Origin of the sequence: Longimicrobium sp. (genome assembly GCF_036399935.1) — a bacterium.
GTDB lineage: Bacteria > Gemmatimonadota > Gemmatimonadetes > Longimicrobiales > Longimicrobiaceae > Longimicrobium.
Genome location: NZ_DASWMD010000005.1, coordinates 1 through 57,671 on the forward strand (window position 1 = coordinate 1; position 57,671 = coordinate 57,671).

General features: G+C 70.7%; 47 protein-coding genes (1 of these 47 running past the window's edge). 28 read left to right on the plus strand and 19 right to left on the minus strand.

Annotated features, from left to right (window positions below):
- The first annotated feature begins 45 nt into the window (after positions 1 to 45).
- Complete coding sequence (locus VGB24_RS01620) at positions 46 to 1,197, plus strand: S8 family peptidase (protein WP_331071205.1); 1,152 nt, start codon at positions 46 to 48, stop codon at positions 1,195 to 1,197.
- A 535-nt stretch (positions 1,198 to 1,732) separates the two neighbouring features.
- Here the strand turns inward: VGB24_RS01620 and mqnB are convergent.
- Positions 1,733 to 2,476, minus strand: coding sequence for a futalosine hydrolase (gene mqnB, locus VGB24_RS01625; protein WP_331071206.1), 744 nt, complete (start codon positions 2,474 to 2,476; stop codon positions 1,733 to 1,735).
- 96 nt (positions 2,477 to 2,572) lie between these two features.
- Between mqnB and VGB24_RS01630 the strand changes: the two genes are divergently transcribed.
- From VGB24_RS01630 to VGB24_RS25405, 8 genes are all read left to right on the plus strand, one after another.
- The gene (locus VGB24_RS01630) at positions 2,573 to 3,253 is read left to right on the plus strand and encodes a hypothetical protein (RefSeq protein ID WP_331071207.1); all 681 of its coding nucleotides are present in this window, start codon (positions 2,573 to 2,575) and stop codon (positions 3,251 to 3,253) included.
- Positions 3,254 to 3,599: 346 nt separating this feature from the next.
- Positions 3,600 to 4,784, plus strand: coding sequence for a DUF4956 domain-containing protein (locus tag VGB24_RS01635; RefSeq protein WP_331071208.1), 1,185 nt, complete (start codon positions 3,600 to 3,602; stop codon positions 4,782 to 4,784).
- A 48-nt stretch (positions 4,785 to 4,832) separates the two neighbouring features.
- The gene (locus VGB24_RS01640) at positions 4,833 to 6,026 is read left to right on the plus strand and encodes a metallophosphoesterase family protein (RefSeq protein WP_331071209.1); all 1,194 of its coding nucleotides are present in this window, start codon (positions 4,833 to 4,835) and stop codon (positions 6,024 to 6,026) included.
- Positions 6,023 to 8,554 (plus strand): BamA/TamA family outer membrane protein, encoded by a 2,532-nt coding sequence (locus VGB24_RS01645; RefSeq protein WP_331071210.1) that lies wholly within the window; start codon positions 6,023 to 6,025, stop codon positions 8,552 to 8,554. The genes VGB24_RS01640 and VGB24_RS01645 overlap by 4 nt, the downstream gene beginning before the upstream one ends.
- A 5-nt stretch (positions 8,555 to 8,559) precedes the next feature.
- Positions 8,560 to 11,733 carry a polyphosphate kinase 1 gene (ppk1, locus tag VGB24_RS01650; RefSeq protein ID WP_331071211.1) on the plus strand — a complete coding sequence of 1,058 codons (3,174 nt, stop codon included), beginning with the start codon at positions 8,560 to 8,562 and terminating at the stop codon, positions 11,731 to 11,733.
- A 20-nt stretch (positions 11,734 to 11,753) separates the two neighbouring features.
- The gene (locus VGB24_RS01655) at positions 11,754 to 12,668 is read left to right on the plus strand and encodes a hypothetical protein (protein ID WP_331071212.1); all 915 of its coding nucleotides are present in this window, start codon (positions 11,754 to 11,756) and stop codon (positions 12,666 to 12,668) included.
- A 95-nt stretch (positions 12,669 to 12,763) separates the two neighbouring features.
- Positions 12,764 to 13,174, plus strand: coding sequence for a hypothetical protein (locus VGB24_RS01660; RefSeq protein ID WP_331071213.1), 411 nt, complete (start codon positions 12,764 to 12,766; stop codon positions 13,172 to 13,174).
- Positions 13,159 to 13,464 carry a type II toxin-antitoxin system RelE/ParE family toxin gene (locus VGB24_RS25405; RefSeq protein ID WP_414676695.1) on the plus strand — a complete coding sequence of 102 codons (306 nt, stop codon included), beginning with the start codon at positions 13,159 to 13,161 and terminating at the stop codon, positions 13,462 to 13,464. The genes VGB24_RS01660 and VGB24_RS25405 overlap by 16 nt, the downstream gene beginning before the upstream one ends.
- A gap of 68 nt (positions 13,465 to 13,532) precedes the next feature.
- Here the strand turns inward: VGB24_RS25405 and VGB24_RS01665 are convergent, their stop codons facing one another.
- Complete coding sequence (locus VGB24_RS01665) at positions 13,533 to 14,549, minus strand: hypothetical protein (RefSeq protein ID WP_331071214.1); 1,017 nt, start codon at positions 14,547 to 14,549, stop codon at positions 13,533 to 13,535.
- 182 nt (positions 14,550 to 14,731) lie between these two features.
- Between VGB24_RS01665 and VGB24_RS01670 the strand changes: the two genes are divergently transcribed.
- Both VGB24_RS01670 and VGB24_RS01675 read left to right on the plus strand, forming a co-directional pair.
- Complete coding sequence (locus VGB24_RS01670; protein ID WP_331071215.1) at positions 14,732 to 15,214, plus strand: flavin reductase family protein; 483 nt, start codon at positions 14,732 to 14,734, stop codon at positions 15,212 to 15,214.
- On the plus strand, positions 15,186 to 16,706 hold the full coding sequence (locus tag VGB24_RS01675; protein ID WP_331071216.1) for a fused MFS/spermidine synthase: 1,521 nt from the start codon (positions 15,186 to 15,188) through the stop codon (positions 16,704 to 16,706). Before VGB24_RS01670 ends, VGB24_RS01675 begins: the two co-directional genes overlap by 29 nt.
- On the opposite strand, the gene VGB24_RS01680 is transcribed toward VGB24_RS01675, so the two are convergent.
- Positions 16,703 to 17,035, minus strand: coding sequence for a hypothetical protein (locus tag VGB24_RS01680; protein WP_331071217.1), 333 nt, complete (start codon positions 17,033 to 17,035; stop codon positions 16,703 to 16,705). The two genes, VGB24_RS01675 and VGB24_RS01680, sit on opposite strands and share 4 nt — an antisense overlap.
- A 395-nt stretch (positions 17,036 to 17,430) precedes the next feature.
- Between VGB24_RS01680 and VGB24_RS01685 the strand changes: the two genes are divergently transcribed.
- The 8 genes from VGB24_RS01685 (at position 17,431) to VGB24_RS01720 (ending at position 30,541) form a co-directional block, all read left to right on the plus strand.
- Positions 17,431 to 18,585 (plus strand): DNA repair exonuclease, encoded by a 1,155-nt coding sequence (locus tag VGB24_RS01685; protein WP_331071218.1) that lies wholly within the window; start codon positions 17,431 to 17,433, stop codon positions 18,583 to 18,585.
- A gap of 3 nt (positions 18,586 to 18,588) precedes the next feature.
- Positions 18,589 to 21,030, plus strand: coding sequence for an SMC family ATPase (locus VGB24_RS01690; RefSeq protein WP_331071219.1), 2,442 nt, complete (start codon positions 18,589 to 18,591; stop codon positions 21,028 to 21,030).
- A 36-nt stretch (positions 21,031 to 21,066) separates the two neighbouring features.
- The gene (gene trpE / locus VGB24_RS01695; protein ID WP_331071220.1) at positions 21,067 to 22,572 is read left to right on the plus strand and encodes an anthranilate synthase component I; all 1,506 of its coding nucleotides are present in this window, start codon (positions 21,067 to 21,069) and stop codon (positions 22,570 to 22,572) included.
- Between the two features lie 419 nt (positions 22,573 to 22,991).
- A complete protein-coding gene (locus VGB24_RS01700) occupies positions 22,992 to 26,285 on the plus strand; it encodes a SusC/RagA family TonB-linked outer membrane protein (protein ID WP_331071221.1) in 3,294 nt (1,097 codons plus the stop codon).
- Between the two features lie 15 nt (positions 26,286 to 26,300).
- Positions 26,301 to 27,680 (plus strand): SusD/RagB family nutrient-binding outer membrane lipoprotein, encoded by a 1,380-nt coding sequence (locus VGB24_RS01705; protein ID WP_331071222.1) that lies wholly within the window; start codon positions 26,301 to 26,303, stop codon positions 27,678 to 27,680.
- Between the two features lie 75 nt (positions 27,681 to 27,755).
- The gene (locus VGB24_RS01710) at positions 27,756 to 28,247 is read left to right on the plus strand and encodes a hypothetical protein (protein WP_331071223.1); all 492 of its coding nucleotides are present in this window, start codon (positions 27,756 to 27,758) and stop codon (positions 28,245 to 28,247) included.
- A gap of 186 nt (positions 28,248 to 28,433) precedes the next feature.
- On the plus strand, positions 28,434 to 30,401 hold the full coding sequence (gene ftsH / locus VGB24_RS01715; protein WP_331071224.1) for an ATP-dependent zinc metalloprotease FtsH: 1,968 nt from the start codon (positions 28,434 to 28,436) through the stop codon (positions 30,399 to 30,401).
- Positions 30,398 to 30,541: a hypothetical protein gene (locus VGB24_RS01720; protein ID WP_331024943.1), complete on the plus strand. Its 144-nt coding sequence runs from the start codon at positions 30,398 to 30,400 to the stop codon at positions 30,539 to 30,541. Before ftsH ends, VGB24_RS01720 begins: the two co-directional genes overlap by 4 nt.
- Positions 30,542 to 30,670: 129 nt before the next feature.
- Here the strand turns inward: VGB24_RS01720 and VGB24_RS01725 are convergent, their stop codons facing one another.
- The 12 genes from VGB24_RS01725 to VGB24_RS01780 form a co-directional block, all read right to left on the minus strand.
- On the minus strand, positions 30,671 to 31,876 hold the full coding sequence (locus tag VGB24_RS01725) for a hypothetical protein (protein ID WP_331071225.1): 1,206 nt from the start codon (positions 31,874 to 31,876) through the stop codon (positions 30,671 to 30,673).
- Positions 31,876 to 33,054 (minus strand): hypothetical protein, encoded by a 1,179-nt coding sequence (locus tag VGB24_RS01730; RefSeq protein WP_331071226.1) that lies wholly within the window; start codon positions 33,052 to 33,054, stop codon positions 31,876 to 31,878. Before VGB24_RS01730 ends, VGB24_RS01725 begins: the two co-directional genes overlap by 1 nt.
- A gap of 76 nt (positions 33,055 to 33,130) precedes the next feature.
- Positions 33,131 to 34,063, minus strand: a complete 933-nt coding sequence (locus tag VGB24_RS01735) for a M23 family metallopeptidase (protein ID WP_331071227.1) — start codon at positions 34,061 to 34,063, stop codon at positions 33,131 to 33,133.
- 333 nt (positions 34,064 to 34,396) lie between these two features.
- Positions 34,397 to 34,795, minus strand: coding sequence for a response regulator (locus VGB24_RS01740; RefSeq protein ID WP_331071228.1), 399 nt, complete (start codon positions 34,793 to 34,795; stop codon positions 34,397 to 34,399).
- 53 nt (positions 34,796 to 34,848) lie between these two features.
- Positions 34,849 to 35,460 (minus strand): alpha/beta hydrolase, encoded by a 612-nt coding sequence (locus VGB24_RS01745; protein WP_331071229.1) that lies wholly within the window; start codon positions 35,458 to 35,460, stop codon positions 34,849 to 34,851.
- Entirely contained in the window at positions 35,460 to 36,392 is a 933-nt protein-coding gene (locus tag VGB24_RS01750) for a carbon-nitrogen hydrolase family protein (protein ID WP_331071230.1), read from the minus strand. Before VGB24_RS01750 ends, VGB24_RS01745 begins: the two co-directional genes overlap by 1 nt.
- Positions 36,389 to 37,117 carry an RDD family protein gene (locus VGB24_RS01755; RefSeq protein WP_331071231.1) on the minus strand — a complete coding sequence of 243 codons (729 nt, stop codon included), beginning with the start codon at positions 37,115 to 37,117 and terminating at the stop codon, positions 36,389 to 36,391. The genes VGB24_RS01750 and VGB24_RS01755 overlap by 4 nt, the downstream gene beginning before the upstream one ends.
- 20 nt (positions 37,118 to 37,137) lie before the next feature.
- On the minus strand, positions 37,138 to 38,670 hold the full coding sequence (locus VGB24_RS01760; RefSeq protein ID WP_331071232.1) for a class I tRNA ligase family protein: 1,533 nt from the start codon (positions 38,668 to 38,670) through the stop codon (positions 37,138 to 37,140).
- Positions 38,667 to 39,632, minus strand: coding sequence for a regulatory iron-sulfur-containing complex subunit RicT (locus VGB24_RS01765; RefSeq protein WP_331071233.1), 966 nt, complete (start codon positions 39,630 to 39,632; stop codon positions 38,667 to 38,669). The genes VGB24_RS01760 and VGB24_RS01765 overlap by 4 nt, the downstream gene beginning before the upstream one ends.
- 83 nt (positions 39,633 to 39,715) lie before the next feature.
- Positions 39,716 to 40,681, minus strand: coding sequence for an acetyl-CoA carboxylase carboxyltransferase subunit alpha (locus tag VGB24_RS01770; protein WP_331071234.1), 966 nt, complete (start codon positions 40,679 to 40,681; stop codon positions 39,716 to 39,718).
- Positions 40,682 to 40,975: 294 nt separating this feature from the next.
- Positions 40,976 to 44,671 carry a DNA polymerase III subunit alpha gene (dnaE, locus tag VGB24_RS01775; RefSeq protein WP_331071235.1) on the minus strand — a complete coding sequence of 1,232 codons (3,696 nt, stop codon included), beginning with the start codon at positions 44,669 to 44,671 and terminating at the stop codon, positions 40,976 to 40,978.
- Between the two features lie 176 nt (positions 44,672 to 44,847).
- Positions 44,848 to 46,752, minus strand: a complete 1,905-nt coding sequence (locus VGB24_RS01780; RefSeq protein ID WP_331071236.1) for an ABC transporter ATP-binding protein — start codon at positions 46,750 to 46,752, stop codon at positions 44,848 to 44,850.
- A 309-nt stretch (positions 46,753 to 47,061) separates the two neighbouring features.
- Between VGB24_RS01780 and coxB the strand changes: the two genes are divergently transcribed.
- The 9 genes from coxB (at position 47,062) to VGB24_RS01825 (ending at position 53,854) form a co-directional block, all read left to right on the plus strand.
- On the plus strand, positions 47,062 to 48,150 hold the full coding sequence (coxB, locus tag VGB24_RS01785; protein ID WP_331071237.1) for a cytochrome c oxidase subunit II: 1,089 nt from the start codon (positions 47,062 to 47,064) through the stop codon (positions 48,148 to 48,150).
- 103 nt (positions 48,151 to 48,253) lie between these two features.
- Positions 48,254 to 50,197 carry a cytochrome c oxidase subunit I gene (ctaD, locus tag VGB24_RS01790; RefSeq protein WP_331071238.1) on the plus strand — a complete coding sequence of 648 codons (1,944 nt, stop codon included), beginning with the start codon at positions 48,254 to 48,256 and terminating at the stop codon, positions 50,195 to 50,197.
- 52 nt (positions 50,198 to 50,249) lie between these two features.
- Positions 50,250 to 50,891: a heme-copper oxidase subunit III gene (locus tag VGB24_RS01795; RefSeq protein ID WP_331071239.1), complete on the plus strand. Its 642-nt coding sequence runs from the start codon at positions 50,250 to 50,252 to the stop codon at positions 50,889 to 50,891.
- A gap of 8 nt (positions 50,892 to 50,899) precedes the next feature.
- Positions 50,900 to 51,331 carry a cytochrome C oxidase subunit IV family protein gene (locus tag VGB24_RS01800; RefSeq protein WP_331071240.1) on the plus strand — a complete coding sequence of 144 codons (432 nt, stop codon included), beginning with the start codon at positions 50,900 to 50,902 and terminating at the stop codon, positions 51,329 to 51,331.
- Positions 51,332 to 51,368: 37 nt separating this feature from the next.
- A complete protein-coding gene (locus VGB24_RS01805; RefSeq protein ID WP_331071241.1) occupies positions 51,369 to 52,268 on the plus strand; it encodes a cytochrome c oxidase assembly protein in 900 nt (299 codons plus the stop codon).
- A gap of 156 nt (positions 52,269 to 52,424) precedes the next feature.
- Complete coding sequence (locus VGB24_RS01810) at positions 52,425 to 52,649, plus strand: hypothetical protein (RefSeq protein ID WP_331071242.1); 225 nt, start codon at positions 52,425 to 52,427, stop codon at positions 52,647 to 52,649.
- A 59-nt stretch (positions 52,650 to 52,708) separates the two neighbouring features.
- Positions 52,709 to 53,125: a hypothetical protein gene (locus VGB24_RS01815; RefSeq protein WP_331071243.1), complete on the plus strand. Its 417-nt coding sequence runs from the start codon at positions 52,709 to 52,711 to the stop codon at positions 53,123 to 53,125.
- Positions 53,126 to 53,180: 55 nt separating this feature from the next.
- Positions 53,181 to 53,375, plus strand: a complete 195-nt coding sequence (locus VGB24_RS01820) for a hypothetical protein (protein WP_331071244.1) — start codon at positions 53,181 to 53,183, stop codon at positions 53,373 to 53,375.
- Complete coding sequence (locus VGB24_RS01825) at positions 53,372 to 53,854, plus strand: type II toxin-antitoxin system VapC family toxin (RefSeq protein ID WP_331071245.1); 483 nt, start codon at positions 53,372 to 53,374, stop codon at positions 53,852 to 53,854. The genes VGB24_RS01820 and VGB24_RS01825 overlap by 4 nt, the downstream gene beginning before the upstream one ends.
- 73 nt (positions 53,855 to 53,927) lie before the next feature.
- Here the strand turns inward: VGB24_RS01825 and VGB24_RS01830 are convergent, their stop codons facing one another.
- The 4 genes from VGB24_RS01830 to VGB24_RS01845 form a co-directional block, all read right to left on the minus strand.
- On the minus strand, positions 53,928 to 54,476 hold the full coding sequence (locus VGB24_RS01830; RefSeq protein WP_331071246.1) for a hypothetical protein: 549 nt from the start codon (positions 54,474 to 54,476) through the stop codon (positions 53,928 to 53,930).
- 72 nt (positions 54,477 to 54,548) lie between these two features.
- Positions 54,549 to 55,268: a nucleotidyltransferase family protein gene (locus VGB24_RS01835; protein WP_331071247.1), complete on the minus strand. Its 720-nt coding sequence runs from the start codon at positions 55,266 to 55,268 to the stop codon at positions 54,549 to 54,551.
- Positions 55,268 to 56,782, minus strand: a complete 1,515-nt coding sequence (locus VGB24_RS01840; protein WP_331071248.1) for a RapZ C-terminal domain-containing protein — start codon at positions 56,780 to 56,782, stop codon at positions 55,268 to 55,270. The genes VGB24_RS01835 and VGB24_RS01840 overlap by 1 nt, the downstream gene beginning before the upstream one ends.
- 185 nt (positions 56,783 to 56,967) lie before the next feature.
- Positions 56,968 to 57,671 carry the 3' portion of a 6-bladed beta-propeller gene (locus tag VGB24_RS01845; RefSeq protein ID WP_331071249.1) on the minus strand. 460 nt of this gene lie beyond the right edge of the window, so only the last 704 of its 1,164 coding nucleotides appear in the window; its start codon lies beyond the right edge, outside the window; it ends in the stop codon at positions 56,968 to 56,970.

The following is a 57,671-nucleotide window of genomic DNA, read 5'->3' on the forward strand; positions in this document are numbered from 1 at the left end:
CACCAAGGCGGCCGCGCCACGTTACACCCCGTTCGTGAGGATGTCATGAAGCTCAGCAAGACCGCAGTTGCCGTTGGTGCCGTGATGGCCCTGGCCGCGTGCTCGGACGAGTCGCCGGTGTCCGCCCGGGCAGACCTGGTCCCGGTGCTTTCCGCCGGCGCCCGCGGGATCGAGGGGCAGTACATCGTGGTGGTGCGCGAGGGCGCGGATGCCCGCTCGGTGGCGGCGGTGGCGGGCGCTTCGCCGCGCTACGTGTACACGGCGGCGATCAACGGCTTCGCGGCCACCTTGAACGCCGGCCAGCTCAACGCGCTGCAGCGCAACCCGGACGTGGAGACCATCGAGCAGGACCAGGTGGCCCAGGCCTCGGCCACGCAGTCCGGCGCCACCTGGGGCATCGACCGCATCGACCAGCGCAGCCGGCCCCTCAGCGGCACCTACACCTACACGACCACCGCGTCGAGCGTGTACGCGTACATCATCGACACGGGCATCTACGCCGCGCACAGCAACTTCGGCGGCCGGGCCAGCAACGTGTACGACGCGTTCGGCGGCAACGGCAACGACTGCAACGGGCACGGCACGCACGTGGCCGGCACGGTGGGCAGCGCCACCTACGGCGTCGCCAAGGGCGTGCGCCTGCGCGGCGTGCGCGTGCTGGACTGCGCCGGTTCGGGCTCGTTCGCCGGCATCATCGCCGGGATCGACTGGGTTCGCGTGAACCGCACCAACCCGGCGGTGGCCAACCTGTCGCTGGGCGGCGGGTACTCGTCGACCCTCAACAACGCGGTCACCAACCTGGCCAACTCGGGCGTGTTCGTGGCCGTGGCCGCGGGCAACGAGAACCAGCCGGCCTGCAACGTGTCGCCGGCCAGCGCCCCGGCGGTGACCACGGTGGCCTCGTCCACCAGCAGCGACGCCAAGTCGTCGTTCAGCAACTACGGCAGCTGCGTCGACGTGTACGCCCCGGGCAGCAGCATCACCAGCACCTGGAGCAACGGCGGCACCAACACCATCAGCGGCACCTCGATGGCCAGCCCGCACGTGGCGGGCGTGGGTGCGCTGTACAAGGCGACCTACGGCAACGCCTCGCAGAGCACCATCGACTCGTGGATCAAGAACAACGCGACGGCCAACGTGATCACCGGCAACCCCACCGGCACGCCGAACCGCCTGCTGTACAAGGCTTTGCTGTAACTCCGGAGGATGGTTCCGCGGGGGTGACCCGCGCGGAAGCACGCCGCCCGGCCGTGGATTCGTCCACGGCCGGGCGGTTCGTCGTTTGGGGTCCTATCCCGGCCGGGCCCCGCACGGTACTGCTGTGCGGAGAGGGGAGAGGGAGAGTGAAATGCACTTCGGCTGGATTGGGCGCTTGGGCGGGCGCCCCCCATCCCCAGCCCTTCCCCCGCAAACTGCGCGGGGGAAGGGAGCCAGTGCCGTGCGTGGTGCGAAATTTGGTGTGAGGGCGGGCTGGCTACCCTGGGGGGCTTCTGTGTGGTTCATGGATTCGGCGCAGTCCCCTGGCTGCCCTCTCCCCCGGCCCCTCTCCCGCAAGCGGGAGAGGGGAGAATTCGAGTGCGCTCCGGCTGGACTCGCGCACTCGGCCGTGAGGTGTACACCCTCTCCCGCTTGCGGGAGAGGGTGGCACGCGTGTCAGCGCGGCCGGGTGAGGGCCCCACGGCAGCCGAGGACGCGCCTCCTACTCTCTCTCTCTCTCTCGTACCCGGTCGCGTCAGCGCGGCGGGGTGAGGGCCCGCGCCATGACGCGGACCGCGGCCTGGGCGGCTTCGGCGGCTTCGCGGATGCGCCAGCGGCTCATGTCCCGGTCCTCCACGTGGTTGCTGATGCCGCGCAGCTCCAGGAACGGCACCTGGTAGACGGCCGCCACGTGCGCCAGCGCCGCGCCTTCCATCCCCTCGCACACCGCCCCGAACCGCGCCGCCCGCTCCTGGCCCAGCACGCTCGTCCCCGAGCAGGCGGAGACCGTGACGAACGGACCGGTCCGCACGTCCATCCCGGCGCGCTCCAGGGCCGCGCGCGCACTCTCCACCAGCGCCGCGTCCAGCGGAAACTCGTTGAACCTCCGCGTCTCGCCCGCCTGCCAGAGTGGGATCCCGATCGCCTCCGTCGAGATCCACCCGCCCGGCGCCTCCACGCCCTCGTCGCCGTAGACGGCGCTCGTCGCCAGGGCGATGGAGCCGATCTCCAGCCCTGACCCCGGGTACGCCCCGCCGATCCCGAAGCCGATCACTCCGGAGACGGCCTGCGCCTCCAGCAGGGCGGTCAGCGCGTGGGCGGCGTTGGTCTTTCCCATCCCCCCCGGAAGGAGGACGACGTCGCTCCCGTCCAGCCGCCCCGCCCACCCCGGCTTCCGCCCGACGAGCACGTCCTCCACGTCCTCCAGTGCGGCGCGAAGGCGCTCGCACTCGAGCGGAACGGAGCAGACCAGGGCCAGCGGAGCGGTGGATTCGGTCACGATCGGGCAGCAGGTTGCGTGGTTGGCGTACGGCCGGAATGTACGTGGCGCGCCGCGTGCCGGATACGGGATGGCCCCTACCCCGGACTTGCCCACATGCGCCGCTTCGCCGTCCCCATCGCCTGCCTTGCCCTGGCCGCCTGCCCGGCTCCGCCGCAGCCCGTGCCGACGCCCGCACCCGCGCCGGTGCAGGCGGCCCCGCCCGCGCCACCCGCGATCGTGCAGTCGCAGAGCGTGTGGACCCGCGATGCCGGGCTGGCGCTGCGGGGAGACGGCGGATCGGCCACCCTGCCGTTCGTGTTCATGCGGCTGGAGGTGCTGCGGGCAGACACCGCCGAGCTGCTGGTGCGCTGCGTCCACTGCCCGGGCGCGCCGTCGGGCTGGCTGGCGCGCGAGAGCGTGGTGCACGTACCGCCGGACGTTGCGACCGCCGCGGAGATGGAGCTGGCAGACTTCGCCCTGGCCATCCGCGACGCCGCCTCCCGCCGCGACGTGCCGGCGCTGCGCCGGGCGATGTCGCGCGACTTCGTGCACACGCTGGGGCCCATCGACCCGGGAATCCTGGAGACGCTGGCCGAGTGGGAGCGCGAGGGATACCGCTCGGTGGACCGTCTGCCGTTTCTGCTGGACCGCGGCATCGCCAGCGTCGCGGGCACCGCCATCTGGGCGGCGCCGCCGGAGTACGCCTCGGACCTGCGCTACAACGGCCTGCGCGCGGGCTTCCGCCGCGGGCGCGAGGGGTGGGAATGGGTGTTTCTGGTGAGCGGCGGGATGTGAGGGGAAGTGCGTGAGTGCGTGAGTGCGTGAGTGCGCTGCCGATGCGGTCCGGATCGGTACGCGCAAAGCCGGCCGAAGCGCAATCGAATTCTCCCCTCTCCGCATGCGCAGCATGCGGGGAGGGGCCGGGGGAGGGGCCTGCCAGGGGCATGCGCCGGCGCAGATCGAAGCGCACCAAGACCCCCCCGCCCTCCCGCACATCCACACCTTCCATTGGCACAGCTCACCAACTTCCGCCTAATGACCAAGGCGAAAGCCAGCCGGCCACACGCGCGGCGTGGTTCCTGCTAGCGCCCACTTGTGCCCCGCGCGCCCTTCGCGCGGCGGATGCGGACGGAAAACGGAAATGGCCCAACACTCCAAGAAGCAAACCGGCATCACCAGCGGCCCGCCGCCCGTGGTCGCTCCGGGCGAGTCCGAGACGCTGCTCTCCACGCCGCCGGCGCCCGCCGCCCCCGCGGCCGAGGCGCCCGTCCGCACGTCGCATCCCGGGCGGATGCAGCCGGACGACGTACAGCCGCCCGCGCACCAACGCCTGCTGGAGCGGCTGGTCGACGCGCGCTCGTATCCGTTCCTTCGCGTGATCGCCTATTACGTGGTGGTCTCGGCGCTGATGTCGCTCGCCGTGTACTACAGCCCCACCGTGCGCGAGGCCATCCTGTCGCCCGTGGCGCTGCCGCTGGAGCGGGGCGGCGACCTGGCGGCCGGCCCCGTGGGCGACTACGGCGCGCGCATCTCGCTGCAGGAAGCCGGGCAGCGCGCGCTCGGCACGGTGCTCGTCATCCTGGGCGCGCTGCTGCTGGTGGTGCCGGTGGCGTGGGTGTACATGCTCACCAAGCGCTTCCGCTACGACCCCGCGCTGGTGGCCTCGGTGATCATCCTGCCCATCGTGGTGGCCGGGATCGCCCTCGTCGTCAAGAACAGCATCGCGCTGGCGTTCGCGCTGGCCGGCATCGTGGCGGCCGTGCGCTTCCGCAACACGCTCGAAGACCCCCGCGACGCCGTCTACATCTTCCTGGTGATCGGCATCGGCCTGTCTTCCGGGGTGCAGGCGCTCGACGTGGCCCTGGCCATGTCGTTCGCCTTCAACCTGGTGGTGCTCACGGTGTGGAAGTTCAACGTGGGCTCCATCTACAGCGGCCGGTACGCGCGCACCGGCATCCTGTCCGTGGGCCCGCAGCGTCTGCTGATGGCGCAGGAGCCCGAGGCGCAGCGAACCGTGCGCCGCCGCATGCTCGACAAGGCCACCGACGTGAAGACCGACGGCATCCTGCTGGTGCACAGCAGCCAGCCCGACGTGGCCCGCATGACGGTGCAGGAGGCGCTGGCCGACATGGCCAAGGACTGGCAGCTGGTAGACGTGGTGAGCCGCGACGACGGGATGAGGACGCTGGAATACCTCGTGCGGCTGAAGCGCAACGGGAGCGCGGCCGGCATCGTGGGCGCGCTCGACGAGCGCTGGTCGGAGCAGGTGGCCGCGGCGGAGTACGTTCCGTTCCGCGCGCGGCGCAAGAAACGCAAGGGCCGCTGACCCCGTCGACGGGCTCGGCTGACGATATCCAACCGAACGGCAGTGGTGATGAACGGCAGGACGATTTCGCGGCGCGCGGCCCGGCTGGGGTGCGCGGCCGCCATGCTGATGGGAGCGACGGCGTGCGGCTCGCCCGTGGCCGGGCTGGGCCGCCTGGCCGGCGTGCTGGCGCCCGAAGACTCGGTGGTCCTCAACCTGGTGCTGATCGGCGACGCGGGGCTTCCCGACCCCGCCGGCGAGCCGGTGCTGAACGCGCTGCGCGAGGAGATCGCCCAGGCGCCCGACCGCAGCTTCGTGGTGTTCCTGGGCGACAACCTCTACCCCGTCGGCCTGGGCGACACCGCCACCGCCGAGGGGCGCGAGGGACTGCGCATCATCCGCGCGCAGATGGCGCCCCTGCTGGAAACGGGAACGCGCGGCGTGTTCGTGCCGGGCAACCACGACTGGGCGCAGGGTGCCTCCGTGGGGCTGGAGCACGTCACCCGGCAGGCGCGGTTCATCAACGCCAACGGCGGCGGGCGGGTGACCATGGAGCCGCGCGACGGCTGCCCCGGCCCGGTGGTCCTGGACATCGACGGCGTGCTGCGGCTGATCCCCATCGACACCCACTGGTGGCTGCACCCGGCGCAGAAGCCGGGTCCCGGCAGCCGGTGCCGCCCCGCGACGGAGCAGGGCGTCATCGACTCGCTGCGCGTGGCCCTGGCCACCGCGGGCGACCTGCGTACGGTCGTGGTGGCGCACCACCCGCTGGTGAGCGGCGGGCAGCACGGCGGCTACTTCGACTGGCCCACGTACCTGTTTCCGCTGCACCCCTGGGCGCGCCTGGCCGGCCTCTTCGCCCGGCAGGACGTCACCGGCCGCGAGTACCGCCACATGGCCACCTCGCTGCAGCGCGCCTTCGTCGTCGATACGCCCATGGTGTACGCCGCCGGGCACGAGCACAACCTGCAGGTGTTCCGCCGCGAGCCGGCCAAGTACATGCTGGTCAGCGGCGGGGGCATCTACGGCCACACCACCCCCACGCGGCGCATCACCGGCATCCGCTACATCCGCGAGGCCAGCGGCTACCAGCGCATCTCCATCCTGGCCGACGGGCGCATGAGGCTGAGCGTGGTGGTGGTGAACGCCGACGGCAGCCGCCACGAAGACTACTCGCAGTGGCTGGACGTGCCGACCATCGAACGTCCCCAGCCCGATTCCACCGCGCCGCCGCCATCCGCCTCTACGGGGAGCGGCCGATGACGCCGCGCCGGCTCGCCGCCCTTCTCGCGATCGCCGCCCTGCCCGGGGCGGCTTTCGCGCAGGACAGCACCGTGGTCGTTCCCGGGCCGGGGTACGCCGCGGGATCCACCCGCGCGTTCCTGCTGGGCACCAGCTACCGCGACCTGTGGACGACCCCCGTCCGCGTTCCCCTGCTGAACCTGGGCACCTTCGCCGGGGGACTGACGCCCACCGAGCGCGGCGGCGGCAACCAGACCGTTTCCCTGCGCTTCCGCGGGGCCGACGGAAAGGAGTACGCCTTCCGCTCCGTGAACAAGCGGCAGTGGCGGGCCCAGGAGGCAGACCTCAAGGGCACCGTCGTCGGCCGCGTGCTGCAGGACCAGGTGAGCTCGCAGCAGCCCAGCGGCCTGGTGGTTTCCGGGCGATTGATGGACGCCACCGGCGCGCTGCACGTGGATCCCGTGCTGTTCGTGATGCCCGACGACCCGCGCCTGGGGGAGTATCGCCAGGAGTTCGCGGGGATGCTGGGGACGGTGGAGGAGCGGCCCGCGGCGCCCTGGGCCGGCGCGGCGGAGATCGAGGGCACCGACGACATGCTGGAGGCGCTGGAGGAAGGTCCGCGCAACCGCCTGGCCGACGAGGAGTTCCTGACGGTGCGGCTGCTGGACCTGGTGCTGAACGACTGGGACCGCCACGCCGACCAGTACCGCTGGGCGGGGATCGACTCGGGCGGCGTGCGGACGTGGCGCCCCATCCCGCGCGACCGCGACTACGTGTTCGTGGACTACGACGGGTTCCTGATCAAGCTGGGGCGCTCGGTCCTGGACAAGGCGGTGGGGTTCGGCCCGGCGCCGGAAACCATGGGGCTGGTGGACCAGGGGATCGAGGTGGACCGGCGCATGCTGGGCGAGCTGGACCGCGCCGACTGGGACTCGGTGACGGCCGCCCTGCGCGCCCGGCTGACGGACCCCATGATCGCACAGGCGGTGCGGCTGATCCCGGCCGAGCACTGCGCCCTGCGCTGCGAAGAAATCGAACGCACCCTGCGCGCCCGCCGCGACGCGCTTCCGGCGGCGGCGGCGGAGTTCTACGCGCTGCTGGCCCGCGAGCCCCAGGTGTACGGCACCGACGCCGCCGAGACCGTGGTCATCGACCACAGGGGCGACTCGCTGGAGGTGCGCATCCACGCCGGGACGGAGGGCACGCTGGGCGAGCCGCACTTCCGCCGCCGTTTCGCCGCGAGCGAAACGCGCGAGGTGCGGGTGTGGATGCACGGCGGCGGCGACCGCGCCGTCATCCGCGGCCAGGGTCCCATCCTGGTGCGGCTGCTGGGCGGCGGCGGCGACGACGTGTACGAGAACGAGAGCCGCGGCGCGCGCACCGTCATCTACGACGACCGCGGGCAGAACCGCTTTCCCGCCGGGCCGGGCGTGGTGGTCGACACGCGCGAGTACGAGGCGCTGGGCGCGCCCCGCGGCGAGGGGATCGATCCCCCGCGCGACTGGGGCGCGAGCAGTTCGATGTTCGCGCCGTACGCGGCCATCCGCCCCTACGCCGACCTGGTGGTGGGCGGCGGGCCGTCGCACACGCGCTACGGCTTCCGGCGCTACCCTTGGGCCACCCGCTGGTGGGCGCGCGGGCTGTGGGCGCCCCTCTACGGCCGCTTCGGCGTGGAGGCGTTCGCCGCCCGGCGCTGGACGGGAAGCGCCGTCTCCAGCGGCCTTTTCGCCCGTGCCTCGGAGCTGGAGGCGACGGCGTTCTACGGCTTCGGCAACGACACCCGCCAGCAGCCGGGACTGGGCCGCCGCGACTACATCGTCTGGGAGCGCCAGCTGCTGGTGGAGCCCACGCTGGTGGTGCCGTTTTCCGAGCGGTTCGCCCTGACCACGGCGCTGGTGGGGCGCTACACCGATCCCGAGGTCCGCCCCGGCACGCCGGCGGCCGCCCTCGGCACGGAGTACGCGCACGCGACGGACACCTTCTTCGACGTGGGCGCGCGCGGGGCGGCGTACTGGGAAGGGCGCGACGACCTGACGTATCCCCGCGGCGGCTTTACCCTGGCGGCGAACGCGGACGTGTTTCCCGGCGTGGCCGGCGCCCTGTTCGACGAGGGCGCCCACGGCGGGTTCGCGAGGGCCGGCGGCGTGGGGACGGCGTACCTGTCCGCCGGGCGCGGGCCCGTGCTGGCGCTTCGCGCCGGGGCGCAGGCCACCTGGGGCTCCTTTCCCATCCAGTACTCGTCCTTCATCGGCGGCTCGCCCTCGCTGCGCGGCCACGCCATGCAGCGCTTCGCCGGCGACCGCGCCGCCTTCGGCGGGGCCGAGGTGCGCACCGTGCTCACCCGCGCCAACCTGCTGGTGCGCGGCGACCTGGGCGTAATCGCACTGGCCGACGCCGGCCGCGTCTGGTACGGCGGCTCCGGCGAAGGCGGCTGGCACACGGCCGTGGGCGCCGGCGCCTTCTTCCGCTTCCGCCAGCAGGCCGTGAGCGTGGTGTACGCCCGCGGCGAGGACGACGTCGTGTACCTTCGCATGGGACTGCCGTTCTGAGCACGATGCACCACGACGCCCCGCTTCCCGACGGCCCCGCCTCCAGCCGCTACGAGCCCGGCACACCCGGCGCGCTGGACCGCATCGCCACGGACCCCGCGCCCGACACGCTGGCGGCGGGGCCAACGCGTACGGCCTCGTTCCGCGACGTGTACTTCGACACGGTGGAAGGGGACCTGGAGCGCCGCGGCGCCTGGGCGTGCGTGCGCCACCACGGCCACGGGGCCGCCACCTTCGCCGTCCGCACCGGGCACGAGGCCGAGTACGGGCGCATCGTGGCGCTGGACGGTGTGGAGGGCGATCCCGCGGCCCTCTTCGCGGGGAGCACCGAGCCCGCCGTGCTGCTGCGCGCGATCGTGGACCCGGCCCGGCTGGAGCCGCGGGTGGAGATCGAGACGCACCGTCGCGTCCGTCCCCTCTCCTCGCCCGAGGGCGACGTGGCGCAGGTGGCCGCCGACACCATGCTGGCGCGCGAGGGCGACCGGCGCGCGCAGCTCGAGGAAGTCGCCATCCTTCCCCAGGCGGGCGACCCCGAGCGCATCGCGTCGTCGCTGCGGCACGAGTACGGGCTGCGCCTGGTGGCCGAGGACCGGGTGGACCGGGCGCGGCTGGCGCTTCGCGAGCACGAGCTGAACGAGCTGGAAACGGCCGTCCGCTCCGCGCGGCGGGTGGCCGTGGTGGCGCTGGACGACGGGCGGATGGCCCTGCGCCGCGACCGCGCCTCGCTGCGGGTTCCCTCCACGCAGGGCACGGGCGAGGACGCCGCGCGGCAGGTGCTGCGCGACTGCTTCGGGCAGGACGGCGCGCGGGTGCGGCTGCTGGGCACCGGCTCGGGCTCCGGAGCCAGCGCGTCGGTGGAGGTGTGGCTGGCGGAGGGCGCATCGGCCCCGGGCGAAGAGGCCGCGTGCGAGATCGTCCACATGCCGCTGGACGAGATCCTGGCCTCCGTGGGCTCGCCCGCGCTGCGCGACCGCGACACGCTGGCCGCGCTTCACGTGGTGGCGCGCGCGGGGCTCACCATCCTGGCCCCCGAGGGCGACGCCAGCGACGAGGAGCGGCGGGCCCGGGTAACGCTCGCCTCCGCCCCCGATCCCGACGCCGACGCTTCGCGGCTGCTGCCGGTGGGTACGCTGCTGAACATGGAGCTCAGCATCCTGGCCTTCAACCGGCGCGTGCTGGAGCTGGCGGAAAGCCCGCGCGTGCCGCTGCTGGAGCGGGTGCGGTTCCTGGGAATCTTCGGCGCCAACCTCGACGAGTTCTTCCGGGTGCGCGTCTCCGGCTTCAAGCGCCAGGTGGCGATGGGAAGCCACAAGCGCACCATCGACGGCGTCACCCCGCAGGACCAGCTCGACGCCATCGGCATCCGCGCGCGGCGGCTGATGGACCGCGCCTACCAGCTGCTCGACGAAACGCTCCTGCCGCAATTGGCCGAGCGCGACGTGAGGGTGGTGCCCCCCGGCGAGCTGGCGCCCGACGAGCGGGCGTACGTCCGCGAGCGCTTCGAGCGCGACGCCCTTCCCGTGCTGATGCCGCTGACCGCCGGCCCCGGGTACCCGTTCCCGCACATCCGCAACCTGCGCCCCGCGCTGGCGGGGCTGGTGCGCGACCCGCGCGGGGGCGAGCCGCGGCTGGGCATCGTGGAGCTGCCCGACGGGGTCAACCGGTTCATCCACCTTCCCAACAGCCGGCGGTTCGTGGCGCTCGAGGAGGTGATCCGCGAGCACTTTCCCGCGCTGTACCCCGGGCTGGAGGTGGAATCGCCGCGCGTGTTCCGCGTCACCCGCAGCGCCGAGCTTCACCTGGACCGCAAGGAGGTAGAGGACATCCTCCACGCGGTCGAGGAGCAGGTGCGCAAGCGGCGCTTCCGCCCCGTCGTCCGCCTGGAGGTGGAGCGGGGGATGCCCGGCACCGTGCGCGCCATGCTGCTGCGCGAGCTGCAGTACGAGGCGCCCAGCATCGTCTCGGCCCTGGGCGAGCAGGACGTGTACGAGGTGCCCGGGCTGGTGGACCTGCGCGGCATCCGCGAACTGGCCGACGTCGAGGCCGAGGGGCTGCACTTTCCCCCCGCGCCCCCGCCGCGCACCCCGCTGGACCCGCGCCGCACCGTCTTCGAGCAGCTGCGCGAGCGCGAGGTGCTGGTGTCGTTTCCCGGCGACTCGTTCCAGGCCACCGTCGAGCGGCTGGTGGTGGACGCGGCCGAAGACCCCGACGTGCTGGCCATCAAGCTGGCCCTGTACCGCACCAACACCAAGTCGCGCATCGTCGAGGCGCTGACCCGCGCCGCGTCGGCGGGCAAGCAGGTGGTGGCGCTGGTGGAATTGACGGCGCGCTTCGACGAGCTCAGCAACATCCACTGGGCGCGCTACCTTCGCTCCTTCGGCATCCACGTGATCTACGGGGCGCCCGACCTGAAGGTGCACGCCAAGATCGCCCTGGTGGTGCGCCGCGAGTCCGACGCGCTGCGCCAGTACGTGTACATCGGCACCGGCAACCTGAACGCCTCGACGGCCACCTTCTACACCGACCTGGGGCTGATGACCGCCAACCCGGCCCTGGCCGCCGAGCTCAACGAGGTGTTCAACGGCCTCACGGGGGGCGCGGCGCCCACGGACTTCCAGCACCTGCTGGTGGCGCCGTACACCATGCGGCGGCGGTTCGTGGAGATGATCGGGCGCGAGGCCGAGCACGCCGCCGCGGGGCGCCGGGGGTGGATCCGCGCCAAGTTCAACGGCCTGGCCGACCGCGAGATCATCGCCGCCCTCTACCAGGCGTCGCAGGCGGGGGTCCGGATCGACCTGCTGGTGCGGGGGATGTGCTCGCTGCGCCCCGGCGTCGTGGGGCTGTCGGAAAACATCCGCGTGTACAGCGCGCTGGGCCGCCACCTGGAGCACGCGCGCATCTTCCGCTTCGAGAACGGCGGCGAGCCCGAGTACTACATCGGCTCGGCCGACTGGCGCACGCGCAACCTCAGCCGGCGGGTGGAGGTGGCCGTTCCCATCCGCGACCCCGGCCACCGCGCGCGGCTGGACGGCATCCTGGACGAGGACCTGGCCCGGCCGGACCTGTGGGAGCTGGGCGCCGACGGCACCTACTACCAGCGCCCGCAGCCCGCACCGCGCCAGGGAGCGCCGGCCCGCTCCGGCCCGGAGCGCCGCGCCATCATCACCGCGGACGTGTGAGCCGGATGAACGTACGGCAGATGGGGATCCGATCGATGCGGGCGCGGTGGGCGGCGGCCCTGGCGTTCGTCGCGCTCGCGGGATGCGGCGATGCGCGGCAGGCGTCCGCCGGCGGGGATGATGCCGGGGAGTGGTGCCGGATCGCGCGGCGCGACGTGGGGATGCCGGGCGACGTCACCGAAACGAGCGGCGCGGCGTTCGATCCCGCCGACCCCGAAGTCTTCTGGACGCACAACGACTCGGGGAACGACCCGGTCCTGTACGCCATCGGAAGCGACGGAAGGGCGCGGGGCACGCTGCAGGTGGAAGGGGCCAGCAACCAGGACTGGGAAGACCTGGCCGTGGGCCCCTGCGAGGGCGGCCAGTGCGCCTACATCGCCGACATCGGCAGCGCGGGCCGCAGGAAGAACGATCCGGTGGCGCTCTACCGCGTGGCGCTTCCCCCCGTGGACCAGGCGGCCACCGCCCGCGCGGACCGGTTCGAGGCGCGCTTCCCGGGCGGCGGCCAGGACGCCGAAGCCCTGTTCGTGCTTCCCGACGGCTCCATCTACGTCATCGGCAAGGGGCAGAAGGAGCCGATCGAGCTGTACCGCTGGCCCACGCCGCTGCAGCCCGGGCCGGTGGACCTGGTGCGCGTGCGCGAGCTGGCGCCGGAGCCCGAGCAGCCAGGAGACCGCGTGACCGGGGCAGGCGCCAGCCGCGACGGGCGCTGGGTGGCGGTGAGGAGCTATGGGCGCCTGGCGCTGTACCGCACGGCGGAGCTGCTGGGCACCGGCCGCCCCGAGTTCGCCATGGAGCTGACGCCGGTCGGCGAGCCGCAGGGCGAGGCCGTGGCCATCGAGTCGAACGGCACCGTCCTGCTCACCAGCGAGGGCGGGCAGCGCACCGTCCCGGGCCGCGCCACCTTCCTGCAGTGCACCCTTCCGCAGTCCTGACCGGCCGGTGGCGCGTTCTACCGGCTTGTGCGTTCTGAGCACTTTCGCCGATATTGCGGACGGTTTCGCGCCGTCGCCAGCGGAAAGGGCTCGCCATGTCACCCATGCAGTTGGAAGAGCAGGACCTGCTTCTCGATGAGCAGCCGCCCGCCGGCCTCTCGCCGGCGGAGCTCGCCTATTGGGAGCGCATCCGCGAGAGGCTCGTGCGCGGCATGCAGGCGTACCGCGCGGCGAACTACGTCAGCGATCACGAGTGGGAGCTAAGGCTCTCGATTGCGCGTAGCGTGCTGGCCGGGCCGATGCCCCCCGGCAACCCCGCCGATCCGGAGCAGGCCGAGAAGGATGCGCTGCGGCATCGCTTCGAGGACGTGCCCTACCTTTCCGAGGATGAGTACAACCGCCACGTCATCGCGGGAGTCCGGCAGGGAGCCATTTCCGCCGCGACCGAACGCCTGTACAGCCAGGCGGAGGTCGAGACACTGGTCGCTACGTGGTTTACGGACTGAGTTGGTCCCAACTCGCGATTCGTGACCTCCTGGACATCCACAACTACACCGCGCGCCACTTATACGCCAGCAGCCGTCCCCTAGTCACCAGGCTGTTCGCAGGCGTACAAAGGCTCAAAACATTCCCGCGCTCCGGCCGGACGGTACCCGAATGGGGAGACCCGGACTGGCGGGAGATTGTCGTCCCACCTTTCCGTGTCCAATACCAGGTCGTAGGCCGGGATGTCGTGATTCAACGAGTCTTCCACTCCCGGCGATCGCTCCCGTCCCGCCCGGACGAGTTCCGCTGACGACGTGAAAAAGGGGTGAGCGCGATCCGCGCCCACCCCTCTCTTTTCGCTCCGTCGACCGCGAGCGGTCAGGGCTGCTGGCTGGTGCGCTCGGCCGCGCCGATGCTGCGGGCTACGGGCGGCTGCTCCACGCAGCGGGGCGCTTCCCACACCTTGCGCCAGGTGCCGCGGTCGCGCGAGATCACCTCGTACCAGCTTTCGCGCACGCCGAACACCTGCACCAGCATCTCGTGCTGGCCGGCGGCGTTCCAGTTCAGGTGGTCCACCAGCTTGGGCGCGCCCTTGCCCGTCTTGTCGTAGTCGCGCACTTCCTGGTACACGGGAGTGTAGCCGGCGCGCTGCTCGTAGTCGGCCACGTAGAACACGCTCCACCCGTCGGGCTCCGGGGCGCCCGGCCCCAGCTGGTCGCCCACCAGGTAGGTGGCCGCCATCTCGGGATGGCCGCCGCGGATCACGTCCAGCGCCTGCAGGTCGCGCTGGGCGCCGCTCCAACTGCGGGGGCGCGCCAGGCCGTTCTGCAGCACCATCCGCTCGGCCACCAGCGAGGCGTAGCGCTGGATGGTGCCCTCCACCTGCGGGGGCCGGTACTCGCCCATGACGTCGGGGGCCAGCCCCTTGCGAAAGGCCAGGAACTCGCGGTCGGCCGCGGCGGCCGCGACGGTCGTTGCCTGCCCCTGCGCGGTCGGCACGCCGCACGACGTCACGCGGGCGGGGCCCTGCACCGTCACCGTTCCCACCTCGGCGCCGCGCCGGAAGAGCACGAACTGCGCGTTGGGCGGCATCACCGCCTCGCGGAAGCGCTGCTCGTACGCCTGGGGAGAAACGCCGGCCGGGCGGCGCAGCGTGCGCAGCGAGTCGCCCGAGATCTCGCCCACGGGCACCACCGTGGCCGTGCCGTTGGCGTTGCGCACCACGTGAAAGAGCACGCGGCCGGTGGGCAGCCCCAGCCCCGCGATGGCGCCCGGCTCGGGCGCGGAGGCGTCGCCGGCGCCCGGGGGCGGCGGCGTGACCACCTGGAACGAAGCGCCGCCCCATTCCACGTTGTCGCACGCGGCCGGAGCGGTTAGAATCAGGAGCGCGGCCACTCTGGCGGCGCGTGCTGCAAAGGCGCGCATCGGCGGTTCTGGCTGTCAGGAAAGCGGGCCGGCCCATCCGGACGGCCCGGCTTTTGTTTGATGGGGCCGGGCCTCGTAGGGGCGCGTGTTCAGCAAGGACCCGGCCAGCAACACGCGCGGCCAAGGTAGTCCCGTACTTCGTCCGCGGCCAGATGATCGACGAAAGCGAGTTCCGGCGGGTGATGGGCCACTTCGCCACGGGGGTGGCGGTGGTCACCTCGTGCCGGGACGACGGCACCGCGGCCGGGCTCACCGTGAGCGCCGTGTCGTCGGTGTCGCTGCGCCCCATGCTGGTGCTGGCGTGCGTCGACCGGGCCTCGCAGACGCACGCGCTCATCCAGCAGGCCGGCTACTACGCCGTCAGCTTCCTGGCCGAGGGGCGGGGTGAAACCATCGCCCGGCGCTTCGGCACGGGCGGCCCGGCCGAGGAGAAGTTCCGCGGCACCCCGTGGCACGCGGAAAGCACCGGGGCCCCGGTGCTCGACGACGCGCTGGCCTGGGTGGACTGCCGCGTGCACGCCGCCCTTCCCGGCGGCGACCATACCATCTTCATCGGCGAAGTGCTCTCCGCCGGTGCGCGCGAAGGAACCCCGCTGCTGTACTATCGTGGAGGATACGGCCGTTTCAGCCACTGAATCGCGCAGGCCCGCGGCCGGCGTCCTGGCCCGCGCCGCCCTGGCGGGGGTGGCGCTCGGCATCGCCGCGTTCGCGGCCGGCAGCCTGATCCTGTACGAGGCGCAGGGGGTGCTTTCGGCGGCGGGCGGGCTGGTGGCCACCTTCGCCGCCGCGCTCGCCGCCGGCGTCTGGGCCGGCTCGCCCGGCGCCCGCACCGGCCAGCCCCCCACCTGGCGCTGGGTGGGGGCGGGCATCGCGCTGGCGCTGGCCGGCGGCTTCGGCACGCTGTGGGTGCACTTCGGCTGGGAGCGCTTCGGGGGCACGGCGCGCGCGCTGGCGCTGCTGTTCCTGGTGGGGGTGCCGGTGTACGCCATCGGCTTTCTGCTCCCGGCGCTCACGGCCTGGTCCGCGGAGTTCCACGCGGCGGGGGCCGACGAGGATGACGACGAGCGCACCGGCCGCTCGCCCGCCGCGCGGGGCGTGGAGGAGACGGTGCTCGCCGTGCTGCTGGGGCTGGCCGGCGGCGCGGTGATGGGCGGCTTGGTGCTCATCCCCGCCTTCAGCCCCGGGCCGCTGCTGCTGGGGGTGGGCGCGCTGCTCACCTTTCCGCTGGTCTTTCCCCGTGAGATGCCGGTCGCGGCTTCCGGTGGCGAGCGCGTGCTTCACGAGGAGGAGACGCCGTACGGCCTGGTCCGCGTCGCCGAGATGGTGCACCCCGGCGGCCGTCGCCAGCCGGAGCTGCGCCTGTACGTGAACGACGAGCTGGAGTCGGGCGAGCTGGAGCGCACGGGCGCGCCTACTTTCGGCTACATCGCGGCGGCGGAGCGGCTGCTGCGCGACACCACCTCCAACGGCGCGGCGTACCTCTTCCTGGGCGGCGGGGCCTGCACCCTGCCGCGGCGCATCGCCGAGGACGATCCGGGGGCGCGCATCACGGTGGTGGAGCTGGATCCCGCCATCACCCGCGCCGCCTACCGCTGGTTCGGGCTGCGGCCGGAGCACGGGCTGGCCATCCTTCACGGCGACGCGCGGGCGGTGGCTTCGGCCCTGCCGCGAGGCGGCTACGACCGGCTGGTGGTGGACGTGTACGGGGGCGACGAGATGGTGCCGGCGCACCTGGCCACGGTGGAGGCGCTGGAAGGCTTCCGCGCGCTGCTAAAGCCCGGCGGGCTGGTGCTGGTGAACCTGATCGGGGTGGCGGCGGGGGCGGGGGAGTGCCGCTTCTGGTCGACCGTGCACACCGTGGCGGCCGTCTTTCCCGCGGTGCGGCTGTACCACCAGCTGGGGCGCGACTATCCCGAGCGGCAGAACTTCCTGCTGGCCGCCTCGGCCGAGGCGGGGGCCTCGCTGCCGGCGCGGGCGGGGCACTTCGACGCGTGGCCGGCGGACGAGTGGCCGGGGCTGCCCTGCGCGGCGGTGCTGCGCGACCGGGGGGCGGGGGACGAAGCGCCGCGCGCCGCGCTCCCGGAGCGGGAGCGCGGCGCGCGGGTGGAGCCGGCCAGCGCGGACTAGCGCGCCTTGTTGCGCTTCTGCGCCTTTTTCTGCTGGCGCGCCATTTCGCCCTGCATGAACTCCACCTGCTTGCGGCGCATTTCCAGGTGCCGCTTCATCTGCTCGGCCTGCTTGAGCTTCTGGCCTTCGGTGCCCTTGTAGCGCTGGCGGTCCATCAGGCGCTTCATCATGCGGATGATCGGGCCGGCGACGTACTTGACCATGAACGCCTTGCGCTTCTGGCCCTTGGCTTCGAAGTCGGCGATCACGTACGGAAGCGCCTGCACCTGGTCCTGCAGCTGGCGGTGCCGTTCTTCGGGCGAAATCTTGGGCTTCTTGGTCTTGGCCATGATGGCGTAGTTCGGTCGGCTTGGGGGACTGCGGCCGCGGCGTCGGGCGGCGGTGTCGGTACACCGGTGGAGGGGGGCGGTTCTCGCCCGTTCACCGGGGCCACAATCGTAGCCGCCGCGCGCCGCGCTCACAAGGCGGCGGCCTCTCGCGCAGAAGGGAGCCAGTCGGGCGCGCGAGGCCAGCCGGAGCGCAATTCAGGTCTCCCCCTCCCCTGCGCAGCGGGGGACGGGGGCCGGGGGGAGGGGGCTCCCAGAGGCATGCATCGGCAGTTTGTCGAACCACGATCGAAGTTCCCCCCTCTCCCGGCGCAGTTTGCCGGGGGAGGGGCCGGGGGAGAGGCCTCCCGGGGCCCGGAAGACGACATCACACGAAGTATCGATAGAACCGAACCACAGTGAGAATCGCCCACCTCGCCGACCTTCACCTGGGCTTCCGCGCCTATCACCGCGTCACGCAGCGCGGCGCCAACGCGCGCGAAGCCGACGTGGCCGACGCCTTTCGCCAGGCCGTCGCCCGCGTGGTGGAGCTGCGCCCGGACCTGGTGCTGGTGGCCGGCGACGTGTTCCACACCGTCCGCCCCTCCAACACCTCCATCGCCGAGGCCTTCCGGCAGTTCTGCCGACTTTCCGAGGAGCTTCCGGACACGCCGGTGGTGATGATCGCGGGCAACCACGACTCACCGCGCTCGGCGGACACGGGCAACATCCTCAACCTTTTCCGCGAGATCGACGGCGTGCGGGTGGCGTGCGACGAAAGCCGCACGGTGCACCTTCCTCAGCTGGAAACGTCCATCCTCTGCCTGCCCCACGTGGCGCTGTTCGCGGGCGAGCAGGCGCGGCTGGAGCCGGACCCCGCGGTCAAATACAACCTGCTGATGCTGCACGGCACCATCGGCGGCGCCGCGGCCGAGCAGAAGCTGCGCTACGTGTCGGAATACGGCGGCGCCATCGTCGAGAACACCGACATCGGCCCGGAACGGTGGGACTACGTCGCGCTGGGCCACTACCACATCGCCACCGAGATGGCGCCCAACATGTGGTACGCCGGCGGCATCGAGCGCACCTCCACCAACATCTGGATGGAGAAGGAAGAGAAGGGCTTCCTGCTGTACGACACCGAGACGCGCCGGGCCGACTTCCAGCCGCTGCGCACGCGCACGGTGGTGGACCTCCCCTGGGTGGAGGCGCGAGGCCTGGGCCCCGCCGAGGTGGATGCCCGCATCCGCGCGCTGGTCGAAAAGGTGCCCGAGGGCATCAAGGGAAAGATCGTTCGCATGGTGGTCACCGACGTGCAGCGCCCCTGCATCCGCGAGTTGAACCACAAGCAGATCCGCGAGTGGAAGGCCGAGGCGCTGCACTTTCACCTGGACGCGCGCCCGCCCGAAATCCGCCGCCGCGCCGCGTCGGGCGCGCCCGTGCGCCGCCAGACGCTGCAGGAGCAGGTGGAAAGCTTCATCCGCAAGGACTGGGTGCTGCGCGACGACCGCTGCGAGCGCGACCACCTGATGGAGCTGGGCAAGACGTACGTCGAGCGCACCGGGGAGGGCTGAGCCATGCGCCTCCGCTCCCTGTCCATGCGCAACTTCCGCCAGCACGCGCACACCGAGATCACCTTCCGCTCCGGGCTCACGGGCATCATCGGGCCCAACGGGGCGGGCAAGTCCACCATCCTGGAGGCCATCGCCTGGGCCATCTACGGCGCCGCCGCCGCGCGGGGGACCAACGACACCATCAAGTTCGCGCGCGCGGGGGCGCGCTCGCGGGTGGAGGTGGACCTTGCGTTCGGCCTGGGCGCGCACGAGTTCCGGGTGATCCGCACGCTCACCACGGCCGAGGTGTACCTGGACGGCGGCGCCTCGCCCGTGGCGTCCACCGTCGGCGGGGCGACGGCGTACCTGCAGCAGCACGTGGGGATGACCCGCGAGGAGTTCTTCAACACCTACTTCACCGGGCAGAAGGAGCTGGCCTTCCTCGCCACCATGGGGCCCGCGGACCGCGGCCGCTTTCTCAGCCAGGTGCTGGGCTACGAGCGGCTGCGGCGGGCGCAGGACCTGGTGAAGGGGCGCAAGACCGAACTGCGCAGCGAAATCCGCGGGCTGCGGGCCACCCTGGGCGATCCGGAAGAGATCGCCGCCGCGCTCGTGGCGGCCGAAAAGGGCGTGGCCGAGGCGGTGGAGGGGCGGAAGGTCTCGATGCGCGCGGCCGAGGACGCCGCCGCCGCGCTCAGGGAGATCACGCCGCGATGGGACGACGCGCAGAAGGGCCGTGAACGCTACCGCGAGCTCACCCACGCCATCGGCCAGGCCGAGCGCGACCGCGAGGCCGCGCGCCGCGAGCTGAACCGGGCCGCGTCGGAGCTGGAGGCGGTCGCCGAGGCCGAGGCCGCACTGGCTCCCCTGCGCGAGAAGCTCGCGCACCTTCCCACCGTCACCGACCAGTGCACGCGGCTCAGCGAGCTCGCCCGCCAGGACGAACGCCGCAAGGCGCTCGTCCGCCAGGTGGCGGACCTGGATGCGGAGCTGGTGCGTGCGCGCGAGCGGCTGGAAAAGGTGGCCACCGCCCCGGAGCTGGAAAAGAAGTACGCGGGCGAGCTGGAGCAGCTGCGCACGCAGCGCGAAGCCGTGGCCGCCACGCTCGACGAAAAGAAGTCCACCTGGCTGGCCGACAAGCAGGACGCCTTCACGCAGCTGTCCACCTACCGCGCGCGCGGCGCCGAGCTCAAGGAGCAGATCACCCAGATCCGCGCGCTGGGGGCCGAAGGCATCTGCCCCACCTGCGGACGCCCGCTCGGCGACGACTACGAGCGCACGCTGGAAGAGCTGGAAGACCAGTGGCGGATGCTGGTGCAGGACGGAAAGTGGCGGGCCAAGCGGTACGAGCAGCTCGAGGCCAAGCCCGACGACGTCGTGGAGCTGGAAAAGCTGCTTCCGCAACTGGTGGAAGCGGTGGAAGACCGGTCGCGCAAGCTCACCCGCTGCCAGGGCGCGCTGCAGGAGCTGGAGCAGCTGACGGCGGACCTCGGCCACCGCCAAACCCGGCGCGGCGAGCTGCAGGGTGAGCTCGACGCGCTCCCCTCCGGCTACGACGCCGCGGAGCACCGCAAGGCCGAAAAGCGCCTGTCCGAGCTGCGCGAGCTGGAAAAGCGCGCCGCCCGCCTGGAAGAAACGGCCGCCCGCGGTGCGGATTGGGAGCTCGCGCAGTCGCAGGCCCGCGCCCGCGAGGCCGCGGCGGTGCAGCAGGCCGGCGCCGCCACGGCGGAGCGCGAGGGGCTGGGGTTCAGCGAAGAGGCGTTCGAGGCGGTGCGCGCCGAGCACAAGCGCCTGGACGAGGCCGTTCGCGCCGCCGACCTGCGCGTGGCCCGGGCCACGGGCGACCTGAACACGGCCGAGCAGGCGCTGCAGACCGCCACCCGGGCCGAGACGCTGTACCAGCAGCGGGTAAAGGCCGTCGAGGCGCAGGAAGCCGAGCTTCGCTACCACGACGAGCTCGACCTGGCCTACAGCGAGCTGCGCCAGGAATTGAACGACCAGGTGCGCCCCGAGCTGTCGGAGATCGCCTCCGCCTTCCTTTCGCAGCTGACGGACGGGCGCTACACGTCGATGGAGATCGACGAGTCGTACAACCTGATGGTGATGGACGAAGGCGAGGAAAAGCCGGTGATCTCCGGCGGCGAAGAAGACATCGCCAACCTGGTGCTGCGCCTTTCGCTTTCGCAGATGATCGCCGAGCGCGCCGGGCACCCGCTGTCGCTGCTCATCCTGGACGAGGTGTTCGGGTCGCTCGACGTCGCCCGCCGCGACAACGTGGTGCAGCTGCTCCACCACCTGGAAGACCGTTTCGAGCAGGTGATCCTGATCACCCACATCGAGGGAATCCGCGAAAGCCTGGACCAGGTGCTGCGCGTGGAATACGACGAGCGCGCCGGCACCTCGGTGCTCCGCGAAGAAAACGTGACCGGCGGCGACGACTTCGAGGCCCCCCTCGCCGCCGACTGACGCGGTCCTCCTCTCCGATCCTCATCCGTGACTCCCGTGACTGCAGCGCCCCCCTCGCCCGGCCTCGCCGAATTCCTGGACCTCGCCGAAGGCGCCACCGTGGTGCCGGTGTGGCGCGAGTTCCTGTTCGACACCGACACGGCGGTTTCCGCCTTCCACAAGCTGGCCCGGCCGCCCTTCGGGTTCCTGCTGGAATCCGTGGTCGGCGGCGAACGGTGGGCGCGCTACACCCTGCTGGGGAGCGAGCCGCGCTCCGCATGGCGCCTGCGGGGGCGGCGGGTAGACACGTGGACCCCCGCGGGCGGATGGGTGGACCAGGGCGAAAGCGACGACCCGCTCGGCGACTTCGACCGCATGCTGACGTCGTTCCGCCCCGCGGAGGTGCCCGGCCTCCCCCGCTTCTGGGGCGGCGCGGTGGGCTACTTCGGGTATGACACCGTCCGCCTGATCGAGCGCCTGCCCGGCGCCCCGGCCGAGGGGCTGGACCTGCCGGACGCCGTGTTCATGCTCACCGGGACGACGGTCGTCATCGACAACCTGTTCAACCGCGCGCGCGCCGTGGTGGCGGTGCAGGTGGAAGGGCTGTCACGAGAAGAGCGGGAGGAGCGTTATCGTTCCGCGGCCCTGGAGATCGACGGGCTGATCGCCCGGCTGCGCGAGTCGCCCGGGCCCGCCCCGCTGGCCCTGGCCGACGCCGGCGGCGAGTCCGACCCCGACTTCGAAAGCACCAGCAGCCGCCAGCGGTACGAAGACGGCGTGCGGCGCGTGCAGGAGTACATCCGCGCCGGAGACGCCTTCCAGGTGGTGCTTTCGCAGCGGCTGACGGTGCCGCTCACCGCCGAGCCGTTCGACCTGTACCGGGCGCTGCGGACGCTGAACCCGTCGCCGTACCTGTTCTACCTGGACCTGGACGGCACGCGGCTGATCGGCTCGTCGCCCGAGGTGATGGTGCGGCTGGAAGACGGAAAGGTGACGGTGCGCCCCATCGCGGGCACCCGCCGCCGGGGCGCCGACGCCGCCGAGGACGAGCGGCTGGCCGCCAGCCTCCTGGCAGACCCCAAGGAGGTGGCCGAGCACCTGATGCTGCTGGACCTGGGGCGCAACGACGTGGGGCGGGTGGCCCGCTGGGGAACGGTGAAGGTGCCGCAGCGCATGGCCATCGAAAAGTACTCGCACGTGCTGCACATGGTGTCCACCGTCGAAGGCGAGCTGCGCGAGGGCATGTCGGCCATGGACGTGTTCCGCGCGTCCTTTCCCGCGGGCACCGTCTCCGGCGCCCCCAAGGTGAGGGCCATGGAGATCATCGACGAGCTGGAGCCGGCCCGCCGGGGGCCCTACGCCGGCGCGGTGGGCTACTTCGGCTACGGCGGGCGCACGATGGACACCGCCATCGCCATCCGCACCGTGGTGGCCCAGGGCGGCCGGGCGCACGTACAGGCGGGAGCCGGCATCGTCGCCGATTCGCGCCCCGCCGACGAGTACGACGAAACGCTCAACAAGGCCCGCGCGCTGCTTCGCGCGGTGAAGATGGTGGGCGGGTGAGGAGGCGAAAAAGGGGAGGGAAACGGATGTAGCAGCCGGCCGTGCGGAGGGCCGCCGCCCTTGACACCTTCGGATACCCGGCCTATATAAAGGCGTATCCACTCCGCCGGACAGCACTTCCAACACCACCACCTAGCATGGCGCCGCAGCGGTTTTCGGCAGCCTTCGTACATTCCGCGCCAGGCCGGCGCAACCGTATCCACTCGGCACCACCAACCGTCCACCCGCACACGGAGGGCCGACGCGAATTCTCCCGGACTCGAGCAGGGCACGACCCCATCGGGCGGCAGCGGCTTCCTTCGCCGAAGGAGGCGGGCGGCGCCCCCCGCACCGCGCGGCCCCGCCGCGAACCACGGTGTGATGCATCGGACCCCACCCGGCGAGCCACCCGGCCGCCGACCCAAACAGGAGGACGAGGAATGAGAAATTTCCGTCGGCTGATCGCGGTAGTGATCGCGGCGGCACTCGCACCGGTTTCGTTGCTGGCCCAGGAGGCCGCGACGGTGACCGGGCGCGTCACGAACGCCCAGGGCCAGCCCGAGGCCGCCGTGCTCGTGCGCATCGAGAGCCTGAACGTCGGTTCCCCCAGCAACCCTGACGGCACGTACCGGCTGGTGATCCCCGGGGCGCGCATCCGCGCCGGGCAGGCGGTGCAGATCTCCGCCACGCGCGTGGGCCTTGCCACCCAGACGCGCACCGTCACGCTGAACCCGGGCGCCAGCCTCACCCAGAACTTCCAGATGGCGACCAGCGCGCTGCAGCTGGACGCGGTGGTGGTGACGGGCGCCGGGCTGGAAACCCGCGTGGAGCGGCTGGGCACGGCCCGCGCCAGCATCGACTCGGCGGTGCTCGCGCGCACCAATGAAACCAACGTGGTCTCGGGCCTCGCGGGCCGCGTGGCCAACGTGGTCACGCACCAGGCTTCCGGCGAAGCCGGCGCCTCGACCGCCATCCGCATCCGCGGCCAGAGCACGCTGAGCGGCACCGGCCAGCCGCTGTTCGTGATCGACGGCGTGCCCATGAACAACGCCACGCGCTCCACCTCGGGCGCGCTGCAGGGCACCGTGGCGCCCAACCGTGCGTCGGACATCAACCCCGACGACATCGAGTCCATCGAGATCCTCAAGGGTCCCGCGGCCACCTCGGTGTATGGCGCGCAGGCCGGCGCCGCCGGCGCCATCCTGATCACCACCAAGCGCGGCCGCGCGGGACGCACCACCTACTCGTTCCGCAGCTCCGTCCAGCTCGACCAGGCCGCCTCGACCCTCCCCATGCAGCGGCGGTACGGGATGGGCACGTCGAGCGTGACCCCGGTCTGCGCCCTGAACCCCACCATCACCAACGGAAAGGGCTGCTCGATCAGCAGCGGCTTCCAGTCGTGGGGCGCCGAACTGGCCGCCGGCACGCCTACGTACGACAACGTCGCCAACCTGTACGAAACCGGCCGCATCTTCGACAACACCCTGACGATGTCGGGCGGCAACGACCGCACCACGTTCTACCTGTCGGTGGGCGACATGCGGCACGACGGCTTCATCTGGGGCGACGCCGACACGTACAACCGCAGCACCGCGCGCCTGAACGCCACGCACCGCCTTCGCGAGAACCTGACGGTGGGCGGCAACGTTTCGTACGTGCAGACGGGCGGCCAGTTCGTGCAGCGCGGCAACAGCATCAACGGCCTGATCCTGGGCGCGGTGCGCACGCCGCCCGAGTTCAACAACCGCATCTACCTGGACCCGGCCACCGGCCAGCACCGCAGCTTCCGGCTTCCGCTGCCCGGCCCCGGCGACGCGCTGACCAACCGCGGCTTCGACAACCCGTTCTTCGCCGCGTTCGAGGGCGAGAACACCGGTGAGGTCGGCCGCGTGTACGGCAACGTCAACACCAACTGGCAGGCGCTCAACTGGCTGCGGCTGACCCACAACCTGGGCATCGACTACGCCAACGACGACCGCATGGAAGCCGTCCCGGTGGGCAGCTCCGGCGCAGCCGTCGCGGGCCAGGTGACCCGCTGGCAGTTCTACGACCGCATCCTCGACCACAACCTGGTCGCCACGGCCGACTACTCGCTCGGCCGCCAGATCTCCGGTTCCGTCAGCGCGGGCCAGAACCTGAACGAAACCTACTTCCGCCAGGTGTTCGTCACCGGCCAGACGCTGATCGCGCCGCGCCCGTTCAAGCTGTCGAACACGGTGTCGCGCCAGCTCCCGAACGACGCCGAGTCGACCGACCGCATCGAGTCGTACAACCTGACCGGCACCATGGACGTGGCCGACCAGCTGTTCCTGACGGCCGGCGTCACCAACTTCGGTTCGTCGCGGTTCGGGTACGACAGCAAGCGGGCCTGGTACCCGCGCGCCCAGGCGGCGTGGACCTTCACGCGTCCGCTGAACATCCCCGAGAACCTGCTGAGCTTCGGAAAGCTGCGCCTTGCCTACGGCCAGAGCGGCCAGCTGCCCGGCCAGTACCAGCTGCAGGACGTGTTTTCGGGGGCGCTGATCACCGACTTCGCCCCGGGAGCGCAGCTTCAGCCCACGCTGGGCGGGCAGGGCGGCCTGTACACCTCGGTCACGCAGGGCAACCCCAACATCAGCCCGGAGCGCGTGGCCGAGACGGAGATGGGGCTCGACCTGGCCTTCTTCAACGGCCGTACCGACCTCAGCCTGACTCACTACCGGCAGAACGCGTCGGACGTGATCTTCCCGATCCAGCTGGCGCCCTCGACCGGCTTCGGCCAGCGGGTGCTGAACGCCGCCGAGATCCAGAACCGCGGCTGGGAAGCCACGGCCAACTTCCGCGTCGTGGAGCGGCGTGACTTCAGCGTGAGCGTGGGCGGCCAGTGGGCCCGCAACCGCAACAAGCTGCTGAGCCTGGGCGACACCGCCCGCAAGGAGCTTTCCAACCCGTTCCTGGGCGGCTCGTTCGGCGGCCGGACCACCGACGCCGTGGTGGGCCAGCCCCTGGGCGTGTTCCAGGGCACCGACTTCGCCCGCTGCGGGCGCGGCCTGGAAATGGTGGGCAGCGAAAACGTGGGCGCGGCCTGCGCCGGCCAGCCTGACGGCGCGCTGTACATCAACGCGTCGGGCTTCCCCATCCAGGACCCCACCACCCGGGTGCTCGGCAGCCCGCACCCGGACTGGACGGGCGGCCTGACGGGCGAGGTGAACTTCCGCGGCGTTCGCGTGAGCGCGTTCGTGGAGCACCGCTCGGGCGGCACCAACCAGAACATGACCCGCTCGTCGATGTACAGCTACGGCACGCACGGCGACACCGAGCAGCGCGCCAAGTGCACGACCACCGGCGGCGTCACCACCTGCACGGGCAACGAGCAGGTGTTCGGCCAGGGCATGATGCCGGGCGCCGTCGTCGGCCCCGGGGCCGGCAAGGCCGTGCCGATCGGTGAAAACTGGTACAGCGTGCTGGGCGGCATCGGCGGTCCCGCGTCGCAGTTCCAGGAAGACGCCACCTACACGCGCCTTCGCGAGGTGACCATCGGCTACACGTTCTCGCAGCCCTGGGTCGCCCAGCGCCTCGGGTTCAGCGCCATCGACCTGCGCCTGGCGGGCCGCAACCTGAAGACCTGGACCAACTACACGGGCTTCGACCCCGAAGTGAACATCGGCGGCGCCGCCGCGGGGAACCGGGGGGTCGACTGGATGGGCAACCCGCTCTCGCGTGCGTGGGTGTTCTCTCTGGGACTTACCCACTAAACAGGATGAGATAACGTGAAAAGCAATAAACTCACGATCGCGGGCCTCGCGGCCGCCGCGCTGGCGGTGTCGGGGTGCAGCGACTTCCTTACCGGGGCGGGGATCGACGACAACCCCAACCAGCCGTCGGCCGCCACCACGGAGCAGCTGTTCGTCGCGGCGCAGGCGCAGGGGTTCGTCCGGCAGGAGGGGCAGGTCGCCCGCAGCGCCGCGATGTTCATCCAGCAGCTGTCGGGTACGAACAACCAGCAGAAGGACTACGGCAGCTCGTACCTGAACACCGAGGCCGCCTACTCCACCATGTTCTCGGGCTTCTACACCGGGGGCGGGCTGGTGGACTGGCGCAAGGTGCAGGCGAACTCCCGCGCCGCCGGCGACCAGCAGTTCGAGGGGATCGCCAAGGTGTGGGAAGCCCTGATGATGGGCACGGCCGCGGCGGTGTGGGGCGACATCCCCTACCGCGAGGCCGTGGCCGAGACGACGGCTCCCGCGCTGGACCCGCAGCAGCAGGTGTACGCCGACATGCAGGCCCTGCTCAGCGAAGCCATCACCCTGCTGGGCGGCACGGGCCCCGGCCCGGGCAACACCGACCTGGTGTTCGGGGGCAACGTCGGCCGGTGGACGCGCGTGGCCCATACGCTGAAGGCCCGCTACCACATGCACACGGCCGAGCGCCTGGGCACGCCGGCGTACCAGGCGGCGCTGGCGGCCGCGCAGAACGGCATCAACGAGGCGCCCGCCAGCGTGGCCGTGGCGACGAACCAGCAGTCACCGGGCAACCTGCGGTCGTTCCACGGCACCACCGAGCAGGAGGGCAACCTCTGGGGCCAGTTCATCGTGGCGCGGTCGGACCTGGCGGCGGGGCAGGCGCTCGCCACCATCCTCAACCGCCGCACCGGCGACCCGCGCAAGGCGGGGTATTTCACGCTGATCAACGACTCGATCATCGCGGCGAACCGCTTCGGCGCCGCGAGCACCACCCCCTCGATCGTGGCGACGGCGCGCAGGCCCTACGACTTCCGCCAGCCCATCGTCACCTGGGAAGAGAACCAGCTGATCATGGCGGAGGCCAAGCTGGCGCTCGGCGACCCCACCGCGATCAACCACGTGAACGCCGTTCGCGCGTCGGTGGGGCTTCCCGCCCTGGCCGGGCCCGCGACGCTGGCGATGATCATGGAAGAGAAGTACATCGCGCTGTTCCAGAACATCGAGGTCTGGAACGACTACAAGCGCACCTGCTTCCCCGCGCTCCTTCCCGCCGGCGCGCCGGTGGCCAAGGAGATCCCCGGACGGCTTCCGTACGGGCAGTCGGAGCGGCAGAACAACCCCAACATTCCCGCGGTCAATTCGCAGCCGCTGCGGAACTGGAACGATCCGAACCCGTGCACGAGCTGACCGCACGGTAACGAACGCCGAGGGAACGGCCCGGGCATTGCTGCCCGGGCCGTTCCCCGTACTCTGGAGATGCGTATGAACCAGCTCGTACCTTTCGGGCGCCCGCGGGGCCCGCTGTTCCGCATGGCGGCGCTGTGCTCGGCGATGCTCCTTCTGCTGCCGCAGGCCGGATGCTACAACATCCATCCGGTGGCCACCCCCGACGCCGCGGTGGGTGCCCGCGTGGTCGCCACGCTCACCGACGCCGGATCGGTGGGCATCGCCAGCCAGGTGGGCCCGCGCATCATGGAGGTGGAAGGGGTGATCCAGCAGATGACGGCGGACACGCTGCAGCTGGGCGTGGTGCGCACCATCGACCGCAGCGACATCGAGTCGCTGTGGAACGGGGAGATGGTTCGCATCCCCGTGTCGGGGATCGGCTCGCTCCGCGAGCGCCAGCTCAGCACCCGCAAGAGTGTGCTGGCGGCGGCGCTCGTCGTGGCGGGTGCGCTGCTGCTGGCCGCGGCGGCCAGCGGCATCGGCGCCTTCGACGACGGCGGCGGCGGACCCCCCCCGCCGGTGAACTGAGGCGGTTGCAGGCCGATGGAGAACGGGCCACCCCACGGTACGGGGTGGCCCGTTTCATCGTACGTTTTCGGTGCATCCAGGGAGGTGGGGGCTGGTCCGGTCCTTGCTTCCCCGGCGGGCATGGCCCAGCCCGAATTTCCCAACGAAAGGCGCCGCGGCGACCGCCGCCAGCGCACAGGCGGCGGCATGAAGCCGCCCCGTTTTTCCATGTGGCCCCTGCTCGTGCTGTTCGGGGTGCTCATCCTGGCGAATGTCCTGGGCCCCACCCGGCCCACCAAGATCCCCTACAGCGACCTCAAGAACCGCATCTCCGCCCGCCAGGCGGAAAAGGTGAGGATCGGCGCCACCACCATCGAGGCCATCGCCACCGACTCCATCCGCAAGGCGGGCGGGCCGGAGCGCTGGCGCGCCGACAAGGTAGAGGACGACCAGCTGGTGCCCCTGCTGGAGGCCCGCAACGTCCCCTACGAGGGGATGGCCGAGGCACGCTGGGGAATGGTGATCTGGGGGCTGCTCCCCCTGCTGCTGCTGGTGGGGCTGTGGGTGTTCATGTTCCGGCGGATGAACCCCACGCAGGGCGTGCTGACGGTGGGAAAGAGCAAGGCGCGCATCGTGGGCGAAGAGGGCACGGGCGTCGGTTTCGACGACGTGGCGGGGGTGGACGAGGCCAAGGTGGAGCTCCAGGAGATCGTGGAGTTCCTGAAGACGCCCGACAAGTTCGCCCGGCTGGGGGCCAAGATCCCCAAGGGCGTGCTGCTGGTGGGCCCCCCGGGCACCGGAAAGACGCTGCTGGCGCGCGCGGTGGCCGGCGAGGCGGGGGTCACCTTCTTTTCCATCTCCGGCGCCGAGTTCGTGGAGATGTTCGTGGGGGTGGGCGCCGCGCGGGTGCGCGACCTGTTCGCCCAGGCCAAGAGCCAGGCCCCCTGCATCATCTTCATCGACGAGCTCGACGCGCTCGGCAAGGCGCGCTCGCCGGGGAACATGCTGGGCGGCAACGACGAGCGCGAGCAGACGCTCAACCAGCTGCTGGTGGAGATGGACGGGTTCGACCCGCGGCTGGGCGTGATCATCATGGGCGCCACCAACCGCCCCGAGATCCTGGACCCCGCGCTGCTGCGCCCCGGCCGCTTCGACCGGCAGGTGCTGGTGGACCGCCCCGACGTCGGCGGGCGCCTGGCCATCCTGAAGATCCACGCGCAGGGGATCACCCTGGGGCCGGACCTGGACCTGGAGCGCATCGCGCGCCGCACGCCGGGGTTCGTGGGCGCCGACCTGGCCAACCTGCTGAACGAGGCGGCGCTGCTGGCCGCGCGGCGCGACAAGGCAAGCGTGGGGATGCAGGAGGTCGACGAGGCGGTGGACCGCATCGTGGCCGGGCTGGAAAAGCGGAACCGGCTGATCAACGACAAGGAGCGCACCATCGTGGCCTACCACGAGGCCGGCCACGCCATCGTGGCCGAGCGCGTGCCCACGGCCGACCCGGTGCACAAGATCAGCATCATCCCCCGCGGCGTGGCGGCGCTGGGCTACACGCAGCAGCTGCCGACGGAAGACCGCTACCTGCTGCAGAAGCAGGAGCTGATGGACCGCATCGCCGTGCTGCTGGGTGGGCGCGTGGCCGAGGAGATCGTCTTCAACGAGATTTCCACCGGCGCGGGGAACGACCTGGAGCGGGTGACGGAGCTGGCGCGCAGCATGGTCACCGAGTACGGCATGTCGCGCGAGCTGGGGCCGGTGAACCTGGCGGGGCCGCGGCGCACCCAGTTCCTGCAGCAGGACGGGGGGATGCCGGCGCAGCGCAACTACTCGGAAGAAACGGCGCGCGAGATCGACGGCGAGATCCGCGGGCTGATCGAGGGCACGTACGAGCGGGTACGACGCATCCTTACGGCCGACCGCGACGTGCTGGAGGTGCTGGCGCGGCGGCTGCTGGAAAAGGAAGTGGTGGACGAGGCGGAGCTGCGCGAGATCATGGGCCTGCCGCCCCGCACCCACGAGCCGCCCCCCGAGCGCGTGGTAGAAACGCCGCCGGTGAACGGGGCCGGCGGCGGAATCCAGGCGGCGGCCAGCTCGGCCACCCGCGACGACACCGTGGCCCGGCCGCCCTCGCGGGGCGGGCGAGGCTCCAGCCGCAGACGAGGGAGGCAGCCGTGAAGGACCCGCGCTACGAAGACAAGAGCCCGCACGACGTGGGCGAGCAGGACCAGCCCGAGCCCGAGCGGCCGGTGACCCCCACCGAGCGACGGCAGGACGGGCCCGAGGACAAGCCGTCTCAGGCCGAGGGCGAGCGGTAGGGACCGACGGGTTTCACGCGGAGAAGCGAAGGAATGGACGAGCCGCGGAAGGGTCACCTGCCCCTCCGCGGCTCTCTTTCATTCTCCGCGCCTTCGCGTGGCACCCCATCCACGCTGGAGACGATCGCCTCAGGACTCGTCCTCGTCTTCGTCGACGAAGGGTCCCAGGAAGACGATGACGGGCTTGCCGAGGGAGCGCGCGGCCTGCTCCAGGCGCTCCGGGGTAAGCCCCTCCAGGTCCGTCAGGGGCACCGTGGGCAGCCCCAGCAGGGTCCGGCGAGCCAGCACCCGGGCGCGGGCCTCGGGCGACTCCAGGGCCAGCAGCCGCTCGCCCCGGTAGCGCCGCCGCCGCTGGGCGAAGAGGCCGTCGCTCAGCGGCTCGTCGGCGTACCGCGACAGGGCCTGCCCCAGGCGCTCGGCCCACTGCTCTACCTCGCCGGGCGGAACCACCATCTCCAGGCGCAGCTCGCCCCCGGCGGCGTGCCGCACCACCTCGGCGCGCGAGTCGTACACCTGGGGACGCTGCACGCCGAACGACACCTGCTCCAGCGCCAGGCGCGAAAGCATCCGCAATGCCTCGTCGTCGGCGTCGGGGCCGAACGGGTAGACGGCGGCCACCCAGGCGGTGATGGCCTCGTACGTCTGGCGCACCGGCTCCCCCGCCGGGCGCGGCGGCTCCACCGTCGCGGCGCGCAGGGGGCCGGGCTCCATGAAGGCGGAGAGCGCCCCCCCCGCGTCCGCTTCCACCGGTCCCACGATGGCGATCACCGCGCGGTCGGCGGTAAAGCTGCCGCGGAGAAAGGCGTCCACCTCCGCCACGGTGATTCGCCCGGCGCTGCGCGCCGTTCCCGCGGCCGCCCGCGACCACGGGTGGTTCTCGCCGTACACCGCCGCGTCCACCCCCCGCGCCAGCGCGTCGGACGGGCTGCGCTCGCGGGCCTGCAGCTCGGCCACGGCGGCGGCGCGCTGGCGCACCGTGGCGATGCTGTCCACGGGGTCGCGAAAGAGGGCGACGAGGAGCGTCCGGGTGGCCTCCTGCCAGTTGTCGGGCGCGGCGATCACGGTGAACGACACCGCGTCCCGGTGCTGCTCCACCTCCAGGTGCGCGGCCAGCGAGTCCAGCACCGGCAGGATGGGCGCGGTGACGCTGCGGGCCGTCAGGTAGGTGATGCCTTCCTTCCCCTCGGCCTCGTCCGCCGGACCCACGGCGATGAGCACCTCGGTGGCGACGACGGGCGTTCCCGGCTCGGGGCGAACGAGGACGCGCTCCTGCGCCGCGGCGGGACGGGCCAGCAGCGTGGCGGCGAGAAAGGCGAGAAGGCGGCGGGCGCGCATCAGTTCGCCTCCAGCTTCTGGGGCGGCACCTCTACGATCGCCGGCTCCGTCTCCCGTAGCGCGGCGAGGACGGCACGCACGTCGTCTTCGGTCACCCGGTCCACCGCCGCGAAGAAGCGCTGCGACGCCTCCGAATCCAGCCCTCGGTCGCCGAACGCGCCCAGCACCTCGGCCATGCGCTCGGGCGTCCGCGCGTAGAACAGCATCTCGCGGCGCACGCTGGCGGCAGCGTCGCGCACCTGCGCCTCGTCCAGCGCCGTGGCGACGGCGGCCAGCGCCCCCTCCACCGTCCGCCGCGCCGTGGGCATCAGCGTGTCGGGGGTGGCGACGACCAGGGCGACGGCCTGGCCGTGGTGGGTCCACCAGTGCTCCACCTCCACCGCCGAGCGGGTCATCCGCCGCCGCAGCTGGTTGCGCAGCAGCCGCGCGGTCACGGTGACGGCGGCCGCGTCCAGCGGCGACGCGTTCCATCCACGGGCCACCCACCCGCGCGTGGCCTGCGGCGCGGCGCCGGCCAGCGGGGCGACGGTGTCGGCAAGGGCCTCCAGGCGCACGGAGCCGGCCGCGGGAAGGTCGCGGAAGGCGCGGCGCACGTCGTCCATCCGCACGTCGCCCACGGCGACGATGGATATGCGCTCGGGGCTGTACATGGCGCCCCACACCTCCGGCAGCCGCGCCGTGGCCAGGCGCTCGGCCGCGGCGTCGGTGCCGGCGGCGGAAAGGTCGCCGGGGAACAGGACCCCTCGGAGGGCCGTGCGGACGAAGGCGCCGGCGATCTCGCGCTCCGCCCCGCGCTCCTGTCCCAGCTGGGCCAGGGCGCGAAGGGTCTCGCCCGTTCCCGCGGCCGGGGCGCGCAGCGTAAGCCGCAGGGTCTCGGAGAGGTACTCCAGCTCCACGGCGGGGCCCACGACGGTGTAGACCACCGCGTCGGAGGTGCGCACGGCCTGCACGCGGCCCCCCACGCGCGCCATCCGCTCCTCCAGCTGCGGAAGGAGCAGGTGCTGCATCAGGTGGCCGGCCCCGGCGTACCCGGGCGGGTCGTCGGCCAGCAGCGACAGGCGCAGGGCCACGATGGGCAGCGCGGGCTGGTGGTGCACCACCACGGCCGGCTGGGCGGCGGCGGGGCGGGGCACCGAGTCGGCCGCGGCCAGCCCCAGGGCGATCAGCAAGCTCAACATGCTGCGTCAGATACGAAAAAGGAGCGCCCCCGGCAAGGGGGCGCTCCTGGGATCGACGGTCGGACGGCGGGGCGGCTCAGGGCAGCGCGTCGCCGATCACGAAGTTCATCGGGTCTACCTGGTTGCCGTTGACCTCTACCTCGTAGTGCAGGTGCGGCCCGCTGGTGAGCCCGGTGTTGCCCACGTCGGCGATGCGGTCGCCCCGGTCCACCATCTGCCCGGTGCGCACGCGCAGCCGCGAGGCGTGGGCGTAGCGGGTGACGTAGCCGTAGCCGTGGTCGATCTCCACCATGTTGCCGTAGCCGTTGCTGCGGTTGCCCGCGAACACCACGCGGCCCCGCGCCGGCGCCAGGATGGGCTCTCCGATGCGCGCGGCGATGTCGATGCCCTTGTGGGGGCGCGAAATGCGCAGCACGGGGTGGTAGCGGCTGCCGGAGAAGAGCGACGACAGGTGGCCGTCCGTGGGGAGGATGGTGGGGGTGGAGGCCATGCGCTGCTGGTTGCGCCGGATCTGCGTGACCGCCTGGTCCATGCTGCCGCGCAGGAGCGACGCGCGGCGCATCAGCGCGTCCAGGTCTTCGGAGGTCGCCTCGACCTTGCGGCCCACGCCGGGGTTCAGCTTCGCGAGAGCGCGGGCGCCCATGCTTCCCGTTCCCGGACCGCCCACGCCCGCCTTGCGCACGTCGGCGTTCACCTCGGGAAGGCCGGCGATCACCCTTACCTGCTCGTCCTTCTTGGCCAGCGCCGCGATGGAGCGGTCCAGCGCCTCCATCTGCTTTCGCATCTCGTCGACCTCGGCGGCCAGCAGCTGGTTCTCGCGCTTGAGCCCGGCGCTCTGCGAGTGGTGCGACTGCTTGACGGCGAAGGAGATGACGAAGGTGCCCAGGAGCAGGGCGAAGATGGCGGCGCCGCTCAGGGCGTTGCGGATGCTTCGTGCCGACACCTGGAACGAGCGGACCCGTTCGTTGTCGTGGGGCACGAGCATCAGTGTCCAGCGGGACTGGGGCATGCGACTGCTGATATACTGGTGACGGAACGGCGCGGGGGGAGGGCACCCGCGCTCCGGATCAGGACCTGGCCAGGATGATGGCGAAGGGAGCCAAGTTAGGCCCGCTGGACGGGGGTGTCAAGCAATCGCTGCCGGACCCCTCTCAACGTGAGTAGATGCTTCGGGTTACGCCCGGTGGACAGGCATCAAACGTTCCGGTTTGGACGAATTTCGCAACTCGTTGCGCGGTAACCGGTTGGGTCACAAACGGAAGACGGGGGCGGGACGGGCGTCGACGCAGATTGCCCGCTCCCTTGCAGAATCTGCCCCTGTAGCAGTATGCGGAATCCGCGGCTACGACGCGGCCGCGGGCGAGGGCTCGAGTGCTGGCGCCGGCGCGCCGGACAGGAGGCGGTCGACGTGGGCGAGAAGGTCCTGCGGCGCGATGGGCTTCTGCAGGAACACGTCGCCGCCCGCGCGGTGGGCGCGCACCACGTCGTGCTCGAAGATGTGCACCGTGCAGACGATCAGCGGCGTGTTCTGCGTCGCGGGATGGTCCGTCAGCTCGCTCAGCACCTCGAAGCCGGGCGCATCGGGAAGGCCCAGGTCCACGACGACGATGTCCGGCCGGTGCGCCAAGGCCATGTCCACGCCCTCGGACGCGCTCTTGGCCGACAGCACCTGGTACCCGCCGTGGCGGAGAATGGTGGTGAAGATGTCGATGCTGGCTTCGTCGTCTTCGACGAGAAGCACGGTCTTGCCTGCCACTGTGTCCTGACGCGGCGAAGTGGATGGATTCTCGGGACTTAGACCCTGCGGCCCGCGGAAAGGTCCGGCACCTCGCGGCGCGGGCGCGTGGCCCTGTGCGGCGCGTGCCCTGGATCCGCTTCTCGGCGGCGATCCAGCTCGGCCAGCAGCTCCAGCCCTCGGGGCCACGGTCCGAACCCGGCGTCGGTGTTGATGTGCCCCGCGGCCCCCAGGTCTACCAGCCGCGCGCGCCAGCACCGGGCGAAGTGCGCCGCGCGCTCGGGGTCCAGGTACGGATCGTCGCTGCTGGCCACCACGATGGCGGGGAAGGGGAGCACCGCGAGCGGCACCGGGGCGAAGTTGCGGATGGGCTCCGGCGCATCCGGCCGCTCCACGTCGGCGGGGGCCACCAGCAGCGCACCCGCGATGGGGCGGTCGTGGGCCGCGGCCCAGTGCGCGACGGCGATGCAGCCCAGGCTGTGCGCCACCAGGACCGGCGGTTCGGATTCGGAGCGGATGGCGGCGTCGAGCGTCCGCACCCACTCCGCACGATCGGGATGGTCCCAGTCGCGCTGCTGCACCCGCCGGAAGCCGCGCTGGTCGCGCTCCCACAGGCTCTGCCAGTGCTCCGGGCCGGAGTTGGTCCACCCCGGGATCACCAGGCGCGCCATCAGGCCCGGCGTCCCCAGTGGACGGTGAAGTCGAACAGGTCCGGTCGATGGTAGTGGCCGGCCACGTCCAGCGTCATCGATTCTTCGCGCACGCGGGCCAGGTCGAGTTCGGCGTACAGCGTCACCGCCTGCTCGTAGACCGGTTCCAGGATGTACGTCCCGTCCGGGCCGATGATGGCGCTCCCGCCCCGCAGCAGCCAGGCATCCGGCGAGGCCACGCGGTCCGGGTGCGGCTCCAGCTCGGGCGGCAGCGCCGACGCCCGCATCAGCGCACCCGCGGCGAGCACGTAGCAGCGGCCCTCGAATGCGTACTGGCGGCTGGCGACCTGGTGAGACTCGATCGCCGTGGGCCAGACGGCCACGTGGATGTCCTCGCCCGCCTGGTGCAGCGCCTGCCGGGCCAGGGGCATCCAGTGCTCCCAGCACACCAGCCCGCCCACGCGCCCCACCTCGGTCTCGGCGGGAGCGAGCCCATCGGCGTCGCCCGTGCCCCACACCATGCGCTCAGTGTAGGTGGGAACGAGCTTGCGATGGTGGTTCAGCAGCGCGCCGTCCGGCCCGTACGTCAGCAGCGAGTTGAAGAGCGTGCCGCGCCCGGGCCCCCGCTCCACCCGCTCGCTGACGCCGACGACCAGCGTGACCCTGATGTCGCGCGCGATCTCCCCCAGCGCCCTCCCGCTCTCCCCCGCGACGACGACGCTGTTTTCCGCCATCCGCCGGAACGCCTGCTTCACCGGGGGATGGTTCCACAGCGCGGCGTCGCGGCACACGTCCAGCCACGCGGGATAGCCCGGAATCCACGTCTCCGGAAAAACGACCAGCCGCGCGCCCTGCGCCGCGGCCTCCATCGCCAGCTCCCGAGTGCGATCGAGTCCGCCGTGCAGAGTCGGCTCGACCTCGGCCTGGACGATGGCGACGGGAACGAGGCTCATGGAGCGGACAGGGAGGCAGCTCCCTGCTGGATGGAAATCCCGCGCCCGAGTTGCGACGGCGAGACTTCCTCCAGCTGCCGGGCCCGCCACGCGCCCCGCGAGCGGGCCAGGTACACCCGGACGCCCCTGCCGTCCCGCAGCGTCATCCCAACCTCGCCCGAGTCACCGCGCACGGCCACGTACCGCGGGTTTCCTGCTTGGGCACCGAGCTGCGATTGCGTGAAGGCGCGCGCTTCCCGGGCGATCAGCGGCCGGCCACCGACGACGGGGCTCATTCCCCAGAGCAGGGCGATGCCCCCAGAGATGACGGCCAGCCCCGGAGCCGCGCGCTTCCACCATGCCCCTCCCGGGCTGTACCGCTCGACGACCGTTCCGGCCAGGCGGTCACCCATGCGGCGCCCGTTGTCCACGATCATCACCGCTTCCACCGGCCACAAGCCCAGGTTGAACGCGCGGATCAACGCCTGTCCGAAGCCGGGCCGCTCTCCCGTGGCCTGGTCCCGTACGCGGACGGCCGTCACATATCGCCCATACGTGTTGGACAAGAACGCGGGACCCATGAACACGTACCCGAGCCCGAGCACGATCAGCGGCAACGCGACCATCGTGGAAACCCAGAGGTGCTCGTCCAGCGGCAGGAACAGCCCCGGCAGCAACGCGAGGAACAACGCGGGAACGATGCAGGCGTACAGGTCGATCGCGAGCGCCGTCCCGCGTCGAAGCAAACCCGCGTGTCCCCGCGTTCTCACGCAGGCGCGGCGACTTCGGGCCGGGGGAAGAGGATGCCGCCGGCCTGCACCGTCCAGCCGGAGACGTCCAGCGCCGCCAGCTCGTCCAGCCCGGGGAGGGCATCACGCCCGGAGCCCAGGCGCGCCCACAGCTCCGCCGTCTTTGCGGGCATGAAGGGCGAGAGCATCGTTGCGGCCGCCGCCAGGTAGCGCACCATCGCCGCGAGGGTCAGGTCCAGCTCGTCGGCGCGCGACGGGTCCTTGGCGACGGACCAGGGCTGCCGCTCGGCGACGACGGCGTTGGCGTGGCGCACGACCTCGAACGCTGCGGCGGCGCCCTCGTGCAGCAGGTTGGCATCCATCGCCGCCCGATAGCGCGCGACCGCGTCAGTGATCACCAGATCCACCTCCAGCGGCGACGCCGGGACGGTGCCCTGGCGGTACTTGCCGATCATGGACGTGCTGCGGCTGGCCAGGTTGCCCAGCCCGTTTGCCAGCTCCGACGTGTACCGCTCGGCGAAGCGCTCCCAGCTGAACCCGCCATCATTGTCCCACGGCACCTCGCGCAGCAGGTAGTAGCGGAACGCGTCGGGGCCGAAGCGGTCGATGGCCTCGTCCAGGTCCAGCGTGACGCCCGACGACTTGCTGAACCGCTCGCCGCCGAGCGTGACGAAGCCGTGCCCCCAGACCCGTTCGGGAAGGGGGAGCCCGGCGGACTGCAGCATGGCGGGCCAGATGATGGCGTGAAGCCGCGTGATGTCCTTGCCCACCACGTGAAGCTGCGCCGGCCACCACTCCCGCCACGACTCATCGTCCGGATAGCCGGCGTCCGTCAGGTAGTTGGGAAGCGCGTCGAACCACACCCACGTTCCCTGTGTTTCCCCGTCGGACGTGGCCTTGGGAAAGGGGATCGCCCACGAAAGGCGGGCACGGGTGATGGAGATGTCTTCCAGCCCCGAGTCCAGCAGCGCCAGCAGCTCGTTGCGGCGCGACTCGGGAAGGATGAAGCCGGGGTTGGCGTCGAAGTGCGCGCGCAGGAAGTCCTGGTAGCGGCTGAGCCGGAAGAACCAGTTGCGCTCCTCCGTCCACTGCAGGTCGCGCGTGGGATGGAGCACGCAACGCCCGTCGGCGATCTCGTTCTCGCGCTTGAAGAGCTCGCAGCCGACGCAGTACCACCCCTCGTACGTCTTTTCGTAGAAGTCGTCGGGGTTGCGCTCCAGCGCCTGCTCGATGAACGCCTTCACCCCGCGCCGGTGGTGTGCGTCGGTGGTGCGCACCCAGCGCGTGTTGCTGATGTCCAGCCGGGCCCACAGCGCCCGGAAGCGGGCCGCGAGCTCGTCCACCAGCGCCTGGGGCTCCACGCCGCGGGCGGCGGCCGTCTGCGCCACCTTCTGCCCGTGCTCGTCCATCCCCATGCAGAAGCGCACGTCGTCGCCGATCAGCCGGTGGTACCGGGCGATGGCGTCGGCGCCGATCTTTTCGAAGGCGTGCCCCAGGTGGGGGTCGCCGTTCGCGTAGTCGATGGCGGTGGTGATGTAGAACCGGCTCACTCGGGCTTTTGCTCCGTCTGGCGGCGCGGGCGGCGCGGGGGCCGCTGCGGCTGCGCCGGGTTGGGAAGAACGGGGTGCGACGGCTTTTCCATGCGCGCGGGCCCCGCGGGGGTGGCCGCCGTCTCTTCCTTCAGCTGGTCGAGGTCGATGGTGCGGCGCTGGCGCTGCTCGTCCTGCAGCGTCACCGTGCTCCGCCAGATGTCGATGGCGATCACCCGCTCAGCGCCCACCGTGGTGCGGATGGTCTTGCCCTCGCGCGGAAAGCGCTTGCGGGCCTGCAGATACGCGTCGTGCTCGTACGTCAGGCAGCACATCAGCCGGCCGCAGGTGCCGGAGATCTGCTGCGGGTTCAGCGACAGGCTCTGGTCCTTGGCCAGCTGCAGCGAGATGGGCTTGATCTCGCGAAGCCAGGTGGCGCAGCAGAGCTGCCGGCCGCAGCGGCCGACGCCGCCCAGCTGCGCCGCCTCGTCGCGCACGCCGATCTGCTTGAGCTCGATGCGGCTGCGGAAGGTGCGCGCCAGGTCGCGGACCAGCTGGCGAAAATCCACCCGCCGCTCGGCCGTGAAGTAGATGGTCAGCTTGTTCCGGTCCCACTGCCACTCGGCGTCGCTGACCTTCATGTGCAGCCCGTGCTCCTGCACGCGCTGCCGCGTTTCGCGGCGCACGCGCTCCTCGTCGGCGCGAAGGGCGTACAGCTGGCGCACCTCTTCGTCGTCGGCGTGGCGCAGGACGACGGACACCGGCTGGTCGCCGCACTTCTTCTGCGCGACGCCGCCCAGCGACCGTACGCGGCCCACGTCGTGGCCGCGCTCCACCTCTACCAGAACCCAGTCGTTTACCCGCACCGCAGGATCGGTGCAGGTGAAAAAGCCCTTTCGCATGCCCTTGAACCCGACCTCCACGAGGAAGGCCTGGTCCTGGGGCGACGCAACGGGCTGGAACACGGGGAGTTCCAGGCCCATGGTACCTCCACTTCTATCGCGCGCGCCGCGCGTCCACGGGGGGACGCCGGCGGGCATCGTTGGGAATGTTGGGTGGGTAGGGCTCAGCCGGCGTGGCGCCAGCGTCCCATCCCCATGTACTTCTGCCACCGGGTCCGCCGCAGCTCGTCGGCGGAAAGGGCGCGCAGCTCGCGCAGGTGCCTCACCAGGGCCTCCTTGAACGCCGCCGCCGCGTCTTCCCAGTTTCCGTGCGCCCCGCCGGCCGGCTCGGGGATCACCTCGTCGATCACCCCCAGCCGCTTCAGATCGACGGCGGTGATCTTCATGGCCTCGGCCGCCTTGTCGCGGGCCGTGGCGTTCTTCCACAGGATGGCCGCGCACCCCTCGGGGCTGATTACCGAGTAGATGCTGTTTTCCAGCATCAGCACGCGGTCGGCGACGGCGATGGCCAGCGCGCCCCCCGACCCGCCCTCGCCGATGACGGTGGCGATGCTGGGAATCTTGAGCGCCGCCATCTCGCGAAGGTTGCGGGCGATGGCCTCGCCCTGCCCGCGCTGCTCGGCGCCCAGCCCGGGGTAGGCGCCCATGGTGTCGATCAGCGTGATCAGCGGGCGGTTGAACTTCTCAGCCAATTTCATCAACCGCAACGCTTTGCGGTAGCCCTCCGGGTGCGGCATGCCAAAGTTGCGCAGCACGTTCTCCTTCATGTCGCGCCCCTTCTGCTGCCCCAGCACCATCACCGTCTCGCCGTCCAGCCGCGCCCAGCCGCCCACGATGCTGGCGTCGTCGCGGTACTGCCGGTCGCCGTGCAGCTCCACGAAGTCGGTGAACACCAGCTCCAGGTAGTCCAGCGTGTAGGGCCGGCGCGGGTGCCGGGCCACCCCCACCCGCTCGATGGGCGACAGGTTGGCGAACGTGTCGGCCTTGAGGCCGTTGAGCTTGCGCTCCAGCGCCGCCAGCTCGGTGGTTACGTCTACGCCGCGCTCGCCGGCCAGCGTGCGGAGCGATCCGATCTGCTCCTCCACGTCGGCGATGGCGCGCTCGAAGTCCAGGTGGGCTACCGTTGCCACGTCGTGATTCCTTGCTGGGTCATCGTGCGGGGAGGTTCCCCCTCCCCCGGCCCCTCCCCCGCAAACCGCGCGGGAGAGGGGGGAACTGCGATCGAGGTTCGAACGGCCGCGGCGCATGTCCAGGCAGCCTCCTCCCCCCGGCCCCCTTCCCCCGCTGCGCAGGGGAGGGGGAGAACTGCACCCGGGCGCGCCGCATCCTCGAACTCACACTGAAACAAGCCAGTCCGCGCAGGCGGACTTCGTGCAGTTCCAGTCGCGGTTTCAACCGCCGGAGCGAGGCCAGGGAGTGCGCCTCTACTCCCCGCCGCTGCTGTTGATGCTGAACCCGCCGCCTCCACCCCCGCCGCGGCGGGGGAAGCGCTCCTCGCGCTGGATGGCGACCACCGCCGCCGCGTCGCGGTGAAGGCGCACGCGGTCGTCGCCCAGGGCCTCGCGAAGCTCCATCAGCAGCTCGTCGCGCGGGGCCACGCGAACCGACCGGGACTTCAGCCGCGGCGCCTCGCCTTCGCCCCCGCCGTTCTTCCACACGACGAACAGCGCACCGGCGCCCGCGTACTTCGCCAGGATGTCCCTGGTCGCCGCGACGGCGCCGGGGTCCATGCCGGCCGACGCCAGCTCGATCTGCACGCCCACGTCGCCGCTTTCCCGAATGTCGCCCAAGGCCACGGCGCTGTCCAGGAAAAGGGGCGGGTCCTCCTCGTCGCGCTCACGGTTGCTCACCGCGCCGCGGATGACGACCGGCGCATCCTGCTTGAGGACTTCCTTGTATTTAGCCCACGACTCGCCGAACGCAAGCACCGTGGCCGTTCCGTGGAAGTCTTCGACGGTGATGCGGCCCCACTCAGAGCCGTCCTTCTTGCTGATCTGCCGCGCCGCCTCGGTGACCACGCAGGCCAGCTCCACCTTGCAGTCCTTCTGGTTCTTGAGCATCGACGTGTTGCTGCGCACCTCGAACAGCGCCACGTCTTCGCGGTACCGGTTCAGCGGGTGGCCGCTGATGAAGAAGCCCAGGATCTCCTTTTCGCGCGCCAGCCGCTCGGTCTCCGTCCACTTGTCGACCTTGGGGAGCGGCGGGGCCTGCACCAGCGTGGCGGCGGCGGTGTCGCCCCCGCCCAGCAGCATGTCGAAGAAGCTGTCCTGCGCGCTCTCGCGCTCCTTCTGGATCATCTGCGCGTTGGCGAACGCCGAGTCCAGCCCGGCCAGCAGCTGGTTGCGCCCGCCGTCCTCGTCGAAGCCGTCGAGCGCGCCCGCGCAGATCAGCGCCTCGAGCACGCGCTTGTTGCAAAGTCGCAGGTCGATGCGGCTCAGCAGGTCGAACATGGAGGTGAACGGCCCCTCCGTCACCCGTGCGGCGATGATGGACCGCACCGCGCCCTCGCCCACGCCGCGGATGGCGCCCAGGCCGAAGCGGATCTTGCCCACGCCTTCGCCCACGACGGTGAACTTCCAGTTGCTTTCGTTCACGTGGGGCGGCAGCACCTCGATCCCCTCGCGGCCCACGCGCGGGATGAAGCGGCCCATCTCGCGGCACTGCGCGATGTACGACACCACGTCGTCGATCTTGTCGACCACGGACGACATCAGCGCCGCCATGAACTCGGCCGGGTAGTGCACCTTCAGCCACCCCGTCTGGTAGGCCACCAGCGAGTACGCCGCACTATGCGACTTGTTGAATCCGTACCGTCCGAACGCCTCGATCTGGTCCGACAGGTCCTGGATCTGCTGGCGGGGATGGCCCTTCTCCACCGCCTTCTCCACGAACTTGCCCAGTTCCTTGGCGATCAGCTCCGCGTCCTTCTTGCCCACCGCCTTCCGCAGCACGTCGGCCTCGGCCAGCGTGAAGCCGGAGAGGATCTGCGCGATGCGCATCACCTGCTCCTGGTACACGATCACGCCGTAGGTGGGCTGCAGCACGTCGGCCAGCTCGGGGAAGGGGTACTTCACCGGCTCCTGCCCCAGCTTTCGGCGGATGTACACGGTGTCCATCCCCATGTCCAGCGGGCCGGGGCGCAGCAGCGCGTTCGCGGCCACCAGGTCGTCGAAGCGGTCGGCCTTCATCTGCCGGAGCTTTTCCGTCGCCAGCGCCGATTCGAACTGGAACACGCCCGCGGTGCCGCCGCGCGCCAGCATCGCGTACACCTCGGCGTCGTCCAGCGGAATGTCCTCTGCCCGCGCGTACTCCTCGCCGGTCTTCGGGTGCTTCAGCGCGCCGTAGCGGCGGCGGATGTCGGCCACGGTGTCGTAGATCACCGTGAGCGTCTTCAGCCCCAGGAAGTCCATCTTGAGCATGCCGGCCTTTTCCAGGCACGTCATGTCGTACTGGGTGACGATCACCGACTCGCCGTTGCCCCCCGAGCCCTTGGTGCTCTGGGTGCAGACGGGGACGTACTCGTCCAGCGGCCCCGGCGCGATCACCACTCCGGCTGCGTGGACGGACGAGTGGCGCGACAGTCCCTCCAGCGTGGACGAGTAGTCCAGCAGCTGGCGGTAGCGCGCGTCCTTTTCGTACAGGTCCTTGATGTCGGGAATCTGCTTGCGCGCCTCTTCGACGGTCAGCGAGTACGCGGGGCCGTTGGGGATCAGCTTCGCGAGCTTGTCCGTCTCGGCGGGCGCGAAGCCCAGGGTGCGGCCCACGTCCTTGATCACGGCGCGGCTCTTCATCGTCCCGAAGGTGATGATCTGGCCCACGGCGTCGCGGCCGTACTTGTCGCGCACGTACTCGATGACCTCGCCCCGCCGCTCGAAGCAGAAGTCGACGTCGATGTCGGGCATCGACACGCGCTCGGGGTTCAAAAAGCGCTCGAAGAGCAGGTCGAACTTGATGGGGCAGCAGTCGGTGATGCCGGTGCAGAACGCCACGATGCTCCCCGCCGCCGAGCCGCGCCCGGGGCCCACGGGAATGTCGTGGTCGCGCGCCCACTGGATGAAGTCGGCGGTGATCAGGAAGTACCCCGAGTAGTCCATCTTGGGGTTGCTGATCACGCTCAGTTCGTAGTCGATGCGCTCCACCAGCTCCGGCGCGAGCGCCGTGCGGGGATCGGCGCCGGCGGGGGCGTCCTTGGCGTAGCGCTCCATGGCGCCGCGCCATACCCAGTCGGCCAGCATCTCGGCCTCGCTGGTGAAGCCCTTTTCGGCCACGGGGAACGCGGGCACCTGGTATCCCTTGGGATAGCTCCAGTTGCACTCGTCGGCGATGCGCAGCGTGTTCTCGAGCACGTCGGGGCGCCCGGGAAACCGCTCGCGCATCTCGTCGGTGTTCTTGAAGTACAGCTGCCCGTCGTACTTCATGCGGTTGGGGTCGCTGAAGTCCTTCCCCAGCCCGATGCACAGCAGGACGTCGTGCGCCTGGTGGTCGTGCGCGTTCAGGAAGTGCGCGTCGTTGCTGGCCACGACGGGAACGCTCATCTCCTGCGCCAGCTTGAAGATGCGGCGGTTCAGCTCTTCCTGGCCGGGGCTGTCGTGGCCCTGCACCTCCAGGTAGTAGCGGTCGCGGAACGTTTCCTGGTGCCACGCCACGGCGTCGCGGGCCTGCTCCCAGCGGTCTTCCATCAGGTGCTGGGCCACCTCGCCCGCCAGGCACGCCGACGTCACGATCAGCCCCTCGGAGTACTTCTGCAGCACCTCGCGGTCGATGCGCGGCTTGCCGTAGAACCCCTCGGTGTAGCCGATGGAGGTGAGCTTGGTGAGGTTCTTGTACCCCTGGTAGTCGCGCGCCAGGAGAACGAGGTGGTAGTAGCCCTTTTCGCCCTTGGCCTTGCTGCGGTCCGTCCGGGCGCCCGGCGCCACGTACGCCTCCATCCCCACGATGGGCTTGATGCCGGCCTTCTTGGCGGCCTCCTGGAAGACCCACGCGCCGTACATGCAGCCGTGGTCCGTGAGCGCCAGCGCAGGCTGCTCGAAGTCCTTGGCACGCTTGATCAGGTCGCCGATGCGGTTGGCGCCGTCGAGAAGCGAGTACTCGGAGTGGCAGTGCAGGTGAACGAACGACATGGGCCTGGAGGGCTCCCGGAGAGTGGGTGACCGTGTTGCGAAACCGCTTGCTGCCCAACGACTTGCATTGGGTTCGCGCCGGCGCCTCTGTGGTGGGGAGGTGCTCCCGGAATATGGGGCCGCGAGGGCCGGATGGGAAGGTGAACGGGGTTTGTACGTGTCCGCGCCGGAGGGGGTCAGCGATACCCCGCGGCCTGCAGGTTGAACAGTTCGGCGTAGCGGCCATCCAGGGCCAGCAGCTCCTCGTGCGTCCCCTCCTCCAGCACCCGCCCGTGCTCCAGGACCACGATGCGGTCCGCCATCCGTACGGTGCTGAAGCGGTGCGAGATCAGGACGGCCATCTTTTCCGCCGTCAGTTCCGAGAAGCGCTGGAACACCTCGTACTCGGCGCGCGCGTCCAGCGCCGCGGTGGGCTCGTCCAGGATCAGCAGCTGGGCGTCGCGCATGTAGGCGCGGCCCAGCGCCACCTTCTGCCACTGCCCGCCCGACAGGTCTACCCCGCCCTCGAAGCGCCGCCCCAGCATCTGCCCGTAGCGCCCGGGAAGCGTCTCCACCACTTCCGACGCCAGCGACTGCTGCGCCGCCCCCTCCACCCGCGGCCGGGCGGCGGCCGGGTCGCGCGCCAGGTCGCCGATGCGCCCCACGGCGATGTTCTCTTCCGCCGTCATGTCGTAGCGCACGAAGTCCTGGAAGATCACCCCCGCCTGGTCGTGGAGGTCCGCCGGGTCGTAGTCGCCCAGGGGACGGCCGTCCAGCAGCACGGCGCCGCGCGTGGGCTCGTACAGCCGGGTGAGCAGCTTGGTGACGGTCGTTTTTCCTGCGCCGTTCTCCCCCACCAGCGCCAGCCGCGCGCCGGGGCGAATGCGGAACGACACGCCGCGCAGCACCCAGGACGGATCGTCGTCCGGCGGATCGGCGGCGCCGCCCTCCTCCCCGTCGGGGTAGCGGAACCAGACGTCGCGGAACTCGAACCCTTCCCGGATGGGATCGGGAAAGGGGAGCGACCCCTCGCCCCGTCGGATGGACGGCTGCAGGCGAAGGAAGACGAAGAGGTCGTCCAGGTACAGCGCCTGCTCGTATATCTCCGTCGTGGAGAGCAGCATGCGCTGGATCAGGTCGCGCGAGCGGGAAAAGGTGCCCGCCAGCAGGGTCAGGTCGCCCAGCGTCAGCCGACCCAGGACGGTGCGGTAGACGATGGTGGCGTACGCCGCGTAGTAGCCGACGGTCGACAGCAGGGTGAGGCCGGTGCTGGCGAGCGAGCGGCGGATGGCCAGGCGCCGGTTGGCCTCGTAGAACCCGTCGGCCAGGGTGCGGTACTGCTCGATCAGGTATGGCGACAGGCCGAAGAGCTTCACCTCCTTGGCCGTCGTGTTCGACGCGGCCACCATCCGGTAGTAGTCCAGCTTCCGCCGCTCGGGCGTCCACTGGTAGAGCAGCGAGTAGCCCAGCGCGGCGAAGTGGGTTTCGCCCAGGAACGACGGGAGCACCGCCACGACCAGAAGGCCGAACAGGATGGGCGAGAACGCGAGCAGCGTCCCCGTGAGGGTGACGAGGGTGAGCGCGTCCTGCGCCAGCCCGAAGAGCTGGTTGAGCAGGGCGATGCGCCCCACCGTCTGCCGGCGGGCGCGCTCCAGCCGGTCGTAGAAGGCGGGGTCCTCGAAGTGCTGAAGGTCCAGCTCGGCCGCGTGCTCCATCAGGCGCACGCTCATGCGGTTGCTGAACAGGTCGCCCAGCAGGCTTTCCAGCAGCGTCCCCGTGCGCGCCGCCACCTCGCCCACGGCCACGATGCCGAACTCCAGCGCCACCAGCCCGCCGATGCGGTCCCAGTCGGGCGCGCCGCCGCGGGTGGCCGCCACCACCTGGTCCACGATCAGCTTGCCCACCCACAGCGACGCCAGCGGCACGAACGCGCGCACCAGCCGCAGGGCGGCGATGCCCAGCACGTAGCCGCGGTGGGTGTGCCACACCATGCGCAGGAACGGGGGAACGTTGCGCATGGCGCGCCACCGCTCGGCCAGCGACGGCGGACCATCCGCTGGCGACCGGCGCCGCTGTCCCGCGTGCGATCGTGCCTGGGCCATGAACCGCGGGGAAAAGGGGGAACGGGAACCGGGGAGCGGAAGATACGGAGAAGCCCGCGGCGGTGATACCGGCGCGGCCCGGGATGCGCGTGTCCGGAGGGGCGCGGCAGGTGGGAGAACTCCCCACAGACACGGCGCCCCACCCGCCGTACATTCTCGCCAGAAAGAGCACTGGCGTATCCCGGCGGGCACACCTATTATGCGCGCCCAGCCGGGCAGCCCCCCGTTTCGGGCACGGCTCGCGCGCGCCCACGCGCGCCGGGTTTTCCAGTCAGAGCAACCAGCAAGAACGCCGAACACCCACAGCCGATGAAGTCAGTCTCCATTCCCGCCGCCCGCACGACCCCCCCGGGGCGGGCCGCGCGCGGGATGCGGCCGCTGCTGGCCGCCGCGCTCCTGGCCCTGCTGGCGGCCTGCGGCGAAGACCACATCACCCGATACCCGCAGACCACGTTCGCGCCCGAAACCGAGATGGCCAGGGAGCAGATGTTTCTGTTCAACCTGACCATGTGGATGGGCATCGTCGTGGGCGTGCTGACGTTCGCGGGGATGGGCTACATCATGTGGAAGTTCCGGTACCGCCCCGGCATGCCCGACCCCGAGCAGATCCACGGCAACACCAAGCTCGAGGTGGCCTGGACGCTGCTCCCGGCGCTGATCGTGGCGGTGATCGCCGTCTTCACCGTGCGCGCCATCTTCATCACCCAGCCCGAGCCGCCCGCCAACGCGCTGAACGTGCGGGTGATCGGCAAGCAGTGGTGGTGGGAGTTCCAGTACCCGGTGGGCAACGACACCGTCATCACCGCCAACGAGATCCACGTTCCCATCAACCAGCCGGTGCAGCTGCTGCTGGAGTCGGACAACGTGCTGCACTCGTTCTGGGTGCCGCAGATGGCGGGCAAGCGCGACCTGATCACCAACCGCGTCAACCGGCTGATCTTTACGCCCACGGTGCCCGGCGTGTACATGGGCCAGTGCGCCGAGTTCTGCGGCGACAGCCACGCGCTGATGAAGATGCGGCTGATCGCCCACACCCCCGAGGGCTTCCGGCAGTGGCTGGAGAACGAGGCCCGGCCGGCGCTGGAGCCCACGGACAGCACCTCGGCCGTGGCGCTGGGCAAGAAGCTGGTCACGCAGGGCGCCTGCGCGGGCTGCCACGTCATCGAGGGCACGCCGATGGTGGGGCGGCTGGGGCCCAACCTGACGCACTTCGGGCGGCGCCGCACGCTGGCCGCGGGCATCGTCGACAACAACGCCGAGAACCTGGCGAAGTGGGTGAGCAACGCGCCGGCCATGAAGCCCGGCTCGCTGATGCCGCCGCAGGGGAAGGCGGCGGGCGGCAACCTGACCGAAGAGCAGATCCAGTACATCGTGGCCTACCTGCAGTCGCTGCAGTAGCGCCAGAGCCCGATACGTGGTGACGTCCCGCCCCCCCCTGACGGGGCGGTTCCGTGATCAGGCGCCCGGCCCCCGGCGGCGCCCCGAACCCGATGGAGTAGGAATGGCATCATCTGCAACGCTGGCCGCCCCGCACGCGCACGCGGCCGCGCACGCCGAGCCGACGGGACTGTGGAGCTGGATCACCACGGTCGACCACAAGCGGATCGGCATCATGTACGGCGTCACGGCCTTCTTCTTCTTCCTGGTGGGCGGCATCGAGGCGCTGCTGATCCGGGTGCAGCTGGCCGTGCCCAACAACGACTTCGTCAGCGCCGAGCTGTACAACCAGCTCTTCACCATGCACGCGCTGACGATGATCTTCGCGGCGCTGATGCCGCTGACGGCCGCGTTCTTCAACTACATCATCCCGCTGCAGATCGGGGCGCGCGACGTGGCGTTCCCGCGATTGAACGCGCTGTCGTACTGGGTCTACTTCTTCGGCGTGATCTTCTTCAACGCCAGCATCCTGATGAAGCTGGGCCCGAACTCGGGGTGGTTCGCGTACGCGCCCATCACCACCAAGCAGTTCTCGCCCGGCATCAACATGGACTTCTACGTCCTGGGCCTGCAGATCCTGGGACTGTCGTCGATCATCGCGTCGCTGAACTTCATCGTCACCATCATCAACATGCGCGCGCCGGGAATGCGGCTGATGCGCATGCCCATCTTCACCTGGCTGACGCTGATCACGAGCATCCTGATCGTGACGGCCATGGCGGTGTTCACCATCGCCATCACCGAGCTGATGTTCGACCGGGTGTTCGGCACGCAGTTCTACAGCGTGGCCGCGGGCGGCGACCCGCTGCTCTGGCAGCACCTGTTCTGGATGTTCGGCCACCCCGAGGTGTACATCCTGATCCTTCCCATCATGGGAATGGTGTCGGAGGTGCTTCCCACGTTCAGCCGCAAGCCGCTCTTCGGCTACAACGTGATGGTGTTCTCGGGCGTCCTGATCGGCTGGCTGGGGTGGGGCGTGTGGAGCCACCACATGTTCGCGGTGGGCATGGGCCCCATCGCCGACAGCTTCTTCGCCCTGTCGACGATGCTCATCGGCATTCCCACGGGGATCAAGGTGTTCAACTGGCTGGGCACCATGTGGGGCGGCGCCATCCGCTACACCACGGCCATGCTGTTCTCCATCGCGTTCATCGCCATGTTCACCATCGGCGGCATCTCGGGCGTGATGCACGCGGCGGCGCCCTCGGACCTGCAGCAGACCGACACGTACTTCATCGTGGCGCACCTGCACTACGTGTTCTTCGGCGGCACGGTGCTGGGGCTGTGGTCGGGCATCTACTACTGGTACCCCAAGATCACCGGCCGCATGCTGAGCGAGCGCGCGGGGAAGGCGCACTTCTGGCTGACCCTGATCGGCATGAACCTGACGTTCTTCCCGATGCACTTCCTGGGGATGCTGGGCATGCCGCGGCGCATCTTCACCTACGCCGACAACATGGGGTTCAACGAGATGAACCTGGTGATCTCGGCGGGCTCGTTCATCATCGCGCTGGGCACGCTGATCTTCGCCATCAACCTGGTGTTCTCGTGGAAGTGGGGGAAGGTGGCGGGGCCCAACCCGTGGGGCGCGCCCACGCTGGAGTGGTCCATCCCGTCGCCCCCGCCGGTGTACAACTTCCGCACGATCCCGGTGGTGCACTCGCGCATGCCCCTGTGGGAGGGCGACCCCACCAAGGACGGCGGCATCCCGCACGGCCGAGCGGAGGAAGACACCGAGCAGGTGCGGCTGATGGGCGCCGACATGGGCGAGATGACGTATCCGGACGACGAGAACAAGATGTCGGCGCACGACCTGGGCATTCACCTGCCGCCGCCGTCGTTCTGGCCCATCGTGCTGGCCTCGGGGATCTCGCTGACCTTCATGGGGCTGATCTTCCGCTCGATGGACGGGCCGCTCCACTGGCTGTGGCTGCTGACGGTGGTGGGCGTGGCCCTGACCACGCTGTCGATCTTCAAGTTCGCCTTCGAGCCGGGCCACGAGCACTGATCCGCGGCGCACTTCGCCTTACTTGGACGCACACACGGGTACCGACAGGACCATGGATCATTCGCACGCGCTGGAGGCGCACGCCGCCCACCCGGGCCACCTGGACACCAGCACGGGGCTGGACAGCCGCAAGCTGGCGTTCTGGGGCTTCATCGGCTCGGAGTGCCTGCTGTTCGGCTCGCTGATCGCCACGTACATGGCGTACAAGGGCAGGAGCCTGAAGCCGCCCTTTCCGCACGACCGGGTGTGGAACGGGCAGCACGTGGAGGGCGTGTTCAACATGCCGCTGATCACCTTCACCACCTTCATCCTGCTGATGAGCTCGGTGATGATGGTGCTGGCGCTTTCGGCCACGCAGCGCGGCGACCGCACCTGGAGCCGCAACTGGCTGATCGCCACGGCCATCGGCGGCGCCATCTTCGCGGTGGGGCAGGTGTACGAGTACAGCCACTTCATCCACGAGGGGCTGACCATCTCGAGCAACCTGTTCGGCTCGTCGTTCTACCTGCTGACCGGGTTCCACGGGGCCCACGTGACGGCGGGCGTGATCTACCTGCTGACGCTGGCGTGGCGGGTGCACACCGGCAAGCTGGGGCCGGAGAAGTCGCTCCTGGTGGAGATCGGCGGCCTGTACTGGCACTTCGTCGACGTCATCTGGATCGTGATCTTCCCCCTCGTGTACCTGATTCCCTGAGCGGGCCAATGTCGAGCGAAGCCAACGAGATGGCGCACAGCCAGCACGCGCACCCCACCAACCGCTTCTACCTGACCATCGGGGCCATCCTGATCGGGCTGACGGTGCTGGAGGTGATCGGGTACTACGGCGAAACGCAGCACTGGTACGCGGCGGGAACGGCGGTCTTCATCATCCTGTTCCTGTCGGCGCTGAAGTTCGTGTCGGTGGTCGCGTACTACATGCACCTGAAGTACGACAACAAGCTGTTCACGGCGGTGTTCGTGTTTCCCGCGCTGCTGGCCGTCCTGGTGATCGGCGGGATGATCCTGCTCTTCGGGCCGCTTCACGGCACCAGCACGGCCATCCACGGCACGGCCAGCAGCAACGAGGGGGTGCACGGCTCGGGCACGGCGCCCAGCCAGCAGCCCGGCGCGCCCACCACGCCGCCGGCGCACTGAGCGCACCGCATTTGCGAGAAGGGCAGGGTGTAGTCTGATGTCGAACGCGGTCCTGGGTTTCGCGCTGCTGCACGGCGAGACCTTCGCCTGGAACGAATGGCGGGTGTACCCCAGCTTCATGGCGGGGTGGCTGCTGCTCGCGGGCGCGTATCTCCTGATGGTGGGGCCCCTTCGCCACCGCTTTCCCGGCTCCGCTCCCGTGCCGGCGAGGCAGGTGGCGTCGTTCATGGGGGGGCTGGCGATCATGTTCGGGGCCCTGCAGGGGCCGCTTCACGAGCTGAGCGACTACTTCCTGTTCAGCGCCCACATGGTTCAGCACCTGCTGCTGATCCTGATCATGCCGCCGTTCCTGCTGTACGGCACCCCGGCGTGGGCGCTGCGGCCGCTGATCCGCCGGCCGTGGGCGGCGCGCGCGGCCCGGGCGCTCACCTTTCCGGTGATGGCGTTCGCGCTGAACAACGCCATCTTCCTGGCCTGGCACTTTCCGGGTCCGTACGACCTGATGATGCGCAGCCACGGCGTGCACATCACCATGCACCTGATGATCATGGTGACGGGCACCATCATGTGGTGGCCGGTGCGAAGCCCGCTCCCGGAGCTGCCGCGGATCGCCCCCGTGCTGCAGATGATGTACCTGTTCCTGGTGGGGATCCCCATGATGATCTCCGCGGCGCTGATCACCTTTTCGCAGACCGAGCTGTACACCTGGTACGTCGAGGCGCCGCGGGTGTTTTCGGAGCTGTCGGCGCTGGAGGACCAGCGGCTGGGCGGGGTGATCATGTGGGTGCCGGGGGGGCTGACGCTGTGGCTGGCCATCACCGCCGTGTACTTCCGCTGGACGCAGCGCGAGCGCGCCGAAGACGAGCGGGTGCCCCTGCGCTCGCCGCGCGTGAACCGAGCCGGCCTGGTGGTGCCGCCCCCGTTCCCGCAGGGCTGAGCACGCGCCGAAAATCAGCAGGAGAGCCCCCGGACGAGCCTCGTCCGGGGGTTCTTCTTTGTGGCCTAAAAAACTCGTACCAGCCGTGGCGGCTCGCGGTATTGGACGTTCAGCACGTCCGGTTTATCTTTCGTGCGTCCCCTGACGGAGGAGCGCATGAGCAAGCCAGTAAGCGAAGCACTCGCGGAACCGACCACTGACAAGCCCGTCCTGCAGCATTCCCCTGAACTGCTGGCGATGAAGCGCCGCGCGGAGGAAATGGGCATCGAGCTTCGCTTGCCCACCCCCAACCCGAACTGGGAGCCGCCGGAGCCGCTGCCCATTCCGGCGGACGTGGTGAGCAGGATCGTCGTCCAGCAGCGACGGAGCAGGGGCTTCTGAACGCCTACTTCCTGGACTCGTCCGCGATCGCGCGCCTGTACCTGCTGGAAGCGGGATGGGTGCTGATCCGCGAGCTGATGCGGAGCGCCACGCGGGCTCCATCCACGGTCCAGCTCTGGTTCTGTGATCTTGCCCTGCCGGAGACGGTCTCCGCCGTTCAGCAGGCCGCGCACAGCACCGACGCGGCCCGGCGCGGCATCAGCCGGGCCGCGCTACGCCACACGCTGCCCAGGGTCCGCGACGATTTCGGCGTGGAATCGCCCTTGATGACCATCCCGAGCAGCAGCTGCATGTCGATCGCGGCGGAGATCGTGGAACGGCAGCAGGTACGGGGTGCCGACGCGGTGCACATTGCCGCGGCGCTGGCAGCCCGCAACTCCGTCGGTCCGGGTGTCACCTTCATCTTCGTGAGCAATGACAAGCAGCAGTGCCGGGCGGCGGCGTTGGAGGGACTGGAGGTGCTTACTCCAGCGTAATGCCCACAGGAACGAGGATCGTCCTTCTGAAGATTACCCCGACCGGAGCGTACGTATGAAGAAGCCGTGCCGTGACTGCATGCCCGAAATCCTGCCCGAGCACGAACATCTCAGGCCATTGATCGAGGCAGGCTTCGTCGCGAAGCTGCCGAACGACGGGCCTGATTGGAAGCTTCCGGAGATGATCGAGATGGAGGGAGAGCTGCCCAGCCAAGCGCTGATCCGGATGCGGCGAGCGAACCACATATGAGGTGCTACTTCTTCGATGCTTCAGCGGTGGTGAAGCTGCACGCGGTAGAGCCTGGCTCCGCCATCGTGCATGATCTGGTGCGAAGTGCGCAGCGGAGCGAGCGGTCCGCGGACGTATTTGTCTGCGACCTGTCGCTGCCGGAGGTGATGTCTGCACTTCATCAAATCCAGCGGGGGCCGCACGCGGCTCGCAAGGGACTCAGCGCGGCCGCGCTGCGCCAGACGATTCCCGATCTGGTCCAGAGCTTTGTCAGGGAATCTCCGATGTTGGTCGTTCGAGCCTCCGACTTCATGCGGACGGCTGCGGAGATCGTGCAGCGGCGAAGACTACGACCTGCGGACGCCATCCAGGTTGCCGCTGCCGTCCAAACGCGCGACAGACTGGGAGCCGGCGTGGATTTCTCGTTCGTGAGCTCGGACCGGGTGCAGTGCGCGGCGGCGCGGCACGAGGGGTTGGACGTGCTGGAGCTCGCGGCGTAGCTCATCCCCAGCAAGCGAAAGCGCCGCGCGAGCCCACGGCCGCGCGGCGCTCCTGCGTCCGTTCCGTGCTCGCTCAGCCCGTCGGGGGCAGGCGCTCCCACTTCGGCAACGGCGAGCAGGCCAGGGGCGGGGTGGCGGGGCCGGAGTTCTGGCCCTTGACCACCAGCGCATGCTGCCCGTTCAGAACCGTGCCCGGCGGCAGGTTCAGCGTGTCGGTGACGGCGGCGACGTTGCCGGCGCCCACGGTCAGCGGCCCGACGGGCGCCACTTCGCTTCCGGGCTGCTGGCAGGTGCCCTGCACCACGGCCGCGTTCAGCTGCTGCGTTCCCGCGGGGGCCGTGGTCACCTGCAGGGAGATCTCCGTCTGCTGGCCGATGCCACGGAAGTTCACCGACCCGGTGACGCCGGAGTTGTTGATGGCCGACAGGTGCCCGGCCGCCATCGTCTGCTCCGGCCGGCCGACGGGGCTGACGTCGGGCGCCTGCCCCTCGCCGGGATCGGTGGTGCTCTCGTCCATCGTCGTCGCCGGCGAATCGACTTCCTTCTGCTCACCCCCGCCGCCGCACGCGGCCGCCAGGGAAAGCGCCAGCACCGCCGCCAGCCGTCCGTTCATCGTCCGCATCCCCTCGTCGTGGTCCCGTTCCCTTCGCCAAAAGCGGGTCGGGGACGGGGCAAGAGGCGTTCCATCCGCGGCTTACGCGTACCGCCGCCGCGCTTCTTCCAGCTGCTCCGGCCGCCCGATGTCGAGCCAGGCGTGCCCGTCTACCCGGAAGGGAAGGATGCGCTCTCCAGCCCCGGCCAGGCGCAGGTAGGGATCCAGGATGCTGAAGGCGCCGCGCTCCGTCAGCAGCCCGAAGATGCGGGGAGCGAGCACGTGCACGCCCGCGAACGGCAGCGCCTGCACCGCGCCGACGGGCTCGCGCACGCGCAGGTCCAGCGCCTTCGTTTCGTCCACCCGGCCCAGGAGGCCGTCGTCGTCGAAGAGCAGCTTGCGGGTGCTCGGGCGGTCCAGGACGGCGACCGTGGCCAGGGGATCGGCGGCTCCGTGCGCGGCGTACATGCCGTCCAGCGGCAGGTCGGTGAGGATGTCGGCGTTGTGAAGGAAGAACGGCGCGTCCTTGCGGAACAGCCCCTCCGCGGCGAGCAGCGCGCCCCCGGTTTCCAGCGGGCCGGGGTCTTCGCGCGAGAACTCGGCCTCCACGCCGAAGCCGCCGCGCTGGCGCACGTAGTCCTCGATCTTCTGCGCCAGGTGCGCCGTGTTGACGATCAGCCGGTCCGCGCCGGCATCGATGAGCCTGCGGGCGACGCGCTCGATCATGGGCACGCCGGCCACGTCGATCAGCGCCTTGGGGGTGTGGTCGGTCAGCGGGCGCAGGCGGGTGCCCAGCCCGGCCGCCAGGATCATGGCGTCCATCAGGCGGCCACTTCGGCGGCGCCGGCCTCCACCCCGGCGCTGGCCGAGAGCGCCAGCGCTTCGGCGCGCGCGGGCTCCCAGCGCGGCTGCTCGCGGTGCGTGACCACCACGTTCACCGACGGGTAATTGGCGCGCAGGTACGCACCCAGCCGCTCGGCGAAGTACACGGACCGGTGCTGCCCCCCGGTGCAGCCGAAGTACACCGAGAGCGAGCCGAACCCGCGCGTGAGCCAGGCGCCCACGTGGTGCTCCACCAGGCCGCGGACGCTGCCCCAGAAGTCTTCGACCTCGGGAAGGCTTTCCAGGAAGTTCTCCACCGGCTCGTCGCAGCCGCAGAGGCTGGCGTACTCGGCGTAGCGCCCCGGGTTGTGGATGGCGCGGCAGTCGAAGACGAAGCCGCCGCCGTGGCCGCCCGCGTCGTCGGGGTAGCCGCCCTTGTAGCTGAAGCTGCCGGTGTACACGGTGAGCCCCGGCATGGGGGTGGGCGCCTTCTTCCGCAGCACGGTGTTTCCGCAGATGCGCTCCAGCACCTGGCGCAGCTCGGGAAGGTCCACCGGAACGAAGCCCGTTTCCAGCAGCCGCTCGACGTTGCGGATAGCGCCCGGGACGCTTTGCAGGAAGCGGGGCTTTCGCTCGAAGAAGCCGCGGTAGCCGTAGGCGCCCATCGCCTGCATGATGCGAACGAGCACGTAGCCGCGCAGGTGCTGGCGGAAGCGGTTGCGGTCCACGCGCGGCAGATACCCGTCCAGGTGCTCCAGGTACTCTTCGAGCAGTTCCTCGCGCAGCGCCTCGGTGAGCCCCACCTTGGGGTCCCACAGCAGCGAGGCCACGTCGTACTGCAGGGCGCCGCGGCGTCCGCCCTGGTAGTCGATGAACCAGGGCTCCCCCTCGCGCACCATCACGTTGCGCGACTGGAAGTCGCGGTACAGGAAGTGGCGGGTGTCGGCGCCCAGCAGGAACGTGGCGAAGCGGCGGAAGTCCTTCTCCAGCCGCGCCTCGTTGAAGGGGATGTGCGCCAGCTTGAGGAAGTGGTACTTGAAGTAGTTCAGGTCCCACAGGATGGACTGCCGGTCGAACGCCGCGCGGGGGTAGGCAACGGAGTAGTCCACCACCCTGCCGCCCTCCACCTGGAAGCGGGGAAGCACCTCCAGGATGCGCCGGTACACCGGCAGCATCTCCGCGGGAAAGTCGGCCTGGGGATCCGCCTGGCGGGCCTGCGAGACGGCGTCGAACAGGGTGGTCTCGCCCAGGTCCTCCTCCACGTACATCCCGGCCTTTTCGTCCACCGCGTAGACCTCGGGGACGGGGAGGCCGATGCCGTGGAAGGCCCGCGAGAACGAAAGGAACGCGCGGTTCTCGTCGGGGTCGGGGCCCACGACGCCCACGGCCGTTTCCATGTTCTCGCCCACCAGCCGCACCATCTTGCGCGCCGAGCCGTCGCCCGCGATCTCGAGGATGCTGACCGGCGGGGCGCCGAAGTGCTGCTTGAAGAGCTTGCGAAAGACCTTGTCCACTGCGCTGCCTGTCGTTCGGACCGAAAGGTTGCTGCCTGTCAGGAATGTAACGCAGCAACCACGGTGCCGTCAGATGCAGCCGCGGACGATCGGCCTCCCACGCAGGGCACGGACGGAAGGTGGGGGAACGGAAAAGGAGGGATCGAGAGCCTGTTCTCCGTCCCCTCCTCCCCGTGAAAACAGGATCAGCGCCCCTGGATGCGGTACCGCGCCACGTACGCGATGCCGTCGTCATCCAGCACCACCGCATACAGCAGGTTGCCACGCACCACGGGCTGCACGAAGCCGGTGGCCGCAGGCATCTCCACGTGTCCCAGGTACCGGCCGGACGGGTCGAACACGTCGTATCCGCCCTCCTGGCCCTCGCGCGCGTACGGGTGCACCCACAGGTAGCCCTGGTCGTCTTCGAAGAATCCCTCGAACGCCGGCTTGTGTGCCGGGACCCGCGAGGCGTCCAGCTTGCCGCCCTGGTCCGTGAACCACTTCAGCCGCGCCAGGGCGGTATCCCGCTCCGCCGCCGTAACGGGCACCGGCTCGTACTGCCGCTCGATCGTGAACACCGTGTCGCCGCGCTCCCCCAGCCGGTGAACACGGAAGGCGTCGCCGCTGCCGATCCACACGCCTCCGCGTGAAACCCCCCACTCGCGGCTCGGCGCGAAGGGCACCGTCACGCTCATCCGGGTCCGGCCGTCGCGAACGATCTCGAAGCTGGCCTGCTTGTGCTCCGGGATGGGAACCGTGTCGGCCTGCTTCAGGTCTGGCCCGTAGCGCACCACCATCGGGCGGAAGTTCGCTCCCGGGACGATGTCGTGCAGCCGCCCCCGCCTGTCGAAGCCTCCGGGCCACGGGATCGCCATCATCCCTGATTCGCGGCGGTGCGCAGCGACCA

Excerpts from the sequence above, each read along its gene's own strand:
- ftsH (WP_331071224.1), top strand. The coding sequence starts at position 28,434 with ATGAAGCCGCCCCGTTTTTCCATGTGGCCCCTGCTCGTGCTGTTCGGG.
- VGB24_RS01655 (WP_331071212.1), top strand. The coding sequence starts at position 11,754 with ATGGGGATCCGATCGATGCGGGCGCGGTGGGCGGCGGCCCTGGCGTTC.
- VGB24_RS01680 (WP_331071217.1), bottom strand. The coding sequence starts at position 17,035 with ATGGCCAAGACCAAGAAGCCCAAGATTTCGCCCGAAGAACGGCACCGC.
- VGB24_RS01660 (WP_331071213.1), top strand. The coding sequence starts at position 12,764 with ATGTCACCCATGCAGTTGGAAGAGCAGGACCTGCTTCTCGATGAGCAG.
- VGB24_RS01725 (WP_331071225.1), bottom strand. The coding sequence starts at position 31,876 with ATGCGCGCCCGCCGCCTTCTCGCCTTTCTCGCCGCCACGCTGCTGGCC.
- dnaE (WP_331071235.1), bottom strand. The coding sequence starts at position 44,671 with ATGTCGTTCGTTCACCTGCACTGCCACTCCGAGTACTCGCTTCTCGAC.
- VGB24_RS01710 (WP_331071223.1), top strand. The coding sequence starts at position 27,756 with ATGAACCAGCTCGTACCTTTCGGGCGCCCGCGGGGCCCGCTGTTCCGC.
- VGB24_RS01645 (WP_331071210.1), top strand. The coding sequence starts at position 6,023 with ATGACGCCGCGCCGGCTCGCCGCCCTTCTCGCGATCGCCGCCCTGCCC.
- VGB24_RS01690 (WP_331071219.1), top strand. The coding sequence starts at position 18,589 with ATGCGCCTCCGCTCCCTGTCCATGCGCAACTTCCGCCAGCACGCGCAC.
- VGB24_RS01640 (WP_331071209.1), top strand. The coding sequence starts at position 4,833 with ATGAACGGCAGGACGATTTCGCGGCGCGCGGCCCGGCTGGGGTGCGCG.
- VGB24_RS01745 (WP_331071229.1), bottom strand. The coding sequence starts at position 35,460 with ATGGCGCGCCTGGTGATCCCGGGGTGGACCAACTCCGGCCCGGAGCAC.
- coxB (WP_331071237.1), top strand. The coding sequence starts at position 47,062 with ATGAAGTCAGTCTCCATTCCCGCCGCCCGCACGACCCCCCCGGGGCGG.
- VGB24_RS01635 (WP_331071208.1), top strand. The coding sequence starts at position 3,600 with ATGGCCCAACACTCCAAGAAGCAAACCGGCATCACCAGCGGCCCGCCG.
- ctaD (WP_331071238.1), top strand. The coding sequence starts at position 48,254 with ATGGCATCATCTGCAACGCTGGCCGCCCCGCACGCGCACGCGGCCGCG.
- ppk1 (WP_331071211.1), top strand. The coding sequence starts at position 8,560 with ATGCACCACGACGCCCCGCTTCCCGACGGCCCCGCCTCCAGCCGCTAC.
- VGB24_RS01835 (WP_331071247.1), bottom strand. The coding sequence starts at position 55,268 with ATGGACGCCATGATCCTGGCGGCCGGGCTGGGCACCCGCCTGCGCCCG.
- VGB24_RS01825 (WP_331071245.1), top strand. The coding sequence starts at position 53,372 with ATGAGGTGCTACTTCTTCGATGCTTCAGCGGTGGTGAAGCTGCACGCG.
- VGB24_RS01750 (WP_331071230.1), bottom strand. The coding sequence starts at position 36,392 with ATGAGCCTCGTTCCCGTCGCCATCGTCCAGGCCGAGGTCGAGCCGACT.
- VGB24_RS01800 (WP_331071240.1), top strand. The coding sequence starts at position 50,900 with ATGTCGAGCGAAGCCAACGAGATGGCGCACAGCCAGCACGCGCACCCC.
- VGB24_RS01830 (WP_331071246.1), bottom strand. The coding sequence starts at position 54,476 with ATGCGGACGATGAACGGACGGCTGGCGGCGGTGCTGGCGCTTTCCCTG.
- VGB24_RS01765 (WP_331071233.1), bottom strand. The coding sequence starts at position 39,632 with ATGGGCCTGGAACTCCCCGTGTTCCAGCCCGTTGCGTCGCCCCAGGAC.
- VGB24_RS01700 (WP_331071221.1), top strand. The coding sequence starts at position 22,992 with ATGAGAAATTTCCGTCGGCTGATCGCGGTAGTGATCGCGGCGGCACTC.
- VGB24_RS01730 (WP_331071226.1), bottom strand. The coding sequence starts at position 33,054 with ATGTTGAGCTTGCTGATCGCCCTGGGGCTGGCCGCGGCCGACTCGGTG.
- VGB24_RS01620 (WP_331071205.1), top strand. The coding sequence starts at position 46 with ATGAAGCTCAGCAAGACCGCAGTTGCCGTTGGTGCCGTGATGGCCCTG.
- VGB24_RS01820 (WP_331071244.1), top strand. The coding sequence starts at position 53,181 with ATGAAGAAGCCGTGCCGTGACTGCATGCCCGAAATCCTGCCCGAGCAC.
- VGB24_RS01735 (WP_331071227.1), bottom strand. The coding sequence starts at position 34,063 with ATGCCCCAGTCCCGCTGGACACTGATGCTCGTGCCCCACGACAACGAA.
- VGB24_RS01795 (WP_331071239.1), top strand. The coding sequence starts at position 50,250 with ATGGATCATTCGCACGCGCTGGAGGCGCACGCCGCCCACCCGGGCCAC.
- VGB24_RS01805 (WP_331071241.1), top strand. The coding sequence starts at position 51,369 with ATGTCGAACGCGGTCCTGGGTTTCGCGCTGCTGCACGGCGAGACCTTC.
- VGB24_RS01670 (WP_331071215.1), top strand. The coding sequence starts at position 14,732 with ATGATCGACGAAAGCGAGTTCCGGCGGGTGATGGGCCACTTCGCCACG.
- VGB24_RS01810 (WP_331071242.1), top strand. The coding sequence starts at position 52,425 with ATGAGCAAGCCAGTAAGCGAAGCACTCGCGGAACCGACCACTGACAAG.
- VGB24_RS01780 (WP_331071236.1), bottom strand. The coding sequence starts at position 46,752 with ATGGCCCAGGCACGATCGCACGCGGGACAGCGGCGCCGGTCGCCAGCG.
- VGB24_RS01630 (WP_331071207.1), top strand. The coding sequence starts at position 2,573 with ATGCGCCGCTTCGCCGTCCCCATCGCCTGCCTTGCCCTGGCCGCCTGC.